We start from the raw sequence: 44193 nt of genomic DNA, 5'->3' as shown, positions 1-44193 counted from the left end.
CCTCATCCAGGCTGCATAGCCAGAAAATCCCCGTGTCCAACATCCGGGGTCAAGGCCCCAATCATGTCGCGAAGCGTAGTCAGCGTGCATTGATTCGGGTGAGCGTGTATCCCGCCAGCCGCACACCGACCCGAATCGGCGCACACCGATCGCCCACACCGATCGCCCCAAACCCCCCTACCGCACGAACGTCGCGGTGTAGTCGATGTTGTTCAGCACGTTGGAGTCCCTTGTCGCGGTGTTGATGCGGCCGATCACCAGTCCGAGGCCCAGTCGTGGCTGGGCTTCCAAAACGACCGTGTAGGTGACCGTCTGCTGCGGTGCCAGCGTCGGAATTGCGAACGTGACGGTGTTGCCCGCGACCTGCCCTCCTGCTGGATCGACGATGCGCGCGAACATCAGGTGCGACACCGTGACCGTCACGCCATTCGACGGCTGCGCACCGTTGTTGCGGACCGTGATCGTCGTTGGCACCGTCGACCCTCTCGGTGCGTTCTGCGCAGTTGCCACATCGATCGACACATCCGACGGCGCCTCACCCGGTTGCTGGCCGACATTGAGGACGGACAAGCTCAGCTGACCCGTACTCGGCCCGATTCCTGCCGCCGTGTCACCCGTGTACGCAGCCGTTATGACGTGCGCCCCGGACTTCAGCTTCGAGAAATCCGCCTTCACCAGAACGGCTTTGCCGTTCACCACCGGAACCGGCCCGCCCATCACGGCCCCGTCCGCAGCGAACTGCACCGTGCCCGCGGTGACCGGGCCCGTGGGATCGGTCGTGATCGTCGCAGTGAGGTCGAGCTGCTGGAAAAAGGCGACAGGGTTGCGGTTGGCGGTGACGGTCGTTGTGGACGACCGGGTGTAGACGTCGAGCTGTTGTTGCGCAGTCGATTCCAGGTAGACGTCGTTGCCGAGATAGCGCGCTTCGACGACCCCCGTGCCCGCGGCGAGTGGAGGTGACGTCGCGCTACCGTCGGCATCCAGCGGCACCGGCTCGCCCAGACTCGTCCCGTTCTGAGAAAATGCAATGGCACCAGTTGGTTTGGGTGCACCGGCCGCTCCGGTGACCGTCGCTCCGACCACAGCCCCTGCAAGAACAGGCGGCGGTGGCAGGGTCAGGCGAGTTTCGGTCCCGAGCTTGGCGACGTTGTGGTCCAGCGTCTTTGTGTTCGACGCGAACCGCGCGTCACCCGAGTAGGTGGCGGTGACGACGGTCGTGCCGAGCGGCAGATCGTCGACGAGAAGGCTTGTCGCCGATGCGGGGCCCGTTGCCGCGAGCGGCACCGGCTCACCGACCGGATTGCCGCCGATCTCGAATTGCACTGTGCCGGTTGGTCTGTCGGTCACACCGGAGTCTGGGACGACTATGGCCGAGAACGTCACAGGCTGGCCTGGATAGGACGGATTGTGGGACGACTCCAATGTCATCGTCTGACCGTCGGCGTCGACGAGCAAACCGACACTGCCGAAAACGGGAGCGAAGGTCTTGTTCGGATCGTCGCCGAGATAGGTCGCGAGGATGTGGTGAGTGCCAGGCAGTAGGTCGCTCACTGGTGGCAAAGTCACTGTGCCGGAGTTTAATTCGAGCGGACCGCCAACGTCGTTGCCGTCTATCTTGAACTGGACACGACCACCGGGTGTGCCGAACGACGGAGTTGTACCTTCCCGCTGCGATACCTTCGCGGTGAACGTCACCGGTTGTGCCGGCTGCGAAATGTAGTCGGTCGCATCGGTCGTCACTTCGATGCTGGTGGGCACCTCGACATCGTGCAGCCGGAACGTCGTCTCACCGATGAGATGCGCGGGATCGTCGGTGACCGTTGCGTTGACCACGAAGCCTTCCGGCAGCGACGCCTGCTCGGCAGCCGGCAATGCCTTGATCGTCGTCTCGGCGAATCCCTCCGAGTCGGTGTTCACCGAGATGCTGGACTCGCCGTTGGAGAATTTGGCCGCGGCACCCTGCGTCGACGGCAGTGTGAACGTGATCGACTTGTTCGCCTGCGGACCCTCGATCGCGTCGACGAATCGCACCCGAAGCGGTTGCGCGAACTGCTGATCGGAGTACGCACTCTGGCTGTTCCCCGAGATCAGCTCCACCCGACTGCGTTTGGCTGGAATCGGCACGACCAGGTCGACGTGGCCGTCGTTGCGACCATCTACGTTCGCGAAGTCGCCGGTAGGACCGCTGTAGTAGAACGGTGCTTGGCCTGACACGCTGCGAACGAAGGACTGACCGCCGCCGCCTCCGCCGCCACCGCCGTCGTCACCGTCGTTGGCGCCGTGACCTTTTCCGCCGCCGCGGTGTCCGCCACCGCCACCGCCACCTCCTCCGCCGGTGCTGCTGCCGGAGCCGTCGCCGCCCTTGGTTCCGCTCTCCTCACCGCCGAGACCGCCTGGGCCGCCACCGAAGCCGCCGCTCTTGCCGTCTTCGGGATCGATTCCTGCTGCTCCGCCGTCACCGCCGTCTGCGCTGAAACCGTTGCCGCCGCCACCGCCGCCGCCCCCACCGATCACCAAGTACTCCGAGCGTGCGTCGTGTGTCGAGGCGTCACAGTCGGCATCGGTCTGGCTCACCGATGTCGAACCGCCGCCGCCGGCACCGCTGTAGGAGGCCCCCGAGTCGGCGGTGCCGCGACCGCCGCCCCTGCCGTTGCCCCAACCGCCGCTGGCGCCACCGTAGTGACCGACTTCGATTTTCAGCTGTTTACGTTCGGTGACGGCAACGACGGCTTGGACGCCGCTGCCGGACCCGCCCGTGCTGACGTTGTCGTCGAAGTCGCGGCCGCCGCCGCCACCGGATCCGCCGAGTGCGTCGACGTAGAGCTCATTGACGCCGTCGCCGACGCAGTAGTACTGCGCTTCCTCGCCGCGGACCCCGAACGATTTGGTGCGAACGCCGTCTGCGGACGTCAGAAACAGAATGTAGCCGTCACCCGAGACGGACGCCGTCTGGATGTTCGAGTTGGTAAGTGCTTGCGCGGCAAAGGATGTGCCGCCACCGCCGCCCGCACCGCCTGCGCCCTTCGCGGCTTCGGGTCCGTGCACGATGGGGGTCGCGGGCGCCTGGGCACCACCGCAACCGCCGTGTTCGTAACCGCCGCCGCCGCCACCTCCACCGCCTCCGCCGCCTGTGGTGTCGAATGTCCCGCCGGCGCCGCCATCCTTCGGACCTGTGCAGCTCAGCCCGCTCGAGGTGTCGCCCGCGGGGTTGTTTTCACCGGCGCCGCCCTCGTACGGCGGAACGTCTTCATAGCTGAACGGACCGCTGCCATCGCCACCGTCGCCTCCTTGGCGTCGGGGTCCGCCGCCGCAGTAGAAGAACGTCGAATCCTTCACTGGCGAAACGGAATAGCAGTCGGGTGCGCTGCCGCCCGATCCGCCACCACCACCGGCAACTGCGATCGGTTCGCCGTTGAAGAGTACGGCCGAGGCGCCACCGCCACCGCCGCCGTCGTAACCGTTCGAGTACACGGTGCCGAAGTTGGTCACGTTCGCGATGGCGAGGCCCTTCGGACCGCCGGATGCGTAGGGGGAATACCCACCGTCGCTGGTGCCGCGGCAGCCGACCTGCACGTCGAACTCTTGTCCGGGTTGCACCCGCAGGCCGCCCGTCACCTGACCGCCGAGACCACCGATGCCGGCGTAGTTAGGGTCCGGCGTCTGGCCCTCGCCGCCGACCGCCTCGATGTAGAGACTGGTCGTCCCCTCGGGGACCTTGTATTTCTGATTGCCCGCGGTGCAGTGATAGGCGTGGATGGTGATCCCGGTTTCGGCGTCGAAGAACACCTCGGGTGCGATCTCGATCGGCGGGGGCGGTGCGGCAGCGGCCTGGGGCGGGTCGACCAGCACGGCGGCGGTTCCGGCGCCGACGAGGATCGCGCACGTGGACACCACCAGAAGACGATCGAGGAATCCACTCCTGGACATGGGAAAACTCCGTTTCGGCCCGCGTACCCCCGCGAGCAGAACGTTAGCCACGTCACAGCCCAAGTTTGCGTCCGACATGCGGGGGAGCGCCGGATTTAACCCGACTGTTCCTGAACGGCCGAAAGGCCCCCACCTACGCGAGGTGAGGGCCTTTCGTCTTGCTCGAAAGCGTCAGGAGACCTTCACGGGCTCCGAATCCTTGTCGAGATCGACATGTCCGCGAAGGTTCAACTTCTCACCTTCGACGTCGATGTTCGGCACGATTCGGTCGAGCCACTTCGGCATCCACCATGCTGCGTCACCGAGCAGCGCGAGCAGCGCGGGGATGATCAGCATGCGCACGACGAACGCGTCGAGCAGAACGCCGACTGCCAGTGCGAAGCCCATCGTCTTGGCGGTGGGATCGGATTCCAACATAAAGGCGCTGAACACCGAGATCATGATGATCGCCGCCGACGTCACGACGCGGGCGCCGTGGTGGTAGCCGGAAATCATCGCCTCCTTGGCAGGCTTGCCGTGGACGTATTCCTCGCGCATACGCGTCACGAGGAACACCTGGTAGTCCATTGCGAGACCGAACACCAGGCCGATCAACATGATCGGTAGGAAGCTCACGATCGGGTGTGGATCGGCGATCAGCCCGAACTTGCCTTCCTGGAAGATCAGCACTGTCGCACCGAAGGTTGCTGCCATCGACAGCAGGAATCCGAGTGCGCCGATCAGCGGAACCAAGATCGATCGGAACACCAGGATCAGCAGCAGGAATGCTGCACCTGCCACGATCGCGATGTAGGGAACGATCGATCCGAGCAGCACATCGTCGACATCGGCGAAGATGGCCGTCGTACCTGTGACGCCGTACTCCAACCCGTATTCGTCGGTCAGCGCGGATTCTGCGCCGCGGACCTCCTTGACCAGATCCTTGGTGTCCTGGTTGTTGGGGCCCGACTTCGGAACGCCGTCGAACGTGGCGCCCGCTCCGTCTTCGCTCTTGTTCGGCCCGATCACATAATCCATGTCGGAGTACGAGACGAGTTGCTGGCGGACAGCGTCGAGTGCTGCGTCACGCCGATCCGGTGCCACATCGGCCAGGTCGACCGCGATCTGCAGGACGCCGTTGCTGCCCTCGCCGAATCCGTCGGTCCGCAGTTCGTAGGCCTGGCGGACGGTGGTGTCGGTCGGTGCGCTCTCGTCGCCAGGGAGTCCGAGGTTGAGGTTCACCGCGGGCAGTGCGAGCAGACCGAGGAAGACGATGCCGAACGTCAACGCCACGGCAGGTGCCTTGCCGATCCACCGCGCTACACGCTGACCGTTGGTCACGACCGTGTCGTCCTCGGGATCGTGCTTGGCGACGAACGGCAGCTTCGGTTTGAACAGAGCCTTGCCGAAGGCTCCGAGCAACGCGGGCATCAAGGTGAGCGCCACCAGTACCGCGAACGCCGCCGCGATTGCGCCGCCGATTCCCATGAAGGTCAAGAACTTGACGCCGACGATGCTCAAGCCGCTCAGCGCGATGATGACGGTCAGACCGGCGAACACGACGGCCGATCCGGCGGTGCCGAGCGCACGACCTGCCGCTTCCTCAGGTGAGGAGGCAACCGTGAGCTCATGTTTGTATCTCGACACGATGAACAGCGCGTAGTCGATGGACAGGGCTATACCGATCATCGACGCGAGGAACGTCGTGAAGGTGGGAATCGAGATGATCGATGTTCCCGCCATGATCAGCATGGTTGCGGCACCCAAACCGACCACTGCGGTGATGAGCGGGATGAACGGTGCGACGAGGGCGCCGAAGGCGATGATCATGACGATCAGCGCGACACCCATACCCATCAGTTCGGCCGAACCGCCGGGTGCTGCGTTCTCCTGTGCGATCGAGCCGCTGAGCTCGACCGTGAGGCCGGCGTTGCGTGCGTCGTCTGCGATGTCGTACGCCTTCTCGCGGTCTTCAGGGGTGATGTCCTGGAATTTCGCGATCGTGAACTTCACGCCCAACGTGGCTACGGTGTCCGGCTTTTCGGTGTTGAGGACGTTGAGCGGTGCACCACTGCAGTCGGCTCTGAACTGTTCCGCCGAGCGATCTGCGGTGAGACACGTTGCGCCATCACTGGTTTCGAGCTTGCCGGCCGTGGTTATCGGGCTCTCGATCTGCTTCTCGTGATCGACGATGTCGAGGCCGTTGAGTTTCTCGACCAGTGCGTTGATTGTCGCTTCGTTGTTGGGGTCCGTCAGCTTCTGCCCATCGGGAGCGGCGATGACGTAGGTCCCCGTGACCGCATCGAAATCGAACGCGTCCGAGGCGCCGGGGAAGTGCTTGTCCAAGATCTCCGTTGCCCTCTCGGAGGGCAGGTTGGGCATGGTGAAGTCGTCTTCCATCGGCTGCGAAATCGCGGACGACAGGACGCCGAGGCCGATGAGCAACACCAGCCAGATGGGCAAGACAAGCCATTTTCGGCGGAACGCAAACTTCCCCCACCGATACAAGTAAACGGACACGATTTTCTCCTCGATGGCACGTGCGGATGTAGGGCACGAAATCGCACAGAGTCGAGCTCCCCCTCCGAAACTGCGTGCTCCTACCGTTCGGTAGGTACGCTACCTACCGCACGGCAGGTAGACAATCGAGTTTTCTGAGTCGAACCTGTGAGAATCGCAATAGGAAGCTGTCGACCAATGAAGGTCCGGGACACAAAGGGGTCCATCCGCACGACCGCGATACGTCTGATTGCGGCCAAGGGTTTCGATCAGACGAGCTTGCGTGAAGTCGCGGACGAAGTCGGCATAACCAAAGCGTCGTTGTACTACCACTACGCATCCAAGGCGGATCTGCTCGCCGAGATCGTCGCGCCGATCTTCGACGAGATGCGGCTCATTGCAGTAGATCTGGAGGAAACGCCCTATGGCGCGCAGGCTGTCGAGGAGCTGTTGGGCCGCTACGTCGCCAGCCTGGTTCGGCAGCGTGACGTCGGCGTTCTTTTCGTCCGCGACGCCGTTGCCATCATCAATGCCGTCGGGGATCGGTTTCCCGAGTTGATGCAGATCAACGAGCGGATGCGCGAATGGCTCGCCGGACCGAACCCTTCGGTCGAGTTGCAACTTCGTGCGGCCGCCACGCTCGAAGTACTCGGTGTCGCGCTGACTGCCAACGAGCTGGTACCCGATGCGACGGTCGAGGACATCGAACGGGTGCTGTTGGGTGTCGCGTTGTCGGTTCTCAACGGCGCGCCCGCCTAAACTGACGCCACCTAGGAGCAGGGGAGGACTGTCGGCGTGCACATCACCGCGAGGGTGGACTACGCCGTGCGCACGTTGCTGGAGTTGGCGCACGCTCCGGAGAGCCCGACCAAGGCCGACGGACTCGCGCTCGCGCAATCGATCCCTTCCAAATTGCTCGAAACGATTCTCGCCGAGCTGCGCCGCAGCGGACTCGTAGCCAGTCGGCGTGGTCCCGACGGTGGGTATTGGCTCGCGCGGCCGGCAGCGGAGATCAGTATCGCTGACGTAATCCGCGCCGTCGAGGGTCCGCTTGCGTCGGTCCGCGGCGAGCGACCCGAAGATGTGCAGTACGCAGGGCGCGCCGAGCCGCTGCAGCGCGTGTGGATCGCGGTCCGCGTGAATCTGCGAGCGGTACTCGAGCGGGTGAGTATCGCCGATGTCGCGATGGACGAGCTGCCCGACTTCATTGCCCAGCTCACCGCGGACCCACAGGCATGGCAGCGCCGCGAGACCGTCAGTCCAAGCGTCGATCCGTAGGCGCGAGCGGGCCCGCCATGCGCGGACCTGCGAGTTTTCGTTCCATGCGGCCAAGTCCGGTGCGTAGCGGCTGGGCCAGGTATTCGCCGAGTACGACGCCTGCTGCCAGTGCCAAGCCGATGCCGATCGCGGTCATGATCGACGAAGTGTTGCCTCCCGGTTCGACACCGAGTTCGTAGAGTCCGCGATACAACGCGAGACCTGGGAGCAGGGGGGTAAGTCCCGATACGGCCACCACCAGCGGTGTCACCTTGATACGGCGCGCAATGACGCCGCCGCCGAGGCCGACGAGCGTGGCTGCGACCGCCGACGAGCCGACCGCACCCAGATCCGTGAGGTTCAACGCGCCGTACACGGCACCACCGATTCCGCCGGCAATGCCCGCAACCGCCATCGCTCGGATCGTCGAATACGACGCAAGTGCGAAGCAGGCGGCCGCTCCGATGCTGCCGAGGACGATGACCGGCAACTGCTGCGGCGTCGAGTCGACGACCTCCGGTAGCGGCGTCCGGGGCAAGCCGAGCAGTACGGCAGATTTCAGCGCGAGGACGACGCCCGCGATCAGGCCCGCGGTCATCAGCACGGTCTCCATCGTCCGACCGGCGGCAGTGACGTAGTAGCCCGTGATCGCGTCCTGCACCGCGGACACTGTCGAAAGTCCGGACAGCAGCACCGTGACCGCAGCGGCTACGACCAGCGTCGGTTTGTCGGTCGTCAGCAGACTGCTGCTCACAACGGCCATCGCTGTCAGCGTCGCGACCAGACCGCCGATGACCTGCTGGAAGAAGAACGGCAGCGCAAAGCTGTTGAGCAAACGACCTATCCGGTCGACCACCGCGCTGATCACCATCGCGACGATCGCGATGTCCCAACCACCGCCGAGGATCAAGGTGATGAACGCGGCAAGACCGCCCCAGGCGATTGTTGCGACCCAGCGCGGATACGGGTGACCGACCTCGGTGATTTTCTGCAACTCGATCTGTGCGGCGTCGGCACCGATGCTGCCTCGCACGATCTTCCGGATCAGCACCTCGGTCGCGGTGAGCCGGGTGTAGTCCAGGCTGCGGGACCTGACGACGCGTAATGCGGTGACGGGAGCCATCGTCGTTCCGCGATGGCAGGTGACGGTGATCGACGTGAAGATCACGTCGACCTCGCAGTGCGGCAATCCGAGTGCGGAGGTGAGCGCGAGGATTGTTGCCGTCACGTCCGAGGCACCCGCCCCGCTCGACATCTGGACTTCGCCGATTCTCAGGGAGAGGTCGAGCACGAAGTTGACCGTGGAGTCGTCGGGAAGTTGTGGGCCTATTACGTCGGTGGTGTCGGGGTCGGTCGGCGAGGGCGCCGTCGGGTGCCACGCGCGGCGGCGGAGCAGGTTCGTTCGTCGGACGCGATTGGAAGTAGTTCCGGTGTCGTCGACGGCCCGAGTGTCGAGCAGGTGCCAGCGATGACGCGAGTTGGTCGTCGCTACTCGTTTGTTGCTTTTCACGCTCTTACATCACCTCCACGTTCTGTTCAGGGTGCCTGGTTTCTAGTGACGGCGGACACATTCGGGCACGTCATGTAGTGGATCACACAAATATTGCACCGCTCTGCAAACTTGCACGATTCTGCAAGTTCCGTACAGTTAGTCGCATGACCAGTTCAACCGGACTTCGAGACCGCAAGAAGGCTGCGACCCGAGCAGCACTCAGTGCGGCCGCCGTCCGTCTTTCACGTCTGCATGGTCTCGACGCTGTGACCGCAGAAGCCATCGCCGCTGAAGCCGATGTATCCACCCGCACCTTCCACAACTACTTCCCTTCGAAAGAGGACGCAATCCTCTATCAAGCGGAGTCCTCGGTGCAGGAGTGGGTCGACGACCTCCGCGCGCGCCCTGTTCACGAGCCGATCTGGGATTCCCTCGAAGCTCTGGCGATCGCGTATGTCAGTGACGACAGCCGCGATCTCGAGGATTTGAGCGTCGTTTCTCGGCTCGTCGAGCAGTCACCTGCATTGATGGCCAGGACGGTGCAAATGCACAACACGGTGTCGCGGTTGTTCGGCGAAGCCATCGCCGAACGCACAGGCACCGACATCGACTCCGATCTTTATCCGAACCTGCTGCAGGTTGCAGTCGGGGGAGCGATGAAGACCGTGATCGAACTCTCCATATGTGAAAACGCCGGCGGCCGGACGCCGAAGCAACTGGTGTCCGAAGCATTCGCGCTCCTTCGCGCAGGGCTACCGCAGCCCACTCACAACTGACGACCGACAACTTTCACGAGGAGAATCGTGGCTACCTATCTGTATCGAATCGGTAAGTTCGCCTACCGAAGAAAAGGCGTAGTGCTCGCCGCCTGGCTGGCACTTCTCGTACTTGCCGGAGTCGGCGCGGCCACGCTGTCCGGGCCGACGAGCGAATCGTTCTCGATCCCGGGCACCGAGGCGCAAAAGGCCCAGGACCTGATGGCCGAGCGCTTCCCTGATCGCGCCGACGATCCGATGAACTCGCTGAGCGCGCGGTATGTGATCCAGGCTCCCGCAGGGCAGACGCTCGAGTCGCCGCAGAATCAAGCGGCGATGGACGCGATGATCGCCAAGGTCCGCGAGATTCCGGACGTAAAGGCTGGTGCCGAGCAGGTATCCAATCCTGTTGTTGCCGAGCAGAACATGACCCAGATGGCGCTCGATCAAGCGGCAAAGGACGGATCGTCGCCGGATCAGGCGCTCGCCAATGCCAAGGCAGTGTCGTCGCTGAGTCCCGACAAGACCGTCGGCTACTTCGAAGTTCCGTTCAACGGTGGCATGAGTGACGTCACGCCGGAACTGCGCCAAGAGATCGGTGACGCGGCCCAGATCGGCCGGGATGCCGGCCTCACCGTCGAGGTCAGTGGCAATGCCGCCACCGAGCAGACGATGCCGGGTGGAGCCGCCGAACTGGTCGGCATCGGCGTCGCAGCCGTTGTCTTGATGATCACGTTCGGTTCGCTCGTCGCCGCTGGTCTGCCCTTGATCACCGCGATCATCGGTATCGCCATCGGCAGCCTGGGCATCACCATCGCGACGGGGTTCATGGATCTCAGCTCGATGACGCCCACATTGGCGATCATGATCGGTCTCGCTGTCGCGATCGACTATTCGTTGTTCATCGTCAGCCGCTACAGACATGAGCTGGAGGAAACCGACGACCGCGCGGAAGCAGCAGGTAAAGCGGTCGGTACCGCCGGGTCGGCCGTGGTGTTCGCCGGCCTGACCGTCATCATCGCGTTGGTCGCTCTCCGCGTCGTCGGGATTCCGTTCCTGTCGGACATGGGTGCAGCTGCGGCATTCACCGTGCTGATTGCTGTACTGATCGCGCTGACGTTGCTGCCGGCCCTGCTTGGACTGTTCGGCCGCAAGGCGTTCGCCGGTGGGATTCCGTTCCTGAAGTCGCGTACAGGCGACGGCGATTCTGCGAAGCCGAACAGGGCTGTCCGCTACGCACGATTCGTGACGAAGGCTCCGGCGCTGACGCTGGGTGCTGGCATTCTGTTGCTCGGCTTGCTCGCGATCCCTGCGACCAACCTCGCGCTGTCGCTGCCGAACGAAGGCACTGCTGATCCGACGACGAGTGCACGTAAGGCCTACGACCTCGTCGGCGAGAGTTTCGGACCTGGCAAGAACGGTCCACTGCTGGTGGTCGTCGACGCCAAGGACGCGAGAGTCCCAGCAACGGATGCCTTCGCCGATGTCGTCCGGACCATCGAGGCGCAGTCGGATGTGTCGAACGCGCAGATCGTCGGCGTCAACCAGGCCGGCGACACAGCGCAGATTCTCGTCACGCCCGAAAGTTCACCGAGCAGCGACGCGACGAAGGACCTCGTCCAGAATCTTCGTGGCGCGGAATCGGAACTGCAGTCGAGCACGGGTGCGAGCTATGGCATCACGGGTCAGACCGCGTTGGAGAACGACATCTCGGACCGACTGCAGAGTGCGCTCATCCCGTATCTGGCAGTGGTCGTCGGCCTCGCGTTCGTACTGCTGATGCTGGTGTTCAGGTCGATCCTCGTACCGCTGACCGCCACGCTGGGCTTCTTGTTGAGCGTTGCCGCGACCTTCGGTGCGACGGTCGCCATCTTCCAGGAAGGCTGGCTCGGGCTGATCTCGAATCCGCAGCCGATCGTCAGCTTCATGCCCGTCTTCCTCATAGGCGTGGTGTTCGGTCTTGCCATGGACTACCAGGTGTTCCTGGTCAGCCGGATGCGTGAGGAATACATGAAGGGTGCGAGCGCCAAGGAGGCTGTGGTCGCCGGGTTCAATCACGGTGCCCGCGTTGTCACCGCTGCGGCGATCATCATGATGTCGGTTTTCGCGGCCTTCATGGCAGAACCCGATTCGTTCATCAAGGCAATGGGCTTCGCGCTTGCCGCGGCTGTCTTCTTCGACGCCTTCATCGTCCGGATGGTCATCATTCCGTCGGTCATGGCACTGCTCGGAGATGCGGCCTGGTGGCTGCCCAAGTGGCTCGATCGAATTCTGCCGAACGTCGATATCGAGGGGCAGAAGCTCGAGCTCGCTACTGCGGACGACCTGCGGAAGGATCTGCAGCCAGTCAGCTGAGTCCAGAAAATCGACGGGCCCATCGGTCGGATGCCGAAGCAAATGAGACCTTGCTTCCAATTCCGGCAGATGGGCCCGTTGTCGTTTGCGTTGGAAAGTTGTTCAATTCCGATAGTTGGATCGATTTCGCATCGTCGGGGTCTCCAAATGGGAAGTCAACGACCGGTGAAATGGGTCCGTTTCGGATTGTGTTGCGGCACTTGATGTTCCCGAGTGGCGCGGGATGTGCCAATATGTCGCCGCGTTCTCCTTGTCCTCTGATCCGCCCGCTCGGTCCATGCCGTGGGTGATCTCGACTAGGCGACGCGCCCAAATCACTTTTGGTGCGACACGCCGGATGCGTAATTTTTGCTGGACTCACACCGATGGAGTGGCTGTGAGCACCGTCATACTGCTAACGTTCCGCACCGGGCCGGGGAAGAAGGATGTGCCCTCATGGCTCTAAGACGCAGAACGCGTCGTGGTCTAGGCGCTGTTTCGATTCCGACCGGTCTGATCTTGGGTGGCTACACCGCCCTCGCAGGTTCGGTTGCTTCAGCAGCGCCCTTCACCTCCACAGTGACCGGTGGATCGACGGGCACCGTCACGCCTATTTTTACGACGGGAACGATCACCGGCTCGTCGACTGGCAGTTCCACTGTCGGCAGTGCAACAGGCGCGAGCACCACGGGTAGCACCCTCGGCTCGGCAACGGGCGCATCGTCCGGCATAACGTCCGGGACCGTCACCGGTGTCTCTTCCGGAAGCGTGACCGGCGCAACCACAGGTTTGACGACTGGCGCGACGACCGGATCGGTGACCTCGTCCACGACCGGTGCGGCGACCGGACTCACGACAGGCGACACAACGGGTGTGACGACCGGCGCGGTTACGGGTACGACAACTGGCGCGGTTACGGGTACGACAACTGGCGCGGCCACGGGCCTTGCGACAGGAGATACCACCACCGGTCTGCCGACCGGGACCGTCACAGGAACGACAACAGGCGCGGTCACGGGGATTACAACAGGTGACACAACGGGTTTGACGACTGGCTCGGTTACGGGGGCAACGACGGGTGTGACATCCGGCGCGGTGACCGGTGCAACCACAGGCGTGACGACGGGGTCGGTAACTGGCGCAACGACGGGAGTCACGTCCGGGACGATCACCGGGACGACAACCGGAGTGACCACCGAGGCGGCCACAGGTCTTTCTACGGGTTCGGTGACATCGTCGACTTCCGGCGGCTGGATCACGTCAGGTTTCACTACCGGCGCAGCAACGGGTAGCGCGACTGGAACTACTACCGGCACAACTACAGGTGGCGTGACCGGCACGACGACTGGCTCGACCACAGGCATAACTACTGCGGGTGCCACAGGTACTACGACGGGTGCGACAACAGGTGCCACGACTGCAGGTGCGACGGGCATAACAACGGGTGCGGCCACAGGCATCACCACAGGCAGCGTCACCGGAATTACCACGGGTGCAGCGAGTGGTTCCGCGACTGGCATTTCGACGGGTTCAACGTTGAGCGCAGCCACCGGCGTCACGAGCGGGTTCACATCGGGAAGCGTCACGGGCATACCGACGACAGGCACTACGGGCTTCACAACCGGAACGGTCACCGGAATCAGCACCGGCGGGGACGACGGGTTCGACCTCCAGCACTTCCATGAGCGCAGCGACGGGCGTGACGTCGGGCTTCACGACGGGCATCCCGACCACGGGTACAGCCACCGCTAGCGGTTCCGCGACGGGCATCACGTCGGCGACAGGCTCGGTCACGGGCATTACCTCCGGCACCGTCGCCAGCTCGGTCACCGGAATAACCACAGGCACGGGGATCACGACCGGCACGGGGATCACGACCGGCACGATTACTGGCACCGGAATTACGTCGGCGACAGGCTCAGCGGCCGGCATCACGACCGGCGCCGTGACTGGCATTCCGACTGCTACTGGGATTACTACCGGGACGATCACCGGCATTCCGACGGTGACGGGTGCGGTGACCGGGGGCCCGACGGTGACGGGCGCGGTAACCGGGATTACGACCGGCACGATCACCGGTGTTCCGACTGTGACAGGTATCCCGACCACAGGTTCGGTCACCGGAACGGTGACGGGAATTCCGACCTCGGGCGCCGTGACTGGCATTCCGACGGTGACGGGTATCCCGAGCTCGGGCACGGTGACGGGAACGGTGACCGGTGTTCCGACGACTGGTTCGGTGACTGGTATTACGACGGGAACGATTACCGGCATTCCGACTGTGACCGGCGTTCCGACGGTGACGGGTATTCCGACCACGGGCACGGTGACCGGGACGGTGACTGGTATTCCGACGGTGACGGGTATCCCGACCACGGGTATTCCGACAGTCACGGGAACGGTGACCGGTATCCCGACAGTGACTGGTATCCCGACCACGGGTATTCCGACGGTGACGGGCACGGTGACGGGCATCCCAACGGTGACGGGCATCCCGACGACGGGTATCCCGACCGTGACGGGCACGGTGACGGGTATCCCGACAGTGACCGGTATTCCGACGGTGACGGGTATCCCGACGACTGGCATTCCGACGGTGACGGGAACGGTGACTGGTATTCCGACGGTGACGGGCATCCCGACCACGGGCATTCCGACAGTGACGGGCACGGTGACCGGCATCCCAACGGTGACCGGTATCCCGACCACGGGTATCCCGACAGTGACCGGAACGGTCACGGGCATTCCGACAGTGACCGGTGTCCCGACCACGGGTATTCCGACCACGGGCATTCCGACAGTGACGGGAACGGTGACCGGTATTCCGACGACTGGCTTGCCGACGACTGGCTTGCCGACGACTGGCTTGCCGACGACGGGTCTGCCGACGACGGGTCTGCCGACAACAGGCTTCCCGACAACCGGGTTCCCGACGACCGGCACTCCGACTGGCGTGGCTACTGGGCCGACAACGGGTCTCCCCACGACAGGTCTGCCGACAACAGGCTTCCCGACAACGGGCTTCCCGACAACAGGCTTCCCGACAACCGGGTTCCCGACGACCGGCACTCCGACCGGCGTGGCTACCGGACCGACAACGGGCCTGCCGACGACGGGTCTGCCGACAACAGGTGCCCCGACCGGTCTGGCTACCGGACCGACAACGGGCTTCCCGACCGGCCCGACGGGTGTGACGGTTGGCGGTCCTACCGGGACGACGTTGGTAAGTGCTCCGACAGGCGGTGCGACCAGCTTCGGCCAGTCGACCGGTGTTCCGGAATTGGCTGGTCGAGTTCAGGCGGGCCCGGAGAACTTCGCCGGCTTCTTGCCGACGACGGGCGCGAAACTTGTTTCGCTGATGGTGATTTCCGGTTTGGCGATTGTCTTCGGAAGTCTGTTCATGGTGGTTGGACGACGCAAGTCGCAGGGTAAGCGGGTCTGAAACGTGGCTGAAGAGAAGAACATGCGGACGAATCTTGCGACTTTGCAGGAGCGGCTGGAGCGCACCGTTTTCGGTGAGGCAGTGATCAGCGCGATGGTGGTGACGGCAATACTCGTCGCAGTCGTGTGGGCGATGCCCGAGTCCACGATCCGTAGGGCTGTGCTTCCGCCGTTGGCGCCTATCGCGATAGGCGTTGGGCTGGATCAGAATTGGCGCGTGTTCGCGCCGGATCCGCCACGGCGTCTGGACACGATCGAGGTCCACGTGTTTATGCCTGACGGCTCGGATCGGGTGTGGACGTTGCCACACGGAGATCCGGTCATCGGGCAGTACTCGTGGTATCGCTGGCAGAAGTTGAAGGAGAACCTGCTGACGAACCTCCAGGTCACCGATCAGGCTGTGCAACTGTTGAATCCGGAGTTGTGGACCAATTTCGTGCACTGGGTTGCGAAGGAGATGGCTGGCTCGGAACAGCCGGCGCGTGCGCAGGTTCTGTTGCAGATGGAGGCTCTGATTCCTCCTGGGTCGACAGCGCCCCCGCAGATAGCTCAGCGCATCGTTTACGACGAGTTCTTCGAGGTCAAGCCATGACGACAACGACCAAATCCCGGTTCTCCTGGGTGTCCGCGGGCGTCGAGGCATGGCGGAAGTTCTGGTTCGAGCCGCAGTCGGCGGCGACTCTCGGCTTCATCCGCATCGCGTACGGCGTGCTGGCGATCGCGTGGACCGTGTCCCTGCTGCCGGACCTGCATGTCCTGTTCGGCGAATCGGGTGTGCAGCCAAAGGCAGCTCCCGGTGATTATCAGTGGAGTGTCCTCAACATCTGGTCGGGCGACATCGCTGTATGGGCCGTCTGGGGAACCTTGATGGTCGGATCGATTGCGCTGACGCTCGGTTGGCACAGTCGGTTCGCGGCCCTGCTTGTGTTCGTCTGCATGGTTTCCTTCCAACGTCGGGACATCTACGTGTTCAACTCCGGTGATGTGCTCGTTCGGATGGAAGCGCTGATGCTGGCACTCGCTCCGTGTGGTGCGGCATTGTCATTGGATCGACGACGAACCGCCGGCTCGTTCTGGTCGGCACAGTTGCGGGCGCCGTGGGTAATTCGTTTGATGCAGGTGCAGTTGTCGTTGATCTACTTGGTCACCGTGCACGGCAAGGTTGCAGGAACGACGTGGAACGACGGCACTGCTGTCGCGTACGCGCTGCAGTTGCGAGATTTGCAGAATTTCGCTGCGCCGGAATGGCTTTGGACGAGTCCGTTCTTCATGAACGTCGCAACCTGGGGCACGTTGCTCGTCGAGTTGGCGTTGGGTGTGTTCGTTTGGAACAGGCGTTTGCGTCCGTATGTGCTGATCGCTGGCGTCGTCATGCACCTGATGATCCTGACGAGTCTCGCTGTCGCCTTCTTCAGCTTTGCGATGTTCATTCTGTATCTGTCGTTCGTGTCACCGGAGACGGCTATGCGGTGGGCCGAAAACTTGAGTGGCCGTGCGCTTCGCGACCGTAGCCGCAAGGTGGTCGGCGTTCTGGGGCGAGAAGGTAAGGCCGCAGCCGAACCTGTTGCCGCGGTAGAGCCGAGTAGCACCGATGAGGCTGACGAGCCGGCGCGAAGTCGGCATCGTCGTGAACTAGCCGAGGCGGAATCGGCACGGCTGCAGGAGAAGTCGTCACGACGGTCACGCCGCCGGGCAAAGACGACCGATCCCGAGCCTGTGGATTACTACGCCGACGCACCAGAGGCATTTACGCCACCGGAAGCGATCGAGCCGAATCCGCCCGGTCAGCGGCGTTTCGACGCCTTCTCGAGGGACTGATTCGATTACCGAGTCGTACGTGCAGCCGCGATCGTCGCGGGAGCGCTGGTCTGACCACGGTCGTCTGGTGGCGAGGGGTCTAGGTCAGACCCTGCTCACGGTCGGCGTCGTTGTCCTGCTGTTCGCGGTGTACCAGGTGTGGTTCACGGGTGTGATGAACAGCTATCGGCAGTCGCAGTTGACGAACGCTCTGACCGAGCAGTGGGACAGTGGCGCCGATCCTCTCGCGGGGGATTCGGGTTCGCTTCCGACTCCGCCCATCGGTTCCGGCGTTGCGTTGATTCGAATCCCTGCGCTGGGCAGTGACTATGTGAAAGTGATCGTCGAAGGTACGACGCAGGACGCGTTGACCGATGGTCCTGGGCATTACGTTGGTAGTGCTCGTCCAGGTGAGGTCGGAAACTTCGCCGTTGCCGGGCATCGGGGCGGGTACGGCTCACCGTTCGACGATCTGGACAAACTCGTTGCCGGCGACGCGATCGTGATCGAGACGCGCTCCGACTATTTCGTCTATCGGGTCCTCGGTGATCGAGCGACGGGCGATCCAACGGTTCGCGATCAGGAGGGCCTGCCAGGTAGGGAGGTTGTCGACGCATCGCGGATCGATGTCGTCCTCCCCGTGCCATCGCGTCCGGGCGAGCTACCGACGAGGCGATTGCTCACTTTGACCACGTGCCAGGAAAGATACTTCACTCTCGATCGAATGATCATTCACGCTGAAATGGTCGGTGATCCGCGACCCAAGGCGAATGGATTGCCGGAAGAGTTGAGGTGATCGAATAATGTACGGATGGATTTGGCGAAAGTTGCCCGGAGGGACGTTCGCAAAACTGGTCGGTTGTCTGGTTTTGTTTGCGCTGACGGTTGCAGTACTGTTCCTGCTCGTATTTCCTGCAGTCGAACCGTTGCTGCCGTTCGATAATATAACTGTCAACAGTTGAGGCCGCCGACCTAAGTCATCGTGTCAGGCGAAGAATCCGCCCATCGTCGGCGTCAGAGCGCACGTTATTCCGTTGACGTATGACAATGAACCGTACAGCGTCCCGACGATTCGTCCGGTACCCGATTTGACGGTCTTGGACAATTGCGGCACATCGCCGATCACGTCGTCGAGCGTTTCGAGGCCGCCGATGTTGGTGTCGACGTTGAGCCACGCGAACTTGAGGTCCGAGTGCGCGGGCAGCACAGGAATGGTTGGCGTTGCGTAGACCTTGGCTTCGCCCACCGGAACTTCGGGCACGGCCGTCGGTCCGGGGTGAACCCATGCTCTCGTCATTGCGACGGGGGTGATTCCACCGCCGCAGCCGCCACCGAATGTAGGCGCTGCCTGCGGAAATGGCTGCGGGACATTCGTTGCAGGCGAGAACGATCCCGTGCTCGGACCTGCGAAGTGCAGTAGATCCTCGGCAATGGCAACCGCTTCCGGCGAATCGGCCGCTGCGATTGCCATGAGGTCGCCCGACGTCGGAGCCGCTGGTTCGGCTGAGGCGGCACCCGTGGTGGCGAACGTCAACGCTGCGATGGTCGCGACGAGTGCTGGTCCCCAGCTGCCGATGCGGTGTGTCCTCATTGTGCGCTCCTCCGGAAACGAGCAGGCCAACCCGCCCTCGTGCATGCCTGAATCGGAACTATCGAAAGACTGCACCACAGCCACCGGGCGCAGTCAACTCATTGTTCAACTATCGCGAAGATTACTGAAGACTTCGCGCGAGCCAATCTTCTCCGATCGCAAACAATGGATTAGGAGAGAGGTATTCGTAGCCGAATTACGTCCGGATGAGTGACTATTTTGATCGTTATGTAGCCGTTATGAACGGCTCTCGATGGTGACGCACGAACAATGCTGACAAGGCAACTGACGCGCAAGCGACGCGCACTCTCGGACTGTGCTCCGGTAAATCGAAGAATGCGAAAGGTTGTGAGGCATCCAGGGTTGCCATGGCAACGAATGTGACAAGATAAGACCCTGCGGGCATTGGTCGGAGCTGACAGGGATCGATTGCCAACACTGAATAGGGGGAGTTCGTTGATTACTGGACGTGCGCCCATCCCGTCGGATGCGTTCCCACTGTCGTCCGCGCAGCGCCGTATGTGGTTCGCGCAGCAGCTCGCCCCTGAGGTACCCATCTGCATCGCTCAGTACGTCGACCTGTACGGCGATTTGGACTTCGAGCGGCTCCGTCGGATCACGTTCGAGGTCGCTCACGAGTTCGGGTCGCCCTTCCTGCGGGTGGTCGAGGTCGACGGCGAGCCGTACCAATACGTGGACCATGACGCGAAGGATCGGATCCTCCTCCACGACTTCCGTGACGAAGCAGATCCGATGGCAGCAGCACGGAAGTGGATCGACGACGACTACCTGAAGCCCGTCGACTTCGAGCGTGACCTCCTCATTCTGAATACGGTTCTCCGCGTCGGCGAGCGCCACTACCTCTGGTACAGCCGGATTCACCACATCGCACTCGACGGCTTCGGTGCGGTGACGATGCTGAACAGAATCGCGGGCCAGTACACCGCCGAGGTCGAGCAGACCGAGCTCAAGGTTGCACCCGCAGCCGACCTCCGCACGCTGTACGACCTGGACCTGGAGTACCGCTCGTCGAGTCGTTTCGAGAAGGACAGGACCTACTGGGCGGGCCGGGTCGAGGGGCTCGAAGACGGTTCGACGCTTGCCCGACGAGTCGGCGAGCCGACCGCACACGTGAGTTTGGAAAGTGCGGCGTTGCCCGACGACGTCGTAACCCGACTCGAATCCAGCGACTCGTCCGCCGCCGTCGTTGTCGCCGCCTTCGCCACCTACCTGTCGAGGTTGACGGGTAAGCAGAGTGTGCTGATCAACCTGCCGGTGCTTGCCCGCGGAACCGCGCTGCTGCGACGCTCCGGCGGAATGCTCGTCAACATGGCTCCGCTGAACATCAGCGTCGAGCCGGACGACACCGTTGCCGAATTGGTCGCACGCGTGCAGCTCGAACTGACCGGTGCTCTACGGCATCAGAAATGCAGCCTCGAAGACATTCGCCGCGACGCCGGCGTCCGTATCGGTGAGCGCCGTTTCACCGGGCCGATGATCAACGTGATGCTTTTCCATCAAGAGGTGCGACTCGGCGACGTCGTCGGCGAGTACAACATCGTCACCTCGGGACCCGTCGACGACCTGCTTGTCAACGTCTACCAAAGTGGTACCCCCTCCAAGACGTTCATCGACTTTCGTGCCAACCCCAATTCCTACGACGACGACGAGCTGCGTACGCATCACCGTGCATTCGTCGAGTTGTTCCACGAATTCGTCGAAGCGGATACCGCTACATCCCTGGCGACGATCCATCGCGCAACCGCCGAGACCGGGGACCTGCTTCGGCGGGACAACGATCGCCTCGCCTTCTGGAGGCGCGAACTCGCCGGTGCTCCGGAGTTGCTGGAGCTGCCCGCAGACAGGGCGCGACCGGTCAGCCAGTCGCACGACATCGGCTACACCGACGCCGACATTCCCGGCAAGGTCGGCTACGCCTTGTCCCGACTCGCAGACGACTGCGAGACAACGGTTTCCGCAGTAGTTCGCGCGGCACTCGCGCTGCTGCTGGCACGGTTGTCGGGCACATCCGACATCGCCATTGCACTGCGCCCGAACGAACCGTCGTCGAACCCGGTGGTGTCACGGACGCTGATCGAGGCGGCGGAACCCTTCTCCGATTTGCTGGGCCGAGTCGATGCCGCGGGAGCCGTCGCCGCGGCACACGGCGGAGTGCCGGTCGACGATCTGCTCACCGAACTCGGCGTCGCGCGTAACGAGGCTTTCGCGCCCTTCGCACAGGTGTTGCTCGAAGTGTTCGACGACGCAGGAGTCGAGCCGGTCGAGCATCGAGACCACTTCGACCTGCAGGTGGCCGTGTTCGAGAGCCGTTGCGCGCACTGCAGCGCCGAAAGCCTGAAGGTGCAGGCGCGGTACGCAACCGACCTGTTCGACGAGACGACGGTCAGCGCGCTGCTGCAGCGGTTGGTTCGAGTTCTCGGTGTCGTGACGTCGCAGCCCAAGGTCGCCGTCGGCGACATTGCGGTAGTGACCATCGAAGAGTCGGAAGCGCTCGTCCCCGCCTACCGCCCCGCAGTGGAGTCGGAATTCCTGCCGACGATCCTCTCCGCCGCAGCCCGCTTGATTCCGGAATCGATCGCAATCGAGTACGGCGATCGCACGGTGTCCTACAGCAAGCTCGACGAGTGGTCCTCGCGTCTGGCGCGCGTCCTGATCGCAGCCGGAATCGGACCGGAAACATATGTGGCGCTGGCACTTCCGCGCTCGATCGAATCGGTTGTCGCGGTCTGGGCGGTCGCCAAGTCGGGTGCCGCCTTCGTCCCTGTCGATCCGAACTATCCACGCACGCGCATCGACTACATGATCGAAGACTGTGGTGCCGCAGTCGGTCTGACGGTCTCGCGGCACGTCGCTGCGCTCCCGACGTCGACGAAGTGGCTGTTGCTCGACGATCCACAGGTCGCGGACGGCATGGCCAACGGGCCTGTGACGGACGCGGAACGCTGCCGACCGCTACGACTCGAAAATCCTGCCTATCTGATCTACACCTCGGGCTCGACCGGACTGCCCAAGGGCGTTGCCACTGCACACGCGTCGATCGCGAACATCGTTGCCGAACAGCGTGTCCGAGTTCATCCGACCGGTATGTCACGGGTTTCCGCGTTTTCGTCGACGAGTTTCGACGCCAGCATCTTCGAGCAGTTGCTCGCGTTCGGCAGCGGCTCCCGGCTCGTCATCATTCCGCCCTCGGTATACGGCGGCGACGAACTGCGAAACGTGTTGCGGACCAAGCGAGTAACCCACGCCTTCTTCCCACCTGCAGCATTGGGTTCCCTCGATCCCGCAGGGCTCGAAGCGCTCGAAGTGATCACCGTCGCAGGCGAGGCGTGCCCGCCGGAACTTGCAGCACGTTGGGCGCCCGGCCGCCGGCTGTACAACGCGTACGGTCCGACCGAGACGACCATTGTGGTCAACATCAGCGACCCGCTGGTCGAAGGCGAGACGATCAATATCGGCTCGATTCTGCCGGGTGTCCGCGAAGTTGTGTTGGACGACAAGTTGCGGCCAGTTCCCGTCGGCGCGGTCGGCGAGTTGTACATCGCAGGTCGCGGCGTCGCCCGTGGCTACCACGGCCGTGCAGGGCTGACCGCGACGCGATTTATGGCAGATCCGTACGGTGAGCCGGGCGATCGTATGTATCGCACAGGCGATCTTGTTCGTTGGATCGGTCCGGTGTCGGCGCCCAAGATCGAATACGTCGGCCGCTCCGACTTCCAGGTGAAGGTTCGCGGATTCCGCATCGAACTCGGCGAGATCGATGCAGCGTTGACGGCACATCCCGCAGTGTCGTTCGCCGTCACGGCCGGCCACGCCGCGCCGTCGGGTGAGACTGTGCTCGTTGCGTACGTCGTTGCCGAAAACGGTGCGACGATCGCCTCGGACGGGCTCAAAGCCTTTGCAGGTGAACGGCTCCCGTCCTACATGGTTCCGCAGACGATCATCGTGCTCGACAAGATTCCGCTGACGCCTGTCGGAAAACTCGATCGCGCAGCGTTGCCAACCCCCGACTTCACTGCGAACGCCGACACGTATCGCGAGCCGACCACGGCAGCCGAACAGGTTGTCGTCGAGATCTTCGCCGAACTTCTCGGCCTGGAGCGGGTCGGCGTGGACGACGGCTTCTTCGACCTCGGTGGCAACTCGTTGGTCGCGTCGCGGGTGATCGCGCGCATCAACGCTGCGCTCGGCACCAACGCCGGTGTGCGCGAACTGTTCGACGCGCCGACCGCGGCCTTGCTCGCCGATCGGGTGCAGCAGTCGAGCGGTCCGGCGCGGCCGGTGCTTCTTGCCCGCGAACACACCGACCGGGTAGCGGTATCGGCTGCGCAGCAACGTATGTGGCTGGTCAACCAGATGGATCCGACAGCGGCGACCTACAACATTGCGATGTCGATCCGGTTGACGGGCGCGTTGGATATCGATGCCTTGTCTGCTGCCGTTGCCGACGTCGTCGAGCGGCACGAGTCCCTCCGCACTATCTACCCAGGCACCGGCGACGGACCGATCGCACACATCCTCGGCGCCGACGCCTTCAGTTTCGACACGCAGGTCACCCTCGCGACCGAGGCGGACCTGCCGGTGCGCCTGAACGAATTCGCTTCCGCCGGTTTCGATGTGAGCCGTGAACTGCCGATGCGGACCGCCGTGTTCGCTCTCGCCGCCGACGTTCACGTCGTCGCGTTCGTCGTTCATCACATCGCAGCAGACGGTGCGTCGATGGCGCCGCTGGCACGCGATGTGATGACCTCCTACATCGCGCGCAGCCACGGTGACAACGCGCAATGGTCCGCCCTTCCGGTCCAGTACGCCGATTACGCGCTCTGGCAACAGGAACTGCTCGGCGACCCCACGGACGCGGACAGCGTTGCCAGGACCCAGCTCGACTACTGGACGACCGCACTTGCCGAGGTGCCTGAGGTTTCGGCACTGCCGACTGATCGGCAACGGCTGCCCGGACGATCGGCACGCGGTGACGTCGTCCGCTTCGCGATTCCCGCCGAATTGCGTGGCACACTGACCGATCTCGCGCGTCGACACGATGCAACGCTGTTCATGGTGCTGCACGCGGCGCTCGCCGTGGTTCTCGGTCGCCTGTCAGGTGCCCGCGACATCACCGTCGGCACTCCGGTCGCGGGCCGCGGCGACGGATTGCTCGACGACCTAGTCGGCATGTTCGTCAACACCGTCGTGCTGCGGACCGAACTCGACCCGACGGCCTCTTTCGACGATCTCGTCCGCCAGGCTCGCGAGGTCGACCTCAACGCCTTCAGCAACGCCGATCTGCCGTTCGATGTGCTCGTCAATGCTGTTCGGCCGCAACGAACTCCGACCCACACACCGCTGTTCCAGGTGATGCTCGCCTACCAGAACAACACGGCGGCGCATTTGGAACTCCCGGGTCTCACCATCGACGTCGACGAGGTCGACACCGGTACAAGCAAATTCGACCTGCACCTGATGTTGACGGAGGACCCGGAGCAGACGGGGGAGCCGATCGATGCGGTTCTCACCTATGCGACGGACATCTTCGACGAGAGCACAGTTACTGCGTTCGCGCAACGTTATCTGGCAGTTCTCGGCGACGTGGCGTCGTCAGCCGCAACGCCGATCGGCGACCTGGAGATCCTCGGCAGCACCGAGTTGGCGTTGCTCGCCACGTGGAATGCGACAACCGTCGAGGTTGCCGACGAGATGTTGCTCGATCGGTTCGCAGCGCAGGCCGCGCTGACCCCAGACGCCGTAGCGCTCGAATTCGGTGATCGCACAATGACCTACGCGGAATTCTCCGCCGAGGTCAACGCGCTCGCTCGACACCTGATCGGTGTCGGCATCGGACCGGAATCGATCGTCGGACTGGCGATGCGCCGCTCGGTCGACCTGGTCGTAGGAATGTATGCAGTCGTTGCCGCGGGCGCGGCCTACCTGCCTATCGATCTGGATCATCCAGCCGAGCGCACCGACTATGTCATCGACAGTGCACGTCCGGCGGCCGTGCTGACCACCGCCGCCGAGCGCTCCGAATTAGCTATCGCGGCACCGGTTTTCGTCATCGATTCACTCGACCTCACCGCCTACGCAACGACGCCGATCGAGCAACGGGAGCGCACGGCGACCCTCGGGCCGGACAACACGGCGTACGTCATCTACACCTCCGGTTCGACAGGACGTCCGAAGGGCGTTGCCGTCACACATCGGGCCATCGTCAACCGGCTGCGGTGGATGCAGGCCGAATACGGACTGACCGAATCCGATGCAGTGCTGCAGAAGACGCCGTCCACGTTCGACGTGTCGGTGTGGGAGTTCTTCTGGCCCTTGCAGATCGGTGCACGCCTTGTCGTCGCCGCACCGGACGGCCATCGTGATCCCGCCTACCTCGCCGACATCATCGGTCGTCGCGAGATCACCGTCGCACACTTCGTCCCCTCGTTGCTCGCCGTGTTCACAGCAGCTGCGGACCGCGATCGGTGCGCGCCGTTGCGAATGGTGTTCTGCAGCGGCGAAGCGCTGCCGGCTCCGACGGCTACCGCCTTCCTCGCTCTGTCCTCGGCTCAGCTGCACAACCTGTACGGACCCACCGAGGCGGCTGTCGACGTCACCTACTGGGAATTTGTCGACACCGACGAGACGACCGTGCCGATCGGTGCACCGGTCTGGAATACGCAACTGCACGTGCTGGATTCGCGGCTGCGGCTCGTCCCGCCTGGCGCGGTCGGCGAACTGTATCTTGCCGGAACACAATTGGCGCGCGGCTATGCCGGAAGGGGTGGACTGACGGCCGACAGGTTCGTCGCATCGCCGTTCGAATCCGGCGCCCGGATGTACCGGACCGGCGACCTGGTGGCATGGCGCGCCGACGGGAACCTCACCTACCTCGGTCGCTCCGACTTCCAGGTGAAGCTGCGTGGTCTACGGATCGAACTCGGCGAGATAGAGCAAGCGCTGCTGGAAGATTCGTCGGTTGCTCAGGCCGCCGTTGTCCTCAAGCACTCCGACACTGTCGGTGACGTGTTGGTCGGCTACGTCGTTGCAGCCTCGGCTGCAGGCGTCGACACGATGGGACTGTCCGCCAGGATTGCCCGTCGCCTGCCCGCCTACATGGTGCCGACGCAACTTGCGGTCCTCGACGAGTTCCCGTTGAGCGCGAACGGAAAGCTCGACCGCAACCGGCTACCGATGCCTGAATTCGACTTGCCGGTAGTCGATTACGTCGCACCCCGCACCGCTGCAGAGGCGGTCGTGGCCGGCGTGTTCGCCGACATGCTCGGTGTCGAGCGCGTCGGCATCGACGACAATTTCTTCGCACTCGGCGGCAATTCACTTGTCGCCATGCGGATGGCTGCGCGAATCGGGGCTGCTCTCGATACCGAGGTCGCTGTCCGCGAGTTGTTCGATGCGCCGACCGTTGCGCAGCTTGTCGAGTTGCTCGATTCGACTGCCGCAGACAAGGCGGGCCGTCCGCAGATCGTCGCCGCGTCGCGTGACGGTGAGCTGCCGCTGTCACCCGCCCAGCAGCGGATGTGGTTCATCAATCAGTTCGACACGAACTCGTCGGCATACAACCTGGCGTTCTCGCTCCGGCTCACCGGTGCCCTCGACATCGATGCACTGCAAGCCGCCAGCGCCGATGTGGTCGCACGGCACGAGTCACTGCGGACCCGCTACCCACTCGGAGCAGGCGGACCTGTCCAGGTGATCGAGCAGGCTGTCGAACTTCCGCTCGAAACCATCGAGATCGCCGACGACGCAGAGCTGACCGACCGGATCCAGCAGGTGGTCGCCGCGGGATTCGACGTCGCAACCGAAGTCCCGATCCGGACCCGACTCTTCCGTCTCGGCACCGCCGATCACGTCCTGACCGTTGTCGTGCAGCACATTTCGGCAGACGGCTTCTCGATGGCGCCGCTGGCACGTGACTTCATGGTCGCCTACCAGCACCGCGTCGGTGGCACCGCACCCGATTGGGCACCGCTCGAGTTCCAGTACGCGGACTACGCACTGTGGCAACGCGACGTGCTCGGCGCGGAGAGTGATCCGAACTCGCTCGCGGGGCGGCAACGCGAATACTGGGAGACGACTCTCGCGGGTGTGCCCGACTTGCTCGAACTCCCGACCGACCGCCCGCGGCCTGCGCAGCGCTCCGGAGCAGGCGCTGTCGTCGACTTCGAGATTGCACCCGAGCTCCATGCAGCGCTGATGCGTCTTGCCCGAGACAACGGTTCGTCGATGTTCATGGTCGTCCATGCGGCCCTTGCGATCGTCGCCTCCCGACTGTCCGGCAGCGACGACATCGTGATCGGTACGCCGGTCGCCGGCCGCGGTATCCGCGAAGTCGACGACGTCGTCGGGATGTTCGTCAACACCCTGGCGCTGCGAACCGCCGTGCGAGACGACGAACGCTTTGCCGACCTGCTGCGCAGCGTGCGGTCCACCGACCTGGCGGCCTTCGCCAACTCGGACGTGCCGTTCGAGCGGGTCGTCGAATTGCTCGATCCGGTGCGATCGGCTGCGTTCACGCCGCTGTTCCAGATCATGTTGGAGTTCCGCGACATCCCGCGTCCCGACGTGGAACTGCCCGGGCTGTCGGTAGCACTTGTCGAAGCAGATGCCGCGTTGGCACATTTCGACCTGATGTTGTCGTTGTCCGAAACGTTCGACGCAGACGGAACGGCCGCAGGGGTGCGTGGCGGGATCCGCTATGCGACAGATCTGTTCGACGCCTCGACGGCGCAAACCTTCGCCGAGCGCTTCGTCCGCGTTCTCGACGCAATCGCCGCCGACTCGGCAGCCGTTGTCGGCGATATTCCCATCGCCTCGACCTCCGAGCTGTCCGAGTTCGCGCCCGCTTACGGCCTTCCGAGCCTTCGGGCACAGTTGTGGCCCGAGATCATGGCCGACGCAGTTGCCATGCGCGGCAGCGCAATCGCGGTTCGAAGCAATGGCCGATCGCTGACCTACGACGAGATCGATGCCTGGTCCAACCGCCTCGCGCGTGTGCTGATCGCTCGCAATGTCGGACCGGAGTCGTTCGTCGCGCTGGCGATCACACGCTCGGTCGAGTCGGTCGCCACGGTCTGGGCCGTCGCGAAGGCGGGCGCCGCGTTCGTTCCCGTCGATCCGAACTATCCCATCGAGCGAATCACCTACATGCTCGACGATTGTGCTGCCACGCTTGGCATTACAACGGGTAATCAGATCGGCAAGGTCGCGGCTGCACAGGTCCCGTGGCTGCAACTCGACTCCGAGGAAGCTCGCGACGAGATCGCAGCACAGTCGGCTGCGCCGATCACCAACGTTGATCGCACCGCACCGCTGCGCATCGAACACCCCGCCTACGTCATCTACACCTCCGGTTCGACGGGTAGGCCCAAGGGTGTCGTCGTCACGCACACCGGGCTGGCGAACCTCACTTCCGAAGTGCGTGAACACTTCTCGATCACCCCGGCATCCAACGTCTCGCACCTCGCATCGCCCAGCTTCGACGCATCGGTCTTCGAGCAGACGATCGCGTTCTCCGGCGGAGCCACCCTCGTCATCGTTCCGCCAGAGGTCTACGGCGGAGCCGAACTCGCACGGCTGCTCGTCGCGGAGGACGTGACGCACACGTTCATCACGCCGTCCGCCCTCGCCTCCATCGATCCTGCTGACCTGGTCTCGCTGAACACGATCGTCGTAGCAGGCGAGGCATCTCCGCCGGAATTGATCGCGCGCTGGGCGCCGGGTCGCCTGGTGTTCAACGGCTACGGTCCGTCCGAAGCGACCATCGCGTCCAGCATCAGTGCCCCGCTGCAGCCGCACGGTGTGATCGACATCGGCAGCCCCGCAACGGGTTTCCGGCAGGTTGTGCTCGATACGCGGTTGCGTCCCGTTCCGGTCGGCGTCGTCGGCGAACTGTACGTCGCTGGCCCGGGCCTTGCCCGCGGCTACCACGGTCGCAGCGCGCTGACCGCTGCCAGGTTCGTCGCAGATCCGTTCGGCGAGCCGGGAGAACGCCTCTACCGGACCGGCGACCTCGGTCGCTGGACCCACACGGGCGTTGTCGAATACGTCGGTCGTAGTGACTTCCAGGTGAAGGTCCGTGGCTTCCGTATCGAACTCGGCGAGATCGATGCCGCGTTGTCGCAGTCCGACGACGTATCGTTTGCAGTCACCTTGGGCCACGAAGCGCCGTCGGGGGAGACCGTGCTGGTCTCCTACGTTGTGCCGGAGGCCGGCCGAGCCATCGATATCAATGGGCTGAAAGATGCTGTGGCACGGCTACTGCCGTCCTACATGGTGCCTTCGGTCATCACCGTGCTGGCAGCGGTGCCGCTCACGCCGGTCGGCAAGCTCGATCGCTCGGCCTTGCCGGTACCCGACTTCGCCGCCTCCGTCGACAGCTACCGGGAACCGGCGACCGCTGCCGAGACGATCGTCGCGCAGATATTCGCCGACCTGCTCGGTGTCGAGCGTGTCGGTGCCGACGACAGTTTCTTCGAACGTGGCGGGAACTCCCTTCTCGCGACTCGAGTTGTGGCGCGAGTCAACGCAGCACTCGGATCCGCGATCGGCGTCAAGACGCTCTTCGACACCCCGACCGTCGCAGCGATCGCAGCTCGGGCGCAGGAACGTGACGGTGCCGCAACGCGTCCCGCCCTGCAGACGCGCGAGCGCACGGCCGCCGGCCCGCTGTCCTGGGCGCAGCAGCGGATGTGGTTCGTCAACCAATTCGACACGGCCTCATCGGCGTACAACATCCCGCTTGCGATTCGCATCACCGGCGCTCTCGATGTCGAAGCATTGCGCGCGGCAATGTCGGACGTCGTCGGCCGCCACGAAGCACTGCGCACGATCTATCCGAGCGGTGCAGACGGTCCCGTAGCGCAGGTGTTGGACGCGTCCGTCGAGCTCGTTGTCGAGACTCGCTCGGTTGCCGAGAACGACGTCGTTGCAGAGGTAACGCGTTTCGTCGCAGCAGGCTTCGACGTCACCACGCAGCTACCGGATCGCTTCGGCCTCTTCGACATCGGCGAAAACGACCATGTCGTGGCTGTCGCGGTTCACCATATCGCGGCGGACGGTGCCTCGATGGCACCGCTGGCCCGCGACGTTGTGACCGCTTACGCTGCGCGTTCCAACGCAGTCGACCCCTCATGGGAGCCGCTCGCGGTTCAGTACTCCGATTACGCACTGTGGCAACGAGAATTGCTCGGCGACGCCTCGGACCCGACCAGCCTCTCAGCAGCGCAAGCGAACTTCTGGACCGACGCACTCGCCGATCTGCCGGAGTCCCTCGCGCTGCCGACCGACCGCGCCCGGCCGGCCCGGCTGTCGCTGCACGGCGATGTGGTCCGGTTCGAGCTCACGCCCGCCCAGCACGCAGGTCTCGTCGACCTCGCTCGTGCGCACGACGCCACCATCTTCATGGCGGTACACGCGGCACTGTCGGTACTTCTTGCCCGACTGTCGAATACGGCCGACATCGCCATCGGAACGCCGGTCGCCGGTCGCGGTGAGGAAGCGTTGGACGATCTGGTCGGCATGTTCGTCAACACGATCGTGCTGCGGACCCGACCCGACGCCGGACTCACCTTCGCCGAACACCTCCGGCGGACGCGAGAATTCGACGTCGCGGCATTCGGGAACACCGACCTGCCGTTCGAGTCCCTCGTGGACACGCTCGCCCCGACACGTGCGACCGACCGTTCGCCGCTCTTCGGTGTCTTGCTCGAATTCGGAAATCACGGCGGGGCACAGGTCGAACTCGACGGCCTCGGTATCGAGGCATTCGAGCCGAGTCTCGCGGTTGCGAAGTTCGATCTGCAGTTGTCGATCAGCGAGCGGTCCGGCGGTGGACTCGATGCTGCATTCACCTACGCCACCGACCTGTTCGATCACGCAACGGTGCAGTCCTTCGCCGACCGCCTCACGTGGATCGTGAACCAGGTTGTTGCAGAGCCGAATACGACCCTCGGCGACATCGACCTGCTGACCGCGGCCGAGCAGCAGACGATTCTGACCGAGTGGAATCACGTCGGAGCGGACGTCGAGGCAGTGACGTTGGTCGACCTGTTCGATCGCTCGGCGGCTCTGCGCCCGATCGCAGTTGCGGTTACCGCAGGCGATCGCACCCTGACCTACGCCGAACTGTCGGGGCGGGCAAATCAGCTCGCCCGATTGCTGATCGCCCGCGGTGCCGGCCCGGAAACGCTTGTCGCCGTTGCGCTGCCACGCTCGGCCGAACTCGTCGTTGCATTGCTCGCCGTACTGAAGTCCGGCGCGGGTTACCTACCCGTCGACGTGACGTACCCGGCAGACCGCTTGGCGTTTATGTTCGCCGACGCCGCGCCGGTCTGCGTGCTGACGATGGACAGCGAATCCGCCGGGGTGCCCGAGACCGAGGTCCCCGTCGTTTCTCTGGATTCGGCAACGATCGTCGATCAGATCGACAGCTTCTCGACAGCGCCGATCACCGACGCCGAACGCCGGGCAGTGCTTCGGCCCGACGCGACCGCGTACGTCATCTACACGTCCGGCTCCACCGGCCGCCCGAAGGGCGTCCTGATCCCGCACGCCAATGTCGTTACGCTGCTGACCAATACGGCCGTGCAACTCGCCTTCGACGAGCGTGATGTCTGGACGATGTTCCACTCCTACGCGTTCGACTTCTCCGTGTGGGAACTGTGGGGACCGCTTGCCTACGGCGGCAGGCTCGTCGTCGTCGACTACCACACGGCACGGTCGCCGGAGGCCTTCCTCGAGCTGCTGCGGCACGAGCAGGTCACCGTCCTCAACCAGACGCCGACGGCGTTCTACCAGCTGGCAGCCGTCGAAACCGCAGGAACGCAAACGGTATTGCCGCTGCGCCTTGTCATCTTCGGTGGTGAGGCACTCGACCTCGCCGAGCTCGAGCGCTGGTACACCCACCACTCCGACAACGCGCCGCTACTGGTCAATATGTACGGAATCACCGAGACAACCGTGCACGTGACGGCGCTCGAACTCGACCGCGAGTTCGCGCGCAACGCGTCCGCAAGCGTTATCGGACAGGCAATCCCGGGGCTGAGCACCTACATCCTCGATAGCCGCATGCGGCCCGCGCCGATCGGCGTGACCGGCGATCTGTACGTCTCAGGTGCGCAACTCGCGCGCGGCTACCTCGGCCGTACCGACCTGACGAGTAGCCGGTTCGTCGCGAACCCGTTCGGCACCAAGGGCGAGCGGATGTATCGAACGGGCGACCTCGCCCGCTGGAACCGTGACGGCCTGCTGGAATATCTGGGCCGCAGCGACTTCCAGGTCCAACTACGCGGGTTCAGAATCGAACTCGGCGAAATCGAAGCGGCGCTCACCCGGTTCCCCGGGGTTGCACGCGCCGTTGTGAAGCACCACGTAGCCGACGGGCGTACCCCCGAGCGCCTTGTCGGCTACGTGGTCCCACAATCGAACTGCACCATCGACATCGAAGAGGCGCTCGAATTCGTCGGCCAGCAATTGGCTGCCTACATGGTTCCGGCGACTCTGCTGGTCCTCGACGAGTTGCCGGTCACCTCGACGGGCAAACTCGATCGAAAAGCGTTGCCGAACCCCGACTTCAGCAGCAGGTCGGTCGAGTCCCGCACGCCGGCCAACCAGCTCGAGCAGACGCTCGCGCAACTGTTCGCCGAGGTGCTCGGACTCGAGTCCGTCGGAGTCGACGATTCGTTCTTCGCCCTCGGTGGCGACAGCATCATGTCGATTCAGCTCGTATCGCGCGCCAAGGCAGCCGGTGTGCAGTTCGCACCGCGCGATGTCTTCGAACGTAAGACGGTCGCTCGCCTTGCCACGGTCGCGCAGTTCGGCTCCAGCGCAACGCCTGTGCTCGAAGAGCTCGCCGGCGGCGGCATCGGTGACCTGCCGTCGACCCCGATCGTGCGGTGGATGCACAACCGTGGCGGCACCTTCGACCGCTACTCACAGGCCGCGCTGCTGACCCTCCCGGTCGGCATCGACGCGAACAATCTGATCGGAGCCGTCGCTGCCGTCGTCGATCACCACGACATGTTGCGATCGCGCCTCTTCGAAGGTGCGCTGTCCGTCGGCGAGGTGGGCAGCATCGATGCAGCGGACATCGTGCGTCGCGTCGCCGTCGAATCTGTCGCCGATTCCGACGAGTTCTTCGCCTTCGCAGGCTCCGAACTCGACGCCGCAGCGGATCGTCTCGATCCTCCGTCGGGAATTGTGTTGCAGCTGGTGTGGTTCGATGCCGCCCGCGGCGCCGGACGGTTGCTTATCGTCGCCCATCACATCGCGATCGACGGTGTGTCGTGGCGAATCCTCGTACCGGACCTCGCCACTGCGTGGGCGCAACTGAGCCAAGGAGCCGAGCCGCAACTTGCTCCTGTCGGTACGTCGATGCGCCGGTGGGCGCATGGCCTCCTCGACGAAGCGCCGAAGCGTCGTGGCGAACTCGCACACTGGGTGCGGACGCTCTCGGTCGACGAGCAGCCGATCGGATGGCGTGCGCTCGACCCGAGCATCGATGTCAACGCGACCGTGCAGACAGTCTCCGTCGCACTTCCCGCAGACGTCACCGACCTGGTATCGAGCAGCTTGCCCGCAGCGTTCCACGGGTCGATCAACGACGGTCTCGTCGCCGGTCTTGCTCTGGCACTGACGAAGTGGCGCCGCAGTCGCGGCTCCGACATCAGTTCCGAGCTGATCAGTCTCGAAGGCCACGGACGTGAAGAGTCCGCTGTCGACGGCGCCGACCTCGCCAGGACGATCGGGTGGTTCACCACGATCTTCCCGGTCCGGCTCGATGTTGCCGCACTCGATGTCGACGACGCCTTGCGCGGCGGCCCCTCGGCCGGTGCGCTGGTGAAGACCGTCAAGGAACACCTGGCTGCGATTCCCGATCACGGCATCGGCTTCGGGATGCTCGCCTATCTCGACCCCGAAAGCGCGGCGGTACTCGCCGAGCTGCCGACCCCGCAGATCAGCTTCAACTACCTCGGTCGCTTCACCTCCGCGGTGGAATCGGCTCCCGAGTTCGGTTGGTTGCCGGTCGAAGGTTTCGATCGAGGGAGCGCGTCCAATCCCGAGATGCCCGCGGCGGCGGCACTCGATATCAACGCAGTCACGCGCGACACCGAACGTGGCGCCGAGCTGCACGCGAGCTGGTCGTTCCCATCCGGCGTTCTCGCAGCCGAGGACGTGGAAGAGCTGGCAGCACTGTGGGTTACGGCAATGACCGCACTCGCGCGTCATGCGGCACAGCCTGATTCGGGTGGCCTGACCCCGTCCGATCTGCACCTCGTCAACCTCGATCAGGCCGCGATCGAACGGCTGGAGGAGCGTTATCCAGCGCTCGAATCGGTCTGGTCGACGTCACCGCTGCAGTCCGGGTTGCTGTTCCACTCCCTGCTGAGCGCCGACGATCTGTCCAACCCCGCCTACATGGTTCAGTTGCGGCTCGAACTGCGCGGCGCGGTCGACGCAGACCAGATGCGGCGTGCGGGCCAAACCCTGCTCGATCGGCATGCGAATCTACGGACCGCGTTCGTTGCCGACGAGGCGGGCCACCATCTGCAGGTCGTCGTCCGCCAGGTAGAGCTGCCGTGGCGTTCGGTCGATCTGTCGACCGTTGCCGCGTCCGAGCGGGCAGCGGCATTGCAATCCGAACTCGCCGCCGATGTCACCGACGGCTTCGATACGACGGCGGCACCGCTGCTTCGGATGTGCCTGTACACGTTGGGCGACGGCGAGTTCACGCTGTCGATCACCAATCACCACATCCTGCTCGACGGCTGGTCGATGCCGCTGCTGATGAAAGAACTGATCGTGCTCTACGCGACGGACAGCGTGACCACCGAGTTGCCGAGTCCACGCTCCTACAGCGAGTACCTCGCGTGGCTGGGTGCCCAAGACGCCGACGAGGCCCGTGCGCGGTGGACCAAGGCGTTGCACGGCACCGAGGATCCGACACTGCTCGCCGGCGTCGTGGCTGCCGAAAGTAGCGCGCCGTCAAAGGATCTCGTCCTCGATCTCGGTACCGACCTCACTGCCGAACTGCAGCGAATCGCCGCGGATCGCGGCATCACGCTCAACACGATGATCCAGACCGCGTGGGGAATCGTGTTGGGAGCGTTGACGTCACGTCGCGATGTCGTGTTCGGCACCACGGTGTCGGGTCGGCCGCCGCAGTTGGCCGGCATCGAATCGATGATCGGCTTGTTCATCAATACGATTCCGGTCCGCATCACCCTCGACCCGTCGGAGAGTCTCGGCCGGTTGCTCGACCGCATCGCAGGCGAGCAGGCGGGTCTTCTCGACTCCCACCACGTCGGTCTCACCGAGATTCAGCAGGCAGTCGGGTTGGGCGCGTCGTTCGACACGCTGAGTGTGTTCGAGTCGTACCCGGTCGATGCGGCCGGTATGTCCGACGACACCGATATCGCAGGCATGCGCATCGTCGACGTGGCAGGCACGGACGCCGCCCACTACCCGCTCAGTGTCGTCGCCTACCTCGACGATGAGTTGCACCTGAAGATGAAGTACCTGCCCGACCTGTTCGACGCCGACGCTGTCGAGGCGATCGCGGCGCGAGTGCAGCGAGTACTCGCTGCGATGGTTGCCGACCAGAACCTGCCGCTGGTCCGGCTGTCGGTGCTGTCCGACAACGAAACTCGGTTGCTGGCGCCGGTTCGCGGTGCGGCGGGTGGAACCGTTCGGACGCTGCCGCAACTGTTGGCCGATACCGCTGCGGCAGTGCCGGATTCGATCGCGATCCGCTACAACGGACGGTCGGTCACCTACCGGGAACTCGACGCCGAATCGAACCGCGTTGCCCGGGTACTGATCGACGAGGGTGTCGGTCCGGAAACATTTGTCGCGGTTGCGTTGTCGAGGTCCATCGACTCGATCGTTTCGATCTGGGCAGTCGCGAAGTCGGGAGCAGCCTTCGTTCCGGTCGATCCGAACTACCCGACCGACCGCGTCGACTTCATGCTCGCCGACTCCGGAGCAACAGTCGGACTGACCACACGGACCTTCGTCTACGACCTGCCGGGTGGCATGCCGGGCGATCCGGGGACCGTCCGCTGGTTGGTACTCGACGAGGCAGGTACCGAGCGCCGAATCGTAGGCAAGCCGGCTGACCCGATCTCGGATACGGACCGTACGTTGCCGGTGCACCTCGCGCACCCGGCCTACCTGATCTACACGTCCGGCTCGACCGGCAAGCCGAAAGGCGTTGTCACAACCCATGCGAGCTTGGAAAACTTCGCTCTCGATCAGATCGCTCGCTTCGATCTGACGGCGGCGGCTCGGGTGTCGCACTTCTCGTCGCCGAGCTTCGACGCGTCGATCTTCGAGTACCTGCTCGCCTTCTCGTCAGGTGCCGCCTTGGTGATCGTCCCTCCGACGATCTACGGCGGCGACGAACTTGCCGAACTGTTTGCAGCAGAGGGTGTTACCCACTGCTTCGCAACCCCCGCCGCATTGTCCTCGGTCCATCCGCACGGCCTCGACGCGCTGCAGTACCTACTCGTCGGTGGCGAAGCGGTCTCGCGTGAACTGACGAGCATCTGGGCGCCGGGGCGGAACTTCGTCAACGTGTACGGACCGACCGAGACGACGATCGCAGCAACGATGAGCATGCCGCTGGCAGTCGATGGACCCGTGACGATCGGATCGCCGGTCAGCGGTGCCAGCGCAGTCGTACTCGACGCGCAACTTCGACCGGTCCCGGTCGGCGTCGCAGGCGAGTTGTACCTGGCAGGCATCGGTTTGGCGCGGGGCTACCACGACCGCCGCGGCATGTCGGCGTCGCGCTTCGTCGCAGACCCGTACGGTGCGCCCGGCACCCGGATGTACCGCACCGGCGATCTGGTTCGTTGGGCCACAGACGATTCCGGTCGCCTGACCATCGACTACATCGGTCGCTCCGACTTCCAGGTCAAGGTCCGTGGCTTCCGTATCGAACTCGGCGAGATCGACACGCAGCTGACGAACCATCCCGACGTGTACTTCGCTGTGACCGTCGGTCACAGGGCACCTTCCGGTGAAACCGTGCTCGCCTCCTACGTTCTGGAAGCCGAAGGGTCCACGATCGATACAAGGGAGCTGCGCGACCATCTTGCGAAGCACGTTCCCGCGCACATGGTTCCGTCGTGGATCGCCGTGCTCGACGAGGTTCCGCTGACGCCGGTGGGCAAGCTGGACCGGCGTGGCTTGCCGATCCCGGACTTCTCGCGCGACGGCGTCGACTACTGCGCGCCGGAGACGAACCTCGAAGTCGCCGTCGCTGCGGTGTTCGCAGACGTTCTCGGCCTCGACAAAGTGAGCATCGACGACAGCTTCTTCGACATCGGCGGCAACTCGCTCGTTGCGACGCGGGTGATCTCGCGCCTCAACGCCGAGTTGGGCATCAGCGTCGGCGTGCGCGCGGTGTTCGAGGCTCCGACAGTCCGACGCCTGGCCGAAAGGGTCTCCAGCGAAACGACATCGCCAACCTCGCGTGCAGCTCTCGTGCGGCAGGAACGACCGGACATCATCCCCGTCTCGGTACCGCAGCAGCGGATGTGGTTCATCAACCAGTTCGACCCGACCTCGGCCGCATACAACATCCCGATGGCGATCAGGCTGTCCGGCAGGCTGGATCGGTCCGCGTTGGTCGCGGCGGTCCGCGACGTCATCGAGCGGCACGAAATCCTGCGCACGGTCTTCCCCGACACGGCTGCCGGTCCGAGTCAGCAGATTCTCGATGCCGACCAGGTCGTCGTCGATCTCACCCGCGTGGCTGTCGACGAATCCGAATTGCTCGGCAGGATAACGGCGTTGGTCAGCCTCGGCTTCGACGTGACGCGTGACGTTCCCGTCCGCGCCGGGTTGTTCGCCCTCGGCGAGGACGAACACATCGTCGCCTTCGCTGTTCATCACATCGCGGCTGACGGTGCATCGATGGCACCGTTGGCGCGCGACATCGTCGCGGCCTACGTCGCTCGTTCGGCGGGAATGGCACCGCAGTGGTCCCCGTTGGCAGTGCAGTACGCCGACTACTCACTGTGGCAACGCGAGATCCTCGGATCCGAAACCGATGCCGCCAGCCTCGTGTCGACTCAACTCGACTACTGGCGTACCCAACTGGCAGGCGCGCCGGATGTTCTTGCGCTCCCGACAGACCGCCCGCGTCCGGTGCAGCAGTCGTTCGCCGGCAGCGTGGTTCGGTTCGACATCGGTGCCGAACTGCATCGTGCGCTCACGTCGCTTTCGCGTCACAACGACGCGACGATGTTCATGACGTGCCATGCGGCACTCGCCGTACTGCTCGCGAGACTGTCCGGGACGCAGGACATTTCGATCGGCACACCGATCGCGGGCCGAGGTGAACGCGAACTCGACGACCTCGTCGGCATGTTCGTGAACACGCTGGTGTTGCGTACTCGCATCGACTCGTCGGCATCCTTCGCCGACCTGCTTGCCTCCCATCGGGAGACGGACCTGACAGCGTTCACCAACGCCGACGTTCCGTTCGAACGGCTCGTCGACGTGCTGCAACCGACACGCTCGACGGCGTACTCGCCACTGTTCCAGGTGTCGATCGAATTCCAGAACAACGAACGTCCGCACCTCGAGCTCCCCGGCCTGCGCGTCGAGGGACTCGATCTCGCACCGTCGGTCAGCAACTTCGACCTCGAGCTGATCCTTGCGGAGTCGACAGGCGAGGACGGCGGCCCCGGCGGCATCGAGGCGGCGTTCACCTTCGCGACCGATCTGTTCGACGCGCAGACCGTGACGGCATTCGCCGAACGTTTCGTCAGGATCCTCACGGCAGCCACCGAGGCAGCGACCTTGCCGGTCGGCGACATCGACCTCATGACAAGCGCCGAAGTAGCCGAACTTGTTCCGGCGCTAGGCAACCTGTCGGTGCAGCCGCGCCTCTGGCCAGAGATTCTCGCCGGTGCGGCCGCAACCAGCCGTCGTGCAGTCGCATTGCGGTGCGAAGGTCGCTCGGTGTCCTATCGCGAACTCGACGAATGGTCCAACCGGCTGGCGCGAGTCCTCATCGCGGCAGGCGTCGGACCGGAATCGGTTGTCGCGCTGGCATTGCCGCGATCCATCGAATCGGTATCGGCGGTCTGGGCTGTCGCCAAGACCGGTGCCGCGTTCGTTCCCGTCGACCCGACCTACCCGGCGGATCGCATCACCTACATGCTCGGCGATTGCAGGTCCGGAATCGGACTGACCACCGCGGCCGTTCGCGACGGACTTCCCGATTCCGTGGCATGGACCGTCCTGGACGACCCGGAAACCGAAGCGCAACTGCGGAATACCTCGTCGGCCACGTTGCGCGACGCCGAGCGGACCGCGACGCTTCGACTCGACCACCCGGCGTACGTCATCTACACATCGGGCTCGACGGGCCGGCCGAAGGGCGTCGTCGTCACCCACGCCGGTCTTGCGAACCTGGCCGAAGAGGAGCGGATGGCGCTCGCTCTCACGCCCGAATCGGTTGTCTCGCATCATGCTTCGCCGAGCTTCGACGCGGCGGTCTTCGAGCAGATCATGGCCTTCTGCGCCGGTGCGACGCTGGTGATCGTGCCGCCGACCATCTACGGCGGCGACGATCTCGCCGACCTGGTGGCGCGCGAGCATGTCACGCACATGTTCATCACACCGACCGTCCTCGCGACGCTCGATCCGGCCGACATCGGCGCGGTCGAGACCCTGCTGGTCGCAGGCGAGGCGTGCCCACGCGAACTCGTCGATCGCTGGTCGCCGACGACACGCATGATCAACGCCTACGGACCGACCGAGTCGACCATCATGGCGACCCTGTCGCAGCCGATGACCAGCGCCGCCGCGATCACGATCGGTCGCCCGTCGCGCGGCTTCCATGTCGCAGTCCTCGACACGCGACTCCAGCCGGTACCGGTCGGAGTTGCAGGCGAGTTGTACGTCGCCGGACCAGGCTTGGCCCGCGGCTATCACGACCGGCCAGCCCTGACGTCGTCTCGCTTCGTCGCCGACCCGTTCGGTCTGCCAGGTGCGCGGATGTACGCAACCGGGGATGTCGTGCGCTGGATCGCAACACCGTCCGGCACCGAGATCGAGTACGTCGGCCGGTCGGACTTCCAGCTCAAGGTCCGCGGCTTCCGGATCGAGGTCGCGGAGATCGACACCGTCTTGAGCAGCCACGCGAGCGTTTCGTTCGCGACGACACTCGGCCACACGGCGCCATCCGGCGAGACGGTCCTCGTGTCCTACGTCCTGCTCGACGGCTCCGCAGAGAATGCCGACACGACGTCCCAGCTGCGGGAGTTCGCCGCCGAGCGGTTGCCGTCGTACATGGTGCCGACCGCAGTCGTCGCCATCGACGAAGTACCGCTGACACCGGTCGGCAAGTTGGACACCCGCGCACTTCCGGCACCCGACCTCACCTCGACGACGCATGAATATCGCGCGCCGTCGAACGAGACGGAGACCGCGATCGTCGAGGTCTTCGCCGAGTTCCTCGGCATCGCCCGCGTTGGCGTCGACGACAACTTTTTCGACATCGGTGGTACGTCGATCATGGCGACGAAGGTGCTCCCCGCCCTGCGGGACCGCCTCAACAGGCAGATTCCGCTGCAGGCGATCTTCGTCCAGTCGACCGCGGCCGACCTGGCAGCGCACTTGGCGACGACGACAGACGCGATCGATTCCATCGATGAGGCGCTGAGGGTGCTGGTGCAACTGAAGACGGGCGGCACGAAACCCGCACTCTTCTGCGTACATCCCGCGGTCGGGCTGTCGTGGGGCTACGCGCGACTCGCCCATCAACTCGGCGACGATCGCCCGGTCTACGGTCTGCAGTTGCCCGCACTGAGCGGCGAACCGAAGTTCGAGTCGATCCCGGATCTCGCCCGCAGGTACGTCGAGGAAGTACGCGCCGTGCAGCCGCAGGGCCCATACCACCTGCTCGGCTGGTCGCTCGGTGGAGCTATCGCGCACGAGATGGCCGTCGAACTACGAGCCGCCGGCGAGGAAGTTCAGACCTTGGCGCTGATGGATAGTCACCTGGCAGGTCCGGACGGGTTCGACGAGACCGAGCGCCCCGGGTTGAGCTTGAAGGAGATGGTGCGCCACCTCGGCGTCGAGCTCAACGGCTACAGCGGAGTCGCCGAGCTGACCTTCGAGCAAGCGATCGAACTCATCGACGAATCACTCGGTCATCAGACGGGTCTCACACCGACGCATCTGAAGCGGATCAACGCCGGTTTCGAGAACGTCGCTTCCTTGATGAACGACTTCACACCCGACGTGTTCGACGGTGACGCCCTGTTCTTCACCGCGGCCAACTCGTCGCGGGGTTCGGAGTTGGTCGGGGAGTGGGACAGGGCAGTGGGCGGACAGATCGTCGAGCACGCCGTCGATTGTGAGCACCACGAAATGATCGCAGGCGAAGCGGTCGACGTAATCAGTGAGGTGTTGCAGAGCTACATCGAGCGGTAATTCGATTACGCCGACGCCGACACGGTAATAAGGCTAGGAGAAGGCGAGCAGTCGTTCGACTGCTCGCCTTCAGTTGTGTGCAAAACAATGGCTGCCGTATTCACCGCACACAAAAACCCCGATATCCGCTGGAGTCGAATATCGGGGCGCTTGTGGGGCTGTTTATTTGACGAGCGTGAATTGCATGATGTCGAAATAGCCGTCGCGGAACATGGTCGCGCAGCCGGACAGATACTTGACGTACCGATCGAATACCTCTTGCGAGGCGATCGCCACGGCGTCGTCGTGGCGATCGATCAGATTCTGGGTCCAGATATCGAGAGTCTGTGCGTAGTGCAGCTGCAGCGGATGGATTCGCTCGACACGAAAGCCGACCGCCTCCGCTCCGGTGCGGACCCACGGGGGCTCGGGGAGCTGGCCGCCGGGGAAGATTTCGTCGATCAGGAACTTGCAGAAGGAGAGGTAGTTCCGGTCGACCTTCAAGCCCATGTCGCGCAGCTGGTGCCGGTGGTATCCGACGATGGTGTGCAGCAACATCCTGCCGTCGGCGGGCAGCAGATCGTGGCACAGGTTGAAGAAGGCGTCGTAGCGTTCCCTGCGGAAGTGCTCGAACGCGCCGATGCTCACGATGCGATCGACAGGTCCGCCGTCGTACTCTTCCCAGCCCTGCAATCGGACTTCGGCAGAGCGATTACCAGGCAGTTTGTCGAACATGCCCTGCACGTAGTCGTGCTGATTTCGCGACAGCGTCAGGCCGATTACGTTGACGTCGTACTTTTCGATGGCGCGCATCATCGTGCCGCCCCAGCCGCAGCCGACGTCGAGCAGTGTCATACCCGGACGAAGATCGCACTTCGCAAGTGCAAGATCAACTTTGGCGACCTGAGCCTGCTCCAGTGTCATGCCTTCGTGTTCGAAGTAGGCACAGCTGTAGGTGCGGGTCTTGTCGAGAAACAGCCCAAAGAAGTCGTCCGAGAGGTCGTAATGGGCTTGCACATCCGTATAGAACGGTGCCAGATCCGTCATCTTCGAGTCCCTCCGCCATGTTCGGTGGGTGCTCGAAAGTGCTACCCACAGACTTTATTCGGAGCGGGCGACCGGGCGGATTGGACTATTTCAGCAGATCACAATGATGCCGATGCACGTCTTCAAGACGGCAGGCGGCGGCGGTGTTGCCAACTCGTCGAAGCCCGGATCTCCAGGCCCTGCAACGGGTTTGCGCTCGATCCTCACAGCCTGGACCCGCACTGCATCGGTGACGACCAGCTCGCCGAGGCTGTTGATACCCAATGCCTGCGGTGCGACGAGACCTTCGATCGGCACCTCGAACGGCGTCGTCGTACCTGCAGCGAGGCCGAGCACGCGGTTGTGTCCGGTGTCGGCAACGAAGACGTCGCCCGCGCCGTTCGCGGTGACGGCCATCGGTCCTGCGAGCGGGCCGAAGGGCAGCGTCGACGGTCGGGCGGTGGCGGTCATGTGGACCACCTGATTGGTCGGGGCGTCGGCGATGAACATGCCGCCCTGCTGACTGAAGGCGACGTTCGGCGCCGCGTTCATGCTTGTGATCGGCGGTGGCGCGACAGGCATCGGGTCGGCCGATGCGCCGGCAGGCGCGAACGTCGCGAGACCCAAAGCGAGGAGAGCGGAGGCGGCCAAAGTTCGCCGACCTGTCGTGAAATCTTGTGTACGCATCTCTTCTACCCAACGTTGCTCGGCACCGACCACAGGCAACCTAGCACTTCGGTGGGGTCGGAGTAACCTGTCGGCGCGGTGTATCGCGGGTGCCGAAATCGGGTAGCAGGGCGCTCGCCGGGCAAAGAATTGAAATGAATTGCAATTCGCCATTGACTCGGAAAGCGCCGCCGTGGTGAAGTTATTTATGGCGACAATTCGAGAGGCCTCGTCTGTCTTCATGCCGAGCGCCATATCGAGTCCCATGCGCAGTCTTCTGTGCAGTTCTATTCGCACCTGCCGAAAATAACCTCTCTCCTTCTAGGAGCAAAGAATGAAGCTGTATCCATCGATCCGTCGAGTCTGCGCAATTTTCGCGGTAGTTGCGGCCGGCGCCGTCGTCCCTGCAATTGCGAGCGCAGCGCCACCCGTGCCATTTCCTTCACCGGTATTCACGCTCGGCTGCGCACAGCCTGCGCCGCTGACCCTGTCGGCGGCATCCGCCCAGTCCGGACCCGAGGCGAACCCACCGATCGGTGCGGGCCAGGTCCGGTTCGAGGCGCGGCCGGCCGTGCCGTTCCTCTCGGGCGCCGGGCGCATGGTCGTCGGCTGGGTCAATACGAGTAACGGTGCCAACGGCATGGTCGACCTCGATGGTCCGCTGCCGGTGCTCTCGAAGACGGTCACAACAGGCTCGGGACGAATCCTCGTCGCGATGTTCGCGCCGATCGACGGGATCCTTTGCCAGGTGAATCCGTCCGCATCGGTGATCGTGGCGTAGCCATCGCGCGATAAGCGGGGCACGCCCGTCAGCGTGCACCCATTCGGGTCGGTGTGCACCATGCTGAGTGCACACCGACCCGAACCGGCGCAGTCGCACGAGTGACGCTGGTGACCCACTATTGAGGTTTTGCGACGGGATCCGGGCTGTTGCGAAATGAGGGGCGCACTGTCGTTAGCTTTACTAACGTTGCGCG

Annotated in this window: 18 protein-coding genes; 10 read left to right on the top strand and 8 right to left on the bottom strand. The window is 64.0% G+C overall.

The window, feature by feature from the left end:
- Positions 1-177: 177 nt before the first annotated feature.
- Positions 178-3927: an Ig-like domain repeat protein gene (locus tag ACHIRB_RS17030; RefSeq protein ID WP_395125835.1), complete on the bottom strand. Its 3750-nt coding sequence runs from the start codon at positions 3925-3927 to the stop codon at positions 178-180.
- Between the two features lie 171 nt (positions 3928-4098).
- Positions 4099-6426: an MMPL family transporter gene (locus tag ACHIRB_RS17025; RefSeq protein WP_395125834.1), complete on the bottom strand. Its 2328-nt coding sequence runs from the start codon at positions 6424-6426 to the stop codon at positions 4099-4101.
- A gap of 177 nt (positions 6427-6603) precedes the next feature.
- On the opposite strand from ACHIRB_RS17025, the gene ACHIRB_RS17020 reads away from it, so the two are divergent.
- Entirely contained in the window at positions 6604-7164 is a 561-nt protein-coding gene (locus ACHIRB_RS17020; protein ID WP_395125833.1) for a TetR/AcrR family transcriptional regulator, read from the top strand.
- 36 nt (positions 7165-7200) lie between these two features.
- A complete protein-coding gene (locus ACHIRB_RS17015; RefSeq protein WP_395125832.1) occupies positions 7201-7683 on the top strand; it encodes an RrF2 family transcriptional regulator in 483 nt (160 codons plus the stop codon).
- Here ACHIRB_RS17015 and ACHIRB_RS17010 read toward each other — a convergent pair.
- A complete protein-coding gene (locus tag ACHIRB_RS17010; protein ID WP_395125831.1) occupies positions 7661-9172 on the bottom strand; it encodes a threonine/serine exporter family protein in 1512 nt (503 codons plus the stop codon). The genes ACHIRB_RS17015 and ACHIRB_RS17010 overlap by 23 nt on opposite strands.
- Positions 9173-9318: 146 nt before the next feature.
- Between ACHIRB_RS17010 and ACHIRB_RS17005 the strand changes: the two genes are divergently transcribed.
- Together ACHIRB_RS17005 and ACHIRB_RS17000 are read left to right on the top strand one after the other, a co-directional pair.
- A complete protein-coding gene (locus ACHIRB_RS17005) occupies positions 9319-9930 on the top strand; it encodes a TetR family transcriptional regulator (protein ID WP_395125830.1) in 612 nt (203 codons plus the stop codon).
- A gap of 27 nt (positions 9931-9957) precedes the next feature.
- Positions 9958-12264, top strand: a complete 2307-nt coding sequence (locus ACHIRB_RS17000) for an MMPL family transporter (protein ID WP_395125829.1) — start codon at positions 9958-9960, stop codon at positions 12262-12264.
- 506 nt (positions 12265-12770) lie between these two features.
- Here the strand turns inward: ACHIRB_RS17000 and ACHIRB_RS16995 are convergent.
- Complete coding sequence (locus ACHIRB_RS16995) at positions 12771-13862, bottom strand: hypothetical protein (protein WP_395125828.1); 1092 nt, start codon at positions 13860-13862, stop codon at positions 12771-12773.
- Entirely contained in the window at positions 13774-15186 is a 1413-nt protein-coding gene (locus tag ACHIRB_RS16990) for a hypothetical protein (RefSeq protein ID WP_395125827.1), read from the bottom strand. Before ACHIRB_RS16990 ends, ACHIRB_RS16995 begins: the two co-directional genes overlap by 89 nt.
- A gap of 10 nt (positions 15187-15196) precedes the next feature.
- On the opposite strand from ACHIRB_RS16990, the gene ACHIRB_RS16985 reads away from it, so the two are divergent.
- The 4 genes from ACHIRB_RS16985 to ACHIRB_RS16970 all read left to right on the top strand — a co-directional run bounded on the left by ACHIRB_RS16985 (position 15197) and on the right by ACHIRB_RS16970 (position 18277).
- Positions 15197-15685, top strand: a complete 489-nt coding sequence (locus tag ACHIRB_RS16985) for an LPXTG cell wall anchor domain-containing protein (protein ID WP_395125826.1) — start codon at positions 15197-15199, stop codon at positions 15683-15685.
- Positions 15686-15688: 3 nt separating this feature from the next.
- Positions 15689-16276 (top strand): hypothetical protein, encoded by a 588-nt coding sequence (locus ACHIRB_RS16980; RefSeq protein ID WP_395125825.1) that lies wholly within the window; start codon positions 15689-15691, stop codon positions 16274-16276.
- Positions 16273-17502: an HTTM domain-containing protein gene (locus ACHIRB_RS16975; RefSeq protein ID WP_395125824.1), complete on the top strand. Its 1230-nt coding sequence runs from the start codon at positions 16273-16275 to the stop codon at positions 17500-17502. Before ACHIRB_RS16980 ends, ACHIRB_RS16975 begins: the two co-directional genes overlap by 4 nt.
- A 67-nt stretch (positions 17503-17569) precedes the next feature.
- On the top strand, positions 17570-18277 hold the full coding sequence (locus ACHIRB_RS16970; RefSeq protein ID WP_395125823.1) for a class E sortase: 708 nt from the start codon (positions 17570-17572) through the stop codon (positions 18275-18277).
- Between the two features lie 189 nt (positions 18278-18466).
- Here ACHIRB_RS16970 and ACHIRB_RS16965 read toward each other — a convergent pair whose 3' ends face one another.
- Positions 18467-19072: a hypothetical protein gene (locus ACHIRB_RS16965; protein WP_395112649.1), complete on the bottom strand. Its 606-nt coding sequence runs from the start codon at positions 19070-19072 to the stop codon at positions 18467-18469.
- A 456-nt stretch (positions 19073-19528) separates the two neighbouring features.
- Between ACHIRB_RS16965 and ACHIRB_RS16960 the strand changes: the two genes are divergently transcribed.
- Positions 19529-41545, top strand: a complete 22017-nt coding sequence (locus tag ACHIRB_RS16960) for a non-ribosomal peptide synthase/polyketide synthase (RefSeq protein ID WP_395127731.1) — start codon at positions 19529-19531, stop codon at positions 41543-41545.
- A 162-nt stretch (positions 41546-41707) separates the two neighbouring features.
- On the opposite strand, the gene ACHIRB_RS16955 is transcribed toward ACHIRB_RS16960, so the two are convergent.
- Both ACHIRB_RS16955 and ACHIRB_RS16950 read right to left on the bottom strand, forming a co-directional pair.
- A complete protein-coding gene (locus tag ACHIRB_RS16955) occupies positions 41708-42571 on the bottom strand; it encodes a cyclopropane mycolic acid synthase family methyltransferase (RefSeq protein WP_395125821.1) in 864 nt (287 codons plus the stop codon).
- A 90-nt stretch (positions 42572-42661) separates the two neighbouring features.
- A complete protein-coding gene (locus tag ACHIRB_RS16950) occupies positions 42662-43237 on the bottom strand; it encodes an NHL repeat-containing protein (RefSeq protein WP_395125820.1) in 576 nt (191 codons plus the stop codon).
- Positions 43238-43550: 313 nt separating this feature from the next.
- Here ACHIRB_RS16950 and ACHIRB_RS16945 point away from each other — a divergent pair, with 313 nt between their 5' ends.
- On the top strand, positions 43551-43997 hold the full coding sequence (locus ACHIRB_RS16945) for a hypothetical protein (RefSeq protein ID WP_199704815.1): 447 nt from the start codon (positions 43551-43553) through the stop codon (positions 43995-43997).
- Positions 43998-44193: the final 196 nt, after the last annotated feature.

The organism is Antrihabitans spumae (assembly GCF_043944905.1).
In the GTDB taxonomy this organism is placed as follows: domain Bacteria; phylum Actinomycetota; class Actinomycetes; order Mycobacteriales; family Mycobacteriaceae; genus Antrihabitans; species Antrihabitans spumae.
Note: the sequence above shows the minus strand (reverse complement) of the source record. Positions and strands in the feature narration are given on the sequence as shown.

Coding starts and splice junctions, on each gene's coding strand:
- ACHIRB_RS16955 (WP_395125821.1), bottom strand. CDS start 42,571: ATGACGGATCTGGCACCGTTCTATACGGATGTGCAAGCCCATTACGAC.
- ACHIRB_RS17005 (WP_395125830.1), top strand. CDS start 9,319: ATGACCAGTTCAACCGGACTTCGAGACCGCAAGAAGGCTGCGACCCGA.
- ACHIRB_RS17030 (WP_395125835.1), bottom strand. CDS start 3,927: ATGTCCAGGAGTGGATTCCTCGATCGTCTTCTGGTGGTGTCCACGTGC.
- ACHIRB_RS16945 (WP_199704815.1), top strand. CDS start 43,551: ATGAAGCTGTATCCATCGATCCGTCGAGTCTGCGCAATTTTCGCGGTA.
- ACHIRB_RS16975 (WP_395125824.1), top strand. CDS start 16,273: ATGACGACAACGACCAAATCCCGGTTCTCCTGGGTGTCCGCGGGCGTC.
- ACHIRB_RS16950 (WP_395125820.1), bottom strand. CDS start 43,237: ATGCGTACACAAGATTTCACGACAGGTCGGCGAACTTTGGCCGCCTCC.
- ACHIRB_RS17020 (WP_395125833.1), top strand. CDS start 6,604: ATGAAGGTCCGGGACACAAAGGGGTCCATCCGCACGACCGCGATACGT.
- ACHIRB_RS16965 (WP_395112649.1), bottom strand. CDS start 19,072: ATGAGGACACACCGCATCGGCAGCTGGGGACCAGCACTCGTCGCGACC.